The following is a 57,671-nucleotide window of genomic DNA, read 5'->3' as shown; positions in this document are numbered from 1 at the left end:
CATGGCGACATGATCAATACCGGCAATATTTATGGCGTGCTCGATATGGTCTACGTAATTTTCTAATGTGGTTTTCCCACCAGGATCTGGCCCCACCATGTAGCCTAACCCTATAATACCAATCACTCCGCCTTTATCTGCCATGGCTCTGAGTTGTTCATCAGTTTTAGCTCTGGGGTGATTTCTGTATAGCGCTTCGCACATAGAATGGTTGATTGTGGCGCCTTTTTTACTGTAGGTAATACCGTCCATAGTGGTTTGTCGGCCACAGTGGGAAAGGTCTATTGCTATACCCAGCTCATTCATACGCTCAACAGCTTCAATACCAAAATCAGACAATCCTGCATTGGTACGTTCTGTCGAGCCGTCGCCCAGCAAGTTTCTCTCGTTATAAGTTAACTGCATCCATCGAGTACCTAAATCGTATAGGGTATCGATGTTATCGATAGAATCACCAATCATTTTAGTGTTTTGAAACCCACAGAAGACAGCGGTTTTACCTTCTTTTTTGGCGGTTAAAAAATCATTGGCCGAGGTAGCAAGTAATAAAGTAGAAGGGTTTTCATCAATGCGTTTTCGCCATTCATTCAACGACGCTTTCGCGACGGATAAACTGCTACTATTTAGCGAGTTATGAAAGCCGGTGTATCCCGTTTTTTGCAAAGCATCGAAAGAGTCTTTGTCCCATCCTCTTGAGATGATCATTCCATCTATCACTATGGCGTTGTTATACAGCTTTTGTAAGTCAATAGAGTGTGTGGAAGATGTGTTACTGGCAGTAGCTAACATATTCTCGGTAGGTGCGCTTAATGCCGACATAACTTGAGTAGGAAATACCAAACCTAACGACAATAATTTGGTTAAGTTTCTTCTTGATTGCTGCATAGGAACCCCTTTCTTTTTATTGAAAATTGACGTAATGAAGAGCGTCTTATTATCCACTGAAAGTAGATATCTTTTGATGAGTACATGCACGTTGGGAAACGTCCCAATGCTAACTACTAGTGTTAGCTGTGTAAAAAAACCTAACGTATTCAAAGATACAAGATTTAATTACATGTTGCGAGTTGAATTTTTAACCAGTGGACTTTCCCATTTTTAACACCATAAAAGTCATCGGAAGGTGGCAAAACACATTAGGTGTTTTTACATGTTACTTAGACTTAAGTAGTAGGGGTGTGTACAGCAGGGAAGTGGTTTGATGGACAGGGGTTAGCATGAAAACTTTGCAATAAATTGGCACAAAAAAAGGAGCACTAATGCTCCTTTACAAATTTTTAGATTGCTACGAGATCTTAACTGTTATCGGTTTTATCTTTATCAATCTCATTGTTTACATCTATATCTATACCAGCTTCGAATTCTGATTCATCTTCAGGCTCAGGTTCTACTTTTCTAGGCTTACGCTTCACTGGCGCCATGCCAATCTCAGTACCTGCCATGGTATCTACGCGGCGAACTTTCTTCGCAACAGTAGCTTCTTGGGCTTCAGACTTATTGGCTTTATTTTTCTGCGCATCTTGTTTAGGCGTAGGGGCTTTAATGCCTTTGAATTTAGCCGGAAGAGTGTCGTGCGACTCACACTCTAATTCGTATTGTAAATGTGCTTTTAACGTAATGAAGCTCTTCCAGTCTCGAGGGCCTACAAACGAAGCGGCTTCACCTTTTTGACCTGCTCGGCCAGTTCTACCAATGCGGTGAATATATTCATCAGCATTTTTGGGTAAATCAAAGTTAATAACCAAACCAACTTTAGATAAATCCAAACCTCGTGAAGCCACATCAGTAGTGACCAATACAGAGTGCTGCCCACGGGCAAACTCGCTCATGATGGCTGCGCGTTGGTTTTGAGGAAGGTCTCCTCTAAGGGCAATGGCCTCAAGCTTATCTTTGTTCAACATGGCAGTTAAACGATCGGTATCTTCGCGAGTTGCGGTGAATACAATAGCTTGATTGTAAGTCCGATTAGATATTTCGTGATGGAGCAGGGTGTCTTTGTGTTCAATATTGTCGGCAAAGAAACACTGTTGCTGAATATCACCATGGTGCGCTGTTGAATCACCAACCGACACACGTACCGCCGCTTTTGTTAATCGGGCAGTCATGTAGTTAAGTTCAATGCTATCTAATGTGGCTGAAAACAGCATGGTTTGGCGTTTACGGTGATTCGCGAACTCGTTAATCATGTTTAACTGTTCTGAAAAGCCTAAATCTAGCATGCGGTCAGCTTCATCAAAAATAAGCAGCTCTAGGCCATTTAGAAATACGCTTTTGTCTTTCAAGTGGTCGGCAACACGCCCAGCAGTGCCTACAATAATATGTGGGTTACGGCGAAGTGCTTTTACTTGGTCGTTATAGTTTTCACCACCTACAACAAGCGTACAGGCTAGGTTTAGGCCGGTACACATGGTTTTGGCTTCTAGAAAAACTTGCTTCGCTAATTCGCGGGTAGGCGCAAGAATAAGTGCGCGAGGATCTTGTCGGCTTAACGCCTTTTGCGACATTAAACGATTAATGGCCGGAATTAAAAATGCGAGTGTCTTGCCCGATCCCGTTTTTGAAGAGGCGATAATATCTTTACCCTGAATAGCAGGAAGCATGCTTTTTTCCTGAATTTCAGTTAACTCGGTAAAGTTTCTACTTTCGAGTTTGGTAATGATTTTGTGATGAACGGGTAAGTCAGTAACTAGCAAGATTCGGCCTCATGAATAATAACGTCACGTATTATCCCTTAAAGGCCGATATTATGAAAGCTCGCTATGCGTTTACCTTGGCTAAAAATCGGTTAAACCTGCATTTCAGCCACATTTTCTGCTACTACCAGTTTGCCGCCCGTTTTTGATTTAATATCTTCAACAGAAACACCCGGAGCACGTTCTTTTAATAAAAATGCGCCATCTACCACTTCCAATACGGCTAAATCGGTAATAATTCGCGTAATACAATTCACCCCCGTTAGCGGCAGAGTACATTCACTTAACAGCTTCGGATTGCCATGTTTATCGGTATGAGTCATGGTTACAATGATATTTTTAGCGCCAGCTACCAGATCCATGGCGCCGCCCATACCTTTTACTAGCTTCCCGGGTATCATCCAAGAGGCAATATTACCGCTTACGTCTACTTCAAACGCACCAAGCACGGTAAAATCAACATGGCCACCGCGTATCATGGCGAAGCTTTCTGCAGAATTGAAAATAGATGCCCCGGTGATTGCGGTAACGGTTTCTTTTCCCGCATTTATCATATCCGCATCAACATCACTTTCTTTGGGGTAGGGGCCCATGCCCAATAAGCCATTTTCCGATTGCAGCATTACACTAATGCCTTCTGGCACAAAGCTGGCGGCCAACGTCGGAATGCCTATGCCTAAATTCACATAATCGCCGTCTTTAAATTCTTGCGCCACTCGCATGGCTATTTGATCTCGAGATAGTGCCATTATCGTGACTCCCCTGCAGTAGCGTTATCCATTGTTTTTGAAACCACTTTGCGTTCTATGCGTTTTTCAAATTCCCCTTTTATGACTCTATTTACATAAATGCCGGGCGTATGAATTTCACTGGGGTTTAGCTCACCGGGTTCAACAATCTCTTCTGCTTCTACCACTGTAATAGTGCCAGCAGTAGCTGCCATAGGGTTGAAGTTTTGTGCCGTATGACGATAAATGCAGTTGCCGTATCGATCGGCTTTCCACGCTTTCACAATGGCAAAGTCGCCCGTAATGGCTTCTTCTAGAATATAAGGGCGACCATTAAACGTTTTCACTTCTTTGACTTCGCCCACAGGCGTGCCATAGCCAGTAGCCGTATAAAACGCAGGAATGCCTGCGCCGCCAGCACGCATTTTTTCGGCTAACGTGCCTTGCGGTGTTAACTCAACTTCAAGCTCACCGTTTAGTAGTTGCTTTTCAAACAGTGCGTTTTCGCCTACATAGGAAGACACCATTTTTTTGATCTGTTTGTCTTCTAACAAAATACCTAATCCAAAACCGTCTACACCACAGTTATTAGAAACCACGGTAAGTTGTGTTGTGCCCAAGGTTTTGATTTGTGCAATAAGGCCTTCTGGTATGCCGCATAAACCAAATCCACCCGCAATGACTGTCATACCATCCGTTAGCCCTTCCATGGCCTCCTGATAGGTAGTGACGACTTTGTCGAATCCTGACATGGTACTTCCCCTTACTCGTAATGTTATTAATTTGTGTTAATTAAAAGTATCAACAATGTTATCTATTATGTAAAATTGAATTAATCACTTAATTGATAAGTTTTATTTATTAATGCATCGGTCTACTGACACTGTGATTTGTTATTCCAGTGAGCTATTAGCCCAGTGATATATCAATCCACTTAGGACATTAACGTTGTGAACATTTCCTACAGAAACTTGCAAGCATTCATCCATGTGGCCCAATCAAGCACGTTCGCCGAGGCCGCTATTAAGCTACATCTCACTCAACCCGCATTGTCTTCTGCAATTAAAAAAATGGAAGAGCAGTTAGGTGGGAAATTGTTTAGTCGCAGTACACGTCATGTGTCATTAACCAAAGAAGGGGAAGCACTTTTGCCCAACGCAATCAGAATAATGCGGGATTGGGACGATACTTTTGGTGATATTCAAAACCTGTTTGCTATGGCTAAAGGCCGTTTAACCCTTGCAGCTATGCCATCTTTTGCAGAGTCACATTTGCCTAGCTTATTGAATAGGTACCATCAGCATGCACCGAATATCAATTTACGCATTTTAGATGTAGTGATGGAAAATGTTATCTATGAAGTCTGTGAGGGTAGGGCCGAACTGGGTTTCACTTTCGAACCGCAGCAAAATGAAGGCCTTATTTTTACTCCGTTATTTGATGACTGTTTTGTGGCAGTCGTGAATCCTAATCACATATTGGCTAAAGCCCAAACGGTGAGTTGGGAAGATTGTGTTCAGCATCCAATGGTAATGATGAATAGGGGCTCGGCGGTAAGAATGTGGACTCAACAAAAAATAAGTACGGTAGGCGAGGCGGTTATAGTCGCTGAAACGGGCCAGTTAGGCACATTAGGTCAACTTATTAAGCAAGGGCTGGGTATCGCTATTATGCCGTCTTTGTGTATTGCATCTATGGAAGGTATTGGCCTTACGGTGCTTAAAATGAAAGAAGACCCTTTAATAAAAAGGGTCGGCATGGTAAAGAACGCTAAGCGTGATATGTCAGTTGCAGGGCAAGCACTATGGGCAGAGGTGCTGCGCCATTATAAAAGGTAAGTTACCAAGTAGCGGTAAGAAAACCCTTACCACTTCTTCTTAGGCGCAAACAACTCATCTAATTCGTCACGCTCTTCTTCTTGTTTCTTAGCTCTATCTTGTGCGTTCACATTCTTAAGATTGTTTTGTATTTCTGACAACCATTCCTGTAACGTTACTAAGCGTGTTTGGGTGTATTCATCTTGCTGGTTCTGATTCTCAAGGGCTTTTTTAGCCTTTTCGTAATATTGGCGTGCTGAACCTAACATGTTCGATTGTTGTGCCGCGCGGCCGCGCTTAATCAAGGTTTCTACATTAACCTTTATTTGTAAACGCTCTAATAGTTTGTCTTCGTCAAAAAACACCTTGCTTTCCACTTTGCCTTTGCTGTGTTCTGAACGAAGCAAAATTCGAAGTTTTTTAACCGCTTGTATGTACTGAATAATAAGCTTGTCATTGTCGGGTAAAACGAATTCGTTGGCACTTACGGCACTAGAGGTTTGTGTGGCTATTTTCTGTTCAGTGTTGGCAAGCTTTTGTTTGGTTTCTGGCGTGCTAGCATGTTCGTTAACGGTTTTTAGGGCACTTAACACTCTGTTTTCTAATATCTGCAACATACGCCCTGAGATAGGCATGTTGGCGCAGGCTAAAATAACGCTTTCCGTTTCATCTATTACTGCCCGTTGTTTAGCCAGTTCAGCGCGACGTTCCGAGTCAGCTTTAGCGCGATGTTGCTGCATAGCATTTATAAATATTGCTGCTATCAGTAATACAACAATCAGAATTATTATTATCATGTACATGCGCGAATTTCCGTTTATTACCTATTTAGAATTAAAACTTTGACGTTATACGTCACATTCTTATGCGTTAATGTTACGGTATTTTGACCTTAAATACACTTCCACCTAGCGTGCCACCATTACTTAGTGCGATCTCTCCTTGCACTTGTCCTTGAGAATGGGCTGACGCAATAAGTTTAGCAAAGAAAAGTCCTAAGCCTGTCCTTCCTTGACTAAGTTGAAAGCCCGCTAAATCCTCATAGGATTTTTCTAGCATTGAAACAGGGTAACCAATGCCATCGTCTTCAATACAAATAACTAAGCATTCGTCTTCTGTATGTGCTGAAATAATAATTTGAGATGTGCCGTATCTGAGTGCGTTTACCAATACATCATTAATTAACAGATATATAAGTTCTCTATCTAGATACCAACTCAAATTAAGGTCGACATTAGCAGTGACCACAATTTCTTTTTGTTCAACATAGATAATATTCGAGCCGACTACATCGTCAATTAAGTCACTTACAAAGCATTCATCAACGGTTATCGGCAGGCTTTCAAGCTCTGCGCGGTATAGCGATAATATTTGTACTAAGTTAGTGTTAAGACGCGAAGCTTCATAATGCACACTGGCTACTTGCTCTCGTGCTTTGCTGTTCTCTGGCGCTAACGCACTAGAGAGATTTTCAATTGACTGAATGAGAAGAAAAAGCGAATTCTTCATATCGTGCACAGCAGCTGCTAGCACCGACGAAAAGTCGATAGGTGAGGTAAGTTGCTTTTTTTCACTCATGAAAGAAACCTGTTATTTCCCTTAACATAGAAAGCGTTGAATTAATTAAAGCATCTGTAAGAACAAAGGAAAACACTATTTCAACGGGTATTGCACTTTAGTATTGCTTATTTAAAGCAAAATTACCTACTATTTTCTGCGTTAATCTGTCAGGTTTGTAATAGCTTATCGTAATTTTTAGTAGTTTTGGTTATAACGATAAGGGTATAGTACACAACTGGCTACAAGGAGCGATGTTTTAAATGAAATTACAACAGCTACGTTACATAGTAGAAGTACTTAACAATAATCTGAATGTTTCTGCTACGGCAGAAAGTTTATATACCTCTCAACCGGGCATTAGTAAGCAGGTGAGAATGCTAGAGGATGAGTTGGGTGTACAGATTTTTGGGCGTAGTGGTAAACATCTTACTCATGTTACTGATGCTGGAAATGACGTTATTAATATTTCCCGAGAAATTCTGGCAAAAGTAGAAAGCATTAAAGCGGTAGCCCGTGAGCATACGTTACCAGACCAAGGTAAATTAAATATTGCCACCACGCATACCCAAGCTCGCTATGCGTTGCCCGATGTCATTCAAGGCTTCATGAACAAGTACCCTAAAGTGTCTTTGCATATGCACCAGGGTACGCCATCGCAAATAAGTGATTTAGCCGCTAAAGGCGAAGCCGACTTTGCCATCGCGACTGAAGCGCTTCATTTGTACAACGACTTAGTGATGCTGCCTTGTTATCACTGGAATCGAAGTGTGATTGTGAATAAAGATCACCCTTTGTCGAAGAAAGGCTCTATTGATATTAGCGATATTGCGAAATATCCGCTTGTAACCTATGTATTTGGCTTTACTGGACGTTCAGAGTTAGATCAAGCCTTCGAACGAGCGGGCCTTACGCCTAAAATTGTTTTCACTGCCACAGATGCCGATGTCATTAAAACTTATGTGCGATTAGGTGTGGGTATTGGTGTTATTGCTTCCATGGCCGTTAGCGATGAACTCGATTCAGATTTAGTGAAAATTGATGCAAGCCATTTGTTTGATTACAGCACCACCAAGATTGGCTTTAGAAAAGGGTCATTCTTACGAAGCTACATGTACGACTTTATCGAGCGCTTCGCACCGCACTTAACGAAAGATAAAGTTGAAAAAGCCATGATGCTGAAAAACAATGATGAGGTAGAGAAGATGTTTAAAGGGGTAACCTTACCCGTTAAATAAATAACGTTGCTGTTTGTTATTTTGTAGCCAAAATTATCTACCTTTAAAAGAAGGCGGTTAGACAGTGTGTTAAAGCACTTTCTAATCGCCTTTTTTGTGCCAATCGCTTTTTTGTGTATGCCAAGCTTAAGGTCGTAGATTTTGAAACGCCAAATATCTACAAACAAAGTTCAAAGGTGAGAAATGAAAGCTATCTAGCGATACACCACTGGCAGTTACAGCGCTGGTTTCATTATTGGCTACTCACTAGCATCTAGCATTCGATGATATTAACTGCTAAGCCGCCGCGGGCGGTTTCTTTGTATTTGGTTTTCATATCATTGCCGGTATCGCGCATAGTTTTAATCACTTTATCAAGTGATACCTTGTGCTCGCCACTGCCTCTAAGTGCTAATCGAGAAGCGTTAATGGCTTTTATTGCACCCATAGCGTTACGTTCAATACATGGTACTTGTACTAGGCCGCCCACGGGGTCGCACGTTAACCCTAAGTTATGCTCCATACCAATTTCTGCGGCATTCTCTACTGCCGGTACAGTACCGCCCATAATTTCTGCCAGAGCACCAGCAGCCATAGAACATGCAACGCCTACTTCACCCTGACAGCCTACTTCAGCGCCAGAGATAGACGCATTTTCTTTATACAAGATACCAATAGCGCCCGCGGTAAGTAAAAAGCGGCTGGCTACCTCTTCATCTACCGGGCGAATAAATTTGTCTACGTAATGCAAAACGGCTGGAATAATTCCTGCTGCGCCGTTTGTGGGTGCTGTAACTACACGGCCTCCAGCAGCATTTTCTTCGTTCACGGCAAGGGCAAACAGGTTTACCCAGTCCATGGTTTGCATGGGGTCGGTGGTGTGTTCCGTTTGTAGACGTCGATAAAGCGCAGGGGCGCGGCGCACAACTTTAAGGCCACCTGGCAATATACCTTCGCTGTCGATACCACGTTGAACACACGCTTTCATCACCAACCAAATTTCGAATAGTTTTTGCTTTACCGCATGGGTTGGTTGAAAGGTGGTTTCATTTTTTAGCATAAGGGCACTAATACTTAGGCCATTATTTTTGCACTGTTCTAACAACTGTGCGCCGCTTTTAAAAGGGAAGGGCACTTGAGCTTGCACAACTGCAGCGTGGGCTTTAGTGGCATCAAAGTCTTCATCTTTAACTATAAAGCCACCACCAATACTGTAGTAGGTTTGCTCGCACAATAATGTATCGTTTTCATAAACGTAAAATGTGAGCGCATTGGCATGTTTAGGTAAGGTTTTACGACGGTGAAATACAATCGCATTTTTGTTAGGAAACAAGATAGGCTTTTCGCCATTTAGGCTTAACGACTCTTGGTTTCTTACATCTTCTAGTAACGGTTCTATTCTATCGACATCAATGCTTTCAGGCATTTCCCCAGATAAACCAAGAATAACGGCCTTACCCGTACCATGACCAATACCGGTTTGACCAAGTGAGCCAAAAAGCTCAACTTTGACGGTAGTGATTTTTGAAAACAGCGCGCTATCAGCGGCCAGTGTTTTAGCAAACTCAGCGCCTGCACGCATAGGGCCAACGGTGTGAGAGCTCGAAGGGCCAATACCCACGCTGAACATATCAAAAACACTAATCATAAAATTACACCGTTAAAAATCTAATAAATGGATCATGCATGTAGATGGGTGTAACTACAATACAGAAAAGCTAATCAATTGATTAGAATTGCTAATGTAGCGTAAAGATATATTTAACGGTGAAGGAGGGCAGGCGTAATTAAAAGGAGATAAACTTAAGGGTGAATATGGTGAGATAGGTTACGTAATATGGCTGCGGTAGCGCCCCAAATCATATGTTCGTTCCAGGGTATAAAGTAGATTGGCGAAGAGCGTTTTCCTTTACGTGCAGTATGTATAAGATGATTTTTCCGGTCTAGTACATGCGCTAGCGGTACTTCAAATGCACTTTCTACTTCGTTAGGATCGATAACAGGTGTAAAGTTTGGTTCTACAAAACCTACTACCGGCGCTATTTGATAGCCGCTAACCGTTCTGTAGCTTGGTAAAACACCTAAAATTTCCACGTTTTCATAAGGCATGCCAATTTCTTCGTTGGCCTCACGAAGGGCGGCGTCGAACACACTGTTATCCACTTCATCTACCGCACCACCCGGAAAACTTACTTGGCCTGGATGATGACGTAAATGATGCGCTCGTTCTGTTAATAACACCGTGAGCTCGTTGCCGTAATCCATTAAGGGAATTAATACCGCAGCGGGACGACCTCTAGACTTAAGCGGATAGTCAGGCTCTCTGTGGGTTTGGCGCAAATGATGAAATTGGCGTAGGAAATCAGTTCTGTTCACAGTCAACTCCAAAACGGGAGGATAGAACAGGCAGAATTTTCGACACTTTATCCAAGGTTTCTTTGTACTCTTCGCTAGCCACTGAATCTAAAACAATACCACCACCAGCCCAGCAATGCAGCAGGTTATTCTCGGCAAGAAGAGTACGAATACAAATGCTCGAGTCCATGTCTTCTCGAAAACCCATATAGAAAATACTGCCGCAGTAAATATTGCGTCTGTGAACCTCAAGCTCGTCGATAATTTCCATGGCCCTAATTTTGGGGGCGCCAGTAATAGAGCCGCCAGGAAATGACGACGCAAGTAGGTCGAGCGGTGTAGCGTTTTCACTTAATTCGCCAACCACAGTACTGACCAAATGATGTACCGCTTCGTAGCTTTCTAGCGCAAACAATTCAGGTACCTTTACCGAATGAGGCTTACAGTGTTTCGATAAATCATTGCGAAGTAAATCTACAATCATAAGGTTTTCAGCGCGATCTTTCGGTGCATCAAGCAGCGACTGTGCACTGTTATCATCTTCCGCTTTATCTGCAAAACGTGGGCGAGTGCCTTTAATGGGCTTAGTTTCCACTACGCCATTTTTAACACTTATAAACCGTTCGGGAGATATACTTAAAATTGTACTGTTTTCTAGTTGGATATAGGCGGAAAACGGCGCTTGATTGCTTTGACGTAGTGCACAGTAGGCAGGCCAGCAATCACCTGAATATGGAGCAGTAAAGCGCTGCGCCATATTCACTTGATAACAGTCACCCGCAATCAAATAGCGGTGAATTTTTTCTATACAAGTAAGGTAGGCGTCTTTAGTTAAATTAGACTGCCAATCACCGGTTAATGAAAAAGGGGTTTTATATGTATCTTCACCTTGCGCTTCTTTAACATCTTTGGGGCTTTTAGCATCTTTGCCACCTTTGGCCGCTAAATTTATGTGGTCAGCAGCATCGGTATTGCCTATAAAACCAATAGTAGGTTGAGTAACAAAATAAGGCGGTGTTGTTTCGCCATTAGCGGAGCAAAAATAGATAACGCCTGTAACCGTATCTTCTATTAGTGAAGATAAGTAAAGGCCGACAGAAAAGTCTGGCGTGGAATAGGTGTTTGGCGTATTTTCCGGTAACTGCTCGTAATACCGACCTGTATCGTAACCTGCAAATCCTGCTACGCCCACAATGAAAGGCAGTTGTTTGGCTAGCGATTGGTACTGCTCGGGTATCTCAAGCTTTGCTACTGGATTATGAAGATACTGCTTTACGGCTTCAAAGGGCGCTAACCTAGTACTAAATGTCTCGCTACCTCTTTTATTACTATTACTTTTTATATCAGCTTCACTAACATCACTACTTGAATTATCACAGATACTATTACTAGCACAGTCACTATTAATTTTAACTTGAACGGCGCCGCCATGCTTAGCAGTAACCGTGGCGTGAGGTTCCCACACCATAATGTTGTAGCGACCATTGCTTTTCGTTGAACCACAGGTATCAAGTAAAACGGCCCCAGCTTTATGGGCTATTCCCTCGAAAATATCATTTAAGCAAAGGGAAGGTGTTGTGTTAATTGGCGTGATGGAAATTGTCGATGTCGCGGACATTAAAAACTAACTCTATACATCAAATTAAGAAGAATACTATTTGGTATGTAAGCTGCACTGCAGAACGTTCCCCATTTTTACATGGTACGGTGCCAACAGATGCGCTAGTATACGCTTTTTTAGCAGGCTAAGACCACGAAAGCAAAATAAAAAAAGAGGATGTCATGACCGTTATCCGCCAACAGGACTTCATTGATAGCATTGAAGATTCCCTACAGTTTATCTCTTACTACCATCCGCTCGACTACGTTAAAGCCGTAGAAGCAGCGTATAACCGCGAAGAAAGCCAAGCAGCCAAAGATGCGATGGCACAAATCCTTATCAACTCTAGAATGTCAGCCGAAGGCAAACGTCCTTTATGCCAAGACACAGGTATCGTTACTTGCTTCGTAAAAGTCGGTATGGGTGTCACGTGGGATAAAACCGACATGACCGTTCAGCAGATGGTTGATGAAGGTACTCGGCGCGCTTATCTAAACCCAGACAACCCGTTAAGGGCTTCTATTGTTGCCGATCCCGCTGGTGCACGAACCAACACGAAAGACAATACACCGTCTGTTGTGCACATTGATATGGTACCGGGTGAAAAGATTGAAGTGATGATTGCGGCCAAAGGCGGCGGTTCAGAAAACAAATCTAAAATGGTAATGCTTAACCCGAGCGATAACATTGCTGATTGGGTAGTGAAAACCTTACCGACTATGGGTGCAGGTTGGTGTCCACCAGGCATGTTGGGTATAGGTATTGGTGGTACAGCAGAAAAAGCCGCTGTACTCGCGAAAGAAAGCTTAATGGATCCGGTTGATATTCAAGAATTGATTGCTCGCGGTCCAGAAACCACAGATGAAAAATTACGTGTCGAAATTTTTGAGCGCGTAAACCAACTTGGTATCGGTGCACAGGGTTTAGGTGGTTTAACGACCGTAGTAGACGTAAAAATTATGTCTTTACCTACCCATGCTGCGTCTAAGCCTGTGGCTATGATCCCTAACTGTGCGGCAACCCGACATGCACATTTTCATTTAGATGGCTCAGGTCCTGCGGAACTTACGCCGCCTAAATTGGAAGATTGGCCAGAAGTAACGTGGGAAGTGAGTGAAAACACCCGTCGTGTTAACCTAAACGATGTTACTAAAGAAGACATTCAAGATTGGAAAGTAGGGGAAACCGTACTGCTTTCTGGAAAAATGTTGACCGGCCGTGATGCTGCACATAAGCGTATTCAAACTATGCTTGATAATGGTGAAGGCTTACCAGAAGGCGTAGACTTAACTAATCGCTTCATATATTACGTAGGCCCTGTAGATGCCGTTGGTGATGAGGTTGTTGGTCCAGCAGGTCCAACAACGGCAACACGTATGGATAAATTCACTGACATGATGTTAGAGAAAACAGGTCTTATCGGCATGATTGGTAAAGCTGAACGTGGTCCTGCAACGGTTAAATCTATTGCCAAGCATCAGTCAGTTTATTTAATGGCTGTAGGTGGCGCTGCGTATCTAGTTTCTAAAGCGATTAAAAAGTCACGAGTAGTGGCGTTTGAAGATTTAGGTATGGAAGCTATTTACGAATTTGACGTAGAAGATATGCCAGTGACAGTAGCGGTAGACAGCACGGGCGCAAACGCGCACGAAACAGGCCCAGCTATTTGGAAAGCAAAAATTGAAGATTTAGATAAAGCATTATCTAAATAATCATACATTTGTAGTTAAAACAGGTGCCAATGGCACCTGTTTTTGTTTATAGTGCTGTATAAATTAACAGTGCGCGTGTTTTTATGTATTCCATGTCTGAATTTTCTCCCTATATTGCAAATGCTGGTCTTCTTTTACTGGCGTTACTCTTTCTTATTTTACTCGTTATTGCCCGAAAGTCGTTAAAGCAGGCACGCCAGCTCGTCGATGAAAAAAGCGAAGCGTTATTGGTGCAGCAAAACAAATTTAATGAAAACCAAGAACGCATGGGCATGCTGGTTGAAAAGTCACGTCAATATGAGCAGCTATTAGCAGAGAAACATCAGCTTAGTGAAACCTCTGACCTACTGCAAAAAGAATACAGTAAGTTACAAGCGCAATACGAAGCGCAACGGGCAAGGCTCGATGCCCTTATGCAAAATCATGAGGAAAAGCTCGCGTTAATGCATTCATCAGAACAGCGTTTGCAAACTCAGTTTGAAAACTTAGCCAACAAAATTTTTGATGAAAAAAGTGCTACCTATCAAACTCAAAGCAAACACAATATAGAAGCCGTGTTGGCGCCATTTAAATCTCAGTTAGACGGCTTTAAACAACAAATATCAGAACAACATATTCGTGAAGGGCAAGAACGAGCATCGCTTAAAACAGAAATTTTAAGCTTAAAAGCGTTAAATCAACGCATAACAGAAGAAGCCTCTGCCTTAACGAACGCACTTAAAGGCGATAACAAAAAGCAAGGCAATTGGGGTGAGGTTATTTTAGAGCGCATCTTGAAAGAATCGGGTCTTCGCGAAGGTCATGAGTTTGAAACTCAAGTATCAGCGCAATCTGAACAGGGAAGGCGGTTGCAACCCGATGTTGTGGTGCATTTGCCTAACGATAAAGATGTGATCATCGATTCGAAGGTAAGCTTAGCAGCTTACGAGCAATATTTTAATTGTGATGATGATATTAGCCGTAAACAATTTTTAAGTGCTCACGTGGCCTCGATTAAAGGCCATATAAAAGGGCTAGGGGCCAAAGAGTATCAGTCACTTAAAGGGCTACGTACGTTAGATTATGTGTTGCTGTTCATTCCTATTGAACCCGCATTTTTACTAGCCATTGAAGAAGAACCCGATCTTGTCTCGCTTGCACTGAACCATAATATTATGTTGGTAAGCCCAACGAATCTGCTTGTGGCGCTGCGTACCATCAATAATATTTGGCAATACGAATATCAGAACCAAAACGCGCAGCTAATTGCAGCGCAAGCAGGAAAGCTTTACGACAAATTTGTGGGGTTTGTTTCTGATATTGAGAAGATTGGTAAGGCGTTAGATACCGCCCATGGCAGTTATGATGCAGCGATGAATAAGCTTTCAAGCGGGCGTGGAAATTTAGTAAGGCAAGTTGAGAAGTTCAGAGAAATGGGCGTGCAGCCTAACAAGCGGTTAGATGACACATTAACAAGATTGTCAGATGAAGAATAGTTAACGGTGTATACAAGCGTGTTTATAACACTGGCTATCTGACTCTGGGCTACAGCTTGGGTATAAATAGGTATAGCAGCTAGCGTTTAAGAGTTTAGGTTTAAAGGCTTTATAGTAACAAAGTATTAGGGTACGAGAGCATTAGTTTAGGAGAGCTTCAGGTTAACTATTGTATAACTGAAGATTTAAACATAAAAAAGGCCGCTTAATAGCGGCCTTTTTACGTTCAAACTAGGTTAAGCAAATAATGCTTACTTCGTTTTACGTCTACGTAAGTATAGAACTGGAACAAGCAACAATGTTAACCAACCCATTGATGCACCTTTCTTATCTTTAACCGTTACCGTCACCGTTTCTGTTGATGTATTAAGTCCATCAAATGCAACTACTTCAAACGTTACCGTTGTAGTGCTGCCAGTTTTAGGTGCTGTAGTGGTTAAGCTAGCGCCAGGGATATCATTGATAGTGAATGTAACATCATCACCTTCAGGGTCGGCTGCTGAAGCAGTAACCGTGATTGAGTCACCTTCAAAGGCACTTACTGGCGCAGAGATACTAATAACAGGTGGAAGATTATCTTTTACTGTTACATTAGCCGTGGCCATTGTTGTATTACCGTTACTATCAGTAGCAGTAAGCTCAAGCACAATTAGCGTATCTTCTGTTACTTCAGGAGCAACCAAGATAGCTTCTGCAATGCCTGCGCCTGCTATGATAGCAGCTGGCCCTTCAACTTGTTTCCAAGTGATGTCTACAGCGTCACCGTTAGGCTCTTCAACTAGACCAGGTAAATCCAACTCTGTCAGTTCAACAACTTCAAGGGTAGCAACAGTCATACCATCGATAGTAACCACTGGCGGACCTTCAACTTGCAAACCTTCGTAAGTTTCAGATACTGCAGTTGTCGCACCTTCGATGTTAGTCACTTCAGACATAGCAATCATTTGAATTGCACCACCAGCATCATCAGCATCTACCGTAACGGTGAAAGCTAATTGAGTAGGTGTATCTGCTACATCATTTAGGTACATACAAATCTGTGTACCTGACACAATGTCGGTTTCGAAGTCGGAATCAACGGTGTCATCGTAGTAGGCTGAGTAGTATGGTGTCTTACCAGTAGTACCATTGGCATCTTCATAACCAATACTAACTGGGAGTTCGCCGCCTAAGTCTTGTACAACGTTGTCGTAAGAAAATACGATGTTTGGCTCGCCCTCAGCCGGAGCATTAATGAAAACGATTTGATAATCTGCAATATCAGCGAATGCTTCGCCAAGACCCCAGTATCTCATGTTATCCCATTCAATAATGGTATACCCAGTGCCAGCATTAGCTACTGATAGTGTTGCACCATTAGCCACATCGAACTCTTGGTCACGCCATAGTGGTGCGATAACACCATTTGGAATTGCGACGTTTGGCATATCTTGGTTTACCCAAGGTGAAGAGATCGCATTACCAATGGTAACAAAACCATCATCAGTGACTGTTACTGCATCATACATAGTACCTAAGAAGTAAGCAGATACTGAATATGTACCATCTACCGTGTCACCATCCATTGAATCATCAATACCAACACTTAAACTCGCTAGATCGAGGTATCCGCTTCCCTGACCAAAGTTAGGGTTTCCGCAGAACTCATCCGTTGCGTTAGAGGTAATGGTATAGTCTGGTACAACGCCAAGTAACGATTCTTGAGTAAGTGTCCAAGAAAGGGTGTTTTCAGTTACAACACCCTCGTGTGACACTGAACCATCAACAAGGGTAACGTTATCAGGCAGTGTTAAAGATACCTCATAGTCGCGGTCTTCCGTTGTAAAGTTTGGAAGTACGTTGACATAGAAAGTCGCTTCTTCGCCTGGTAATACTCGCTCTTCAGATTCGGCAGTAACAAAAACATCATCCTCTGCACGAATAATATCAACAGGAATAACACCTAGGTTATCTGCATTCTCAGCATCAGTACCTAATGAAACAGCACCAATGTAAAGATCGCCTTCAACACCGTCGGTTAAATCCCATGTGAAGCGCACGTCAAACTCTGTTAGCTGAGGAATAGCTGCAGGAGCATCTATAGTTAAGCCTTCACCTGCTTGATCATCAACCATCGCGTGTGCAAGTACGAAACTATCTTCAAAACCTTCTTCATCAGATGATGCAGCCCAGTTTTGAACAATCAACCAGTAACTACCAGCCGTTGGCATTTCAACACTAACGTACTCTTCAGAGGTTGCTGTGGCGCTTATACCAATAAGCTCGTCTTCTTGCACGATACCATCAGCATTTGCATCAAATACAACACGTAAATCAAGATCTGGTGACGTAGTGTCCATGGTAGCAGCGACTAGACGAAGAGTACCTTCAGGTACTTCAATCTGAGTAATGTGCAATCCATCTTCTAAATCATCAAGGTAATCACTGTTATCTGAATCTTGAGCAATCGTACCTTCTACTTTAGTGGCTTTAGTTAAGCCATAAGAAGTAACTTGAAGATCCGTAATTTCAACGGCCATTACATCTTCAATCAAGTACGAGTCTTGATTACGATGTGCTTCAAATTCAATTTCATCAGGTAAGTTACCGTTTGATGCAACGATTGAAACAGGAAGGTGTAGATCAGGAGACGAACTAGATACTAAGTTTACTTGACCAAATGACCAAATATCACTTTCTGCTTGGAAAGCTTCAATCTCAATAGTTAACTGTTGAGATTGACCGGCAGTTAAGTCGAAAGTAGCTGGAGTAATGGTAATTTCAACACCATCTGAAATTCCAACACCTTCTGCAGACCAAGAGCCATCTTTTGTAGCCGTAACCGTACGTGTCCAAGTACATGTACCTACACAGTTATCATCTGTAACTGAAGGTAGGTTAAGTGTACGCGGCTCACCACCAAGCGCTGGATCAGCAGCGGCATAATTTGCGTCTGTCTCATCCATTACTAGACCAGATTGAACGGCGAGGTCTACTTCGATACGACCTGCACCCATGTCAAACCAATCAGCGGCGGTAACACCATCTTCTTTAACAACGTCGGTTGTGGCCGTCATCATTAATGCAGAACGCACTTGATCTGGTGTCCATGCTGGTTTCTCATGACGTACTAGTGCAGCAGCACCAGCAACATGAGGGCCCGACATAGAGGTACCTTGAAGATAAGCATAATCAGCTGGGGCTGAACCAGTAAATTCTTGACCATACTGTTCATCAGAATAAGCAGCATAAATGCTAACACCAGGGGCTGTGACCGATGGCGTTAATGTGCTGATGGATGTATTAGGACCACGTGAAGAGAACTCAGCCATAACATCAGCCGCGTCATCATCCACTGTTAGTATGCCTTCAGATGCAGTAATTGTCGCCGTATGGCCTTCGCCTTCGGCTAACCAAGCACGCAGCATATCACCGTCAGTAGAATCAACATGAATACCTGGAATAACATAAGCATCGTTGTCTACAGAGGTTGCACCGTCGGCAAGGTTCGCTAGAACATAACCTGCAGCACCACCATCAGCTACGTTTGAAGCTTTTTGTACACGCGCGATAGTACCACGGTCACATACAACGATTTCACCCGCAAAGGTGCCTTCAGGGAAGGGCTCTAAACACTGTGCTGGGTCGCCATCAGGATCATTTGCGTTAGTATAATCACCAGCGTAAACAATTGATGCTGTAACTGCTCCAGAATTACTCTTACCATCAAATGCGCCTAAATCTGTAGCGCCGCCAGTAAAAGATATTTCTTTATCATACTCTACGCTTCGACCGTGAGTTGAAGCAGCAACTACAGTAATCCATGGTGCGTGTTTTTCTGTGGTTTCTGGATCTGGACCACTGTTACCTGCAGATTGAGCAATGAAAATACCAGAGTTACGTGCATTCAACCATGCTGCGTTAAGCGAACCACTCCAAGGGTAGCCACCGCCAGAAATTGAGAAGTTGATAACATCTACAATTCCAGATGCTACGGCATCATCTACCGCTGCTACCATGGCTGCACCGGTACAACCTGCATAGGTGTCACCAGTATTGCCCGGCTGACACACTTGGTAAGAAATAATATTTGAATGCGGAGCTACACCAGAAATTTGACCAAAAGTAAAACCAGTTGCAACACCGTCACTTTCATTTACGTCAAATTCAACGGTAACTTCGTTTACATCGGTAAGTATGTTACCCGCTGCAGTACTGGCGGTGTGTGAACCATGACCATTGTAATCTTCACCATCGCGCATAGTCCCGTCTTGAGGGAAGATGGTGTCGTCTGTGTATACATCAGTAATTGAAGGGTAGCTGTAAATACCGATTAGTTTATCGTTACAACGCACTTCTGCTTCAACCGCACATTCACCTAAGTAAACATCCGCGCCAAGAGGGTTAGTGTGGTCGTAACCATCACCGCCTACGTCAGCGAAAGAAGGGTGATCACTGTTAATACCTGTATCTAAAACAGCAACAACAACGCCTTCACCTTGACGACCAACACCGCTGTCATTTGCAGAGCCGTCCCAAACTTCTGGCGCGCCAATAAGAATAGGGCCGGTATCAGTATCAAGTTGATACACTTGGTCTCGTTCAACGTTTTTAACACCAGGCAGACGAGCTATGGTTTCTGCCTCAGCTGGCGTCACTTTTATCGCAATTGCGTTTAGTGCATATTTGTATTCTGCTACCTTGTTCAAACCGCCTACAGCAGACTCTGCTTTCGCAATGACTTCGGCTTGTTTTTTCTCAAGGTAGGAAGTGTAAGCTTTAACTTCAGGTAACGAAGCGTCTAAACGCTTGCTAGCAGACTGTGTTGAAGTGGTAACTGCAACTTGCTTGGTAAGTTGAGGGTTAGTAGCTTCTAAACCTTCAATACCACCGTCGTAGCTTGCTACGGCGTCGTCTGAAAGGTGTACAAAATAAATATAATCTTTATTTTCGAGTCCTTTCTCTGCGGTGTAGAGTGTTTTTGGTGTGGTAACCGATTTAGTGTTCTTGTATTTATTTACCGATGTCGCAGTAACTGCTTTAAGTTGATCAACAGTTAAAGTAAACGATTCGGTTGCAGATGATAGCTCTGCAGCAGAATGCATGGACATCGACATTAGTGCAGCAGATACAGCTAACGTCACTTTATTATTCACAGGTAACCTCCGTCGGCCTGTTTTTGGGATTTTCCCTGGATGGATGAAATTTCTTATTTTTATTGGCTTTATTGATCCAATTTTTATCTGTCATAACCATGACCTTAATATTTCTAGCACATATTTTTTCACTTTGTAATGAATATTAAACATTAATATGAATTACACATGTTGTTACATTTAGACATATTTTTTAATTTGAAATTAGTTAAAAAAAGGGTGCCGGATTTGGTCTTTCCTAGCGACTTTATTGAGCTTCCTGCGCAAACCTTCATCAATAGCTACATTATATTCACAGTAATCATATTTATATTTATCTTCTCATTAGCATCGATTTAACATCGTCGTTGTTTTTTAGGATATTAATACCGCTAAAAGTGAATATTGGAATTTTCTATCATCTTTAGATGAAAAAGCCCTGCCTAAATAGCACAACGCCATCAAGGCACTTCTACTAGCATAGATAACATAGCAATCTCGCTTTCGAATCCTTCAAATTGCAGGGAGATTAATGTGAAAGATAGAAATCACCTCGGAAAAATTAAAACTACAAATAAGGTTGAGATTATCGGTAATGGAATAGTTGATATTCCCATGCTGCAATTACTTAAACCCGATGGGAATGTGCATGAAAAAGCTACCATTCCCGAGCTAGATAAAACACTGGCGTTAAAGATATATGACACCATGGAATACATCAGAATTCTTGATGAGCGGATGGTGGCAGCGCAGCGCCAAGGCAGAATTAGCTTTTATTTAGCGAGCACGGGTGAAGAGGCTGCTGCGGTAGCTAGCGCAGCGGCATTATCACCAAACGATATGATCATGAGCCAGTATCGCGAGCAAGGTGCGTTAGCTTTTAGAGGCTACACTACTGATCAATTTATGAATCAGATGTTTAGCAACAAAGCCGACCCTAATAAAGGTCGTCAAATGCCTATTCATTATGGTGATAAGGCGCTTAATTTTATGACCATTTCGTCACCGCTGGGCACGCAAATACCGCAAGCATCTGGGTATGCCTATGGGCAAAAAATGTCAGGTAACGAAGCTGTTACTATTTGCTATTTCGGTGAGGGTGCAGCTTCTGAAGGCGATTTTCACGCTGGCTTGAATATGGCCGCGGTGCTTAACTGCCCAGTCATCTTTTTCTGTCGTAATAATGGATATGCTATTTCAACGCCATCAGAAGAGCAATTTGCTGGTGATGGCATTGCATCACGTGGAATAGGCTACGGGGTTAAAACGATTCGCGTAGATGGAAACGACCCCCTTGCCGTGTATGCAGCTACGGAAGAAGCCCGCCGTATAGCGCTAGCAGAAATGTGCCCAGTATTAATTGAAGCCATGACTTACCGACTGGCTGCCCATTCTACCTCTGACGATCCAACGGGCTATCGCTCTAAAGATGAAGAGGACAAATGGCGCGCTAAAGATCCTATTGCTCGAATGGCGAAATGGCTTACTCACAAAGACTGGTTTGATGAGAAGCAAAACCGAGCCAAAGTGGATAAGGCCCGCCAGGATGTACTAGCTGCACTTAAAGTCAGTGAAACTGTGCCCATTTGTGGCATAGATGAAATTGTGGAAGACGTGTACGACAGTGTGCCTTGGCATCTACAAGACCAATTAACATCCTTAAAAGCACATATTAAACAATATCCTAAAAAATATCCTAAAACGTCTGGGAGTATTAGTTAATGGCTAAAATGAATTTACTACAGGCAATTAATAACGCACTAATTACCGCTATGACAGCAGAAGAAAAAGTGATGGTGTTCGGCGAAGATGTTGGCCACTTTGGTGGTGTATTTAGAGCCACCAGCCACCTGCAAGAAAAATTCGGTAAGGGACGTTGTTTTAATACGCCCCTTACCGAGCAGGGCATTATTGGTTTTGCAAACGGCCTTGCATCACAAGGGTCTTATCCAGTCGCTGAAATTCAATTTGGTGATTATATTTTTCCTGCTTTTGATCAAATCGTAAATGAAACTGCGAAGTGGCGTTATCGTTCTGGCGGACAGTTCGATGTGGGCGGCCTTACTATTCGTACGCCATACGGCGGTGGCATTTCAGGTGGTCATTACCACAGCCAATCGCCTGAGGCATTTTTCGCCCACTGTGCAGGCTTAAAAGTGGTTATTCCCCGCGACCCTTATCAAGCTAAAGGTCTGCTTCTAGCCTCTATTCGTGATAAAAACCCGGTGCTTTTTCTTGAGCCAAAGCGTTTATATCGTGCGTCTATTGCTGATGTACCGGAAGACGATTATGAACTGCCTATCGGTAAAGCTGATTTAGTCCAAGAGGGTACCGACATCACCTTACTAGGGTGGGGCGCCCAAATAGAGATATTGCAAAAAGCGGCAGAAATGTCGTTAGAAGATGGGGTGTCTTGTGAAATTATAGACTTACGTTCAATTTTACCTTGGGACGCTGACGCGGTATCCAATTCGGTAATGAAAACAGGTCGATTACTGATTAATCATGAAGCGCCACTCACCGGCGGCTTTGCTAGTGAAATTGCGGCCACTATTCAGGAAAAATGCTTCTTATATTTAGAAGCGCCTATTAGTCGGGTTTGCGGTTTAGATACCCCATATCCACTGGCGCACGAAACTGAATACATGCCTGATGAAACCAAAACTTACGAAGCCATTAAGCGCTCGCTACATTATTAATAGGAGGCCAATAATATGAATATTGATTTTATCTTACCGGATATTGGCGAAGGTATTGTTGAGTGCGAAATCGTTAAATGGAACGTTAAGGAAGGTGATGTAATTGCTGAAGACCAAAGCGTGGTTGAAGTGATGACAGATAAGGCAGTGGTAGAAATTCCTGCTAAGCATTCAGGTACAGTACATAAGCTTTATTACAAGCAAGGGGATATTGCACAAGTACATAGCCCATTGTTTGCTCTTCATGCGAGTGACCACATCAGCGATGCTGATTTTGATGGGGGGGCCTCTGGGAATAGCCACTCTGAGCACTATAACTCGGAGAACCATAACTCTGAACATAGTCGCTCTGACAATCAAAGTTCAAAGCCTCACAGCTCTGATGATTCATCTTCTAATAAAGCAGATACTCAAGCGACTGAACTAGCGTCGAATACCAGTACAAACATAGATGTCCAACCTGATGCGAACGTCAATGATAAGTGGCAGGATGGTGATTTCGACCCCCCCATTACAATACCTGGTAAGGTGTTAGCGAGCCCTGCGGTAAGACGGATTGCCAGAGAACATGAGATAGATTTGCAAGCTGTTTCAGGCAGCGGTAAAAAAGGCCGTATTCTAAAACATGATGTCAGCAGTGTTAGCAGCCAAAACAAAGCCAATACCAGTTCATATACACCTTCATCTACGAATGGAGTAAATAGTGGGGCGTGCGCTTCAATTAAAAACCCTGCAAGTGAATCTAGCTATACGGAAAAAGTTCGAGGCATTCGGGCGGCTATGGCAAAACAAATGGTAGCGTCTGTGAATACCATTCCACACTTTACGGTGAGTGATGAAGTAAGAATGGACAAGCTTATTGCGTTGCGACAATCACTAAAACCTATGTTTGAAGCAAAAGGAATAAAGCTCAGTTTTATGCCGTTCTTTGTGAAAGCATTATCGCTGGCGTTAAAAGAATTCCCAATTATTAATAGTCAGTTAAATGACGATGGCTCAGAGCTTACGTATTTTAACCACCACAATATTGGCTTTGCTGTTGATGCAAAAATTGGCTTATTAGTGCCCAATGTGAAAGGGGTGGAAAACCTATCTTTGTTTGAAATAGCGCAGCAAATGCATACCACCATTGAGCAGGCTCGAGAAGGAAAGCTCGGTGGTGAGGTCCTAAAAGGTGGCACCATCAGTATTTCTAATATAGGCGCCATTGGCGGTATTAACGCTACGCCGGTTATCAACAAACCTGAAGCGGCTATTGTAGCGCTAGGCAAGACCCAAAAGCTTCCTCGCTTTGCAGATGATGGTAGTGTTGAAGCGCATCACCTTATGACGGTGAATTGGTCTGGCGATCATCGCATTATTGATGGGGCCACTATGGTGCGTTTTAATAACTTGTGGTCTAGTTTCTTAGAAGAGCCGTCAACCATGTTAATGCATTTGAAATAACACAAGCGTTTAACATGCAGTGCGGTGCTTTATAGCCTTATTAGCGCTATTTATAGGTCACCGTGCTGTCAGGCTTGTGTGAATGTTACACCAAGCGTTATTATTGGCAGCTGAATTACATAATCCTGCGCAATTTGCGCCCTTACTAATGGTATATCGTGCTTAGCTATCAACATGCATTTCATGCCGGCAACCACGCCGACGTTATTAAACACCTTTGTTGGATGGGCGTTATAAACCATCTTAAGAAGAAGAATAAGCCTTTTACGCTTTATGATACTCATAGTGGCGCAGGGCTTTATCAACTTGACGACGAACTCGCCGCTAAAAATAAAGAGTATGAGTCTGGTGTTGATAAAATTGCCACAATTTCGGCAAGTTCTCCTTTGTTGCAAGCATACTTATCGCTGTGTAACGAATTTTTAAGTGTTAAGCAGTACCCTGGGTCGCCGGCCATTAGTGCAAAGTTAAAGCGTGAGATGGATGTTTTGCATCTTATGGAATTACATCCTGCTGAGCATGAAAAACTTGATGATGCCATGTGGAAAATGGGCGATGACCAAAGCCATGTTCATCATAGAGATGGATTTGAAGGATTAATTGCACTTACGCCCCCCGTACCTAATCGTGGTGCGGTATTGATAGACCCTCCTTATGAGCGCGCGTCTGAATACCAAGATGTTGTGAAAGCAGCCAAAAAAGTTTTGGCTCGTTGGCAACAAGCACAAATCGTCGTGTGGTATCCATTACTTTCAGAACGAGCGGGGGCTAAAAGTGGCGCCAGCCAACACATGTGCGAGACGCTGTCGGCACTAGGTAAGCCTTGCTTTACTATTGAGGTAACGGTTATGGAAAATACTGCCGATGCGGGTATGTATGGCTCAGGTTTATGTGTGATCAATCCTCCCTGGCAGCTTGATGTGATCATGAGCGAAGCGCTTGATGAAATAACACCGCTTTTAGGTGAGCAGGCTAGCTATAACTTGAACTGGCTCAGCTCTGATGACTAGCACTGAAGCTCAGTGTTAAATGATAGCTTTTAAGCCGAGTTATAAAGAAGGGCGCTGAAGATAAGCGCTGAATACAAATACAAAAGCGTAAATTTAAACCAGGCTCATTCATTAGAATTAGATGAATATAGAAACTGGGCTCATATAATAAGAGGTAGTCAATCGGCATGTCTCAGGTAAAAGGGTTAACGCATTTTTATATACCCGATGAACAATCGATTTATCTGCTCTCTCATGCCGATGCGAAAAAACTTAAAGACTGGGTGGCGTTATGTATAGAGCAGCTGGCGAGTTTAGGTTATCGCAACATATCGTTATTAGGAAAAGGGGCGTTTGGGTTTGCATTTGCAGGCACCGCCCCTAGCTTAAACGCCAGTTCAGGATCGGCTTCGATTCTAGAGAAAAACACTACCCTCAAACAAAAAGCAATTGTATCTCAAAACCAAAACAAGCAAGAGCTTGTGTTTAAATTCTCTCGAATAAATCTCCCTCAGCATGTACAAGAACGGCTTGAAGAAGAAGCCTTCATGTTGTCTCAAGTTTCACACCCTTATGTTCCTCCTTTAATTGAGTATCAGCAAATAGGTAAGCAGTCTATTTTAGTGATGGGGCGCGCGCCTGGCGACGATCTAGAAAAAGTGAGCCTAGCAAGAGGGCCGTTACCGCCAAGAGTCATTGTTAAAATTGCAGTTCAGCTCGGTGATGTGTTGCAGTGGTTTCGTAAGCACACCCAAAAAGGCAGTCCGAAACCTATTGTACATGGCGATATTAAACCATCTAACTTAGTGTGGGATGAATCTACAGAAAGCATTGGGCTTATTGATTGGGGCTCATCTGTGTTCGCGCAAATTGACGAAAGTGGCCAATACATCAGCAATAACGTGATGGATTTGATGTCCAGCGAGCTTCACCAAACTAACGCCCGATTAGGTGATGTATATTTCATAGGGGAAGAACAGCTAAACGGCGCATTGTCATCACCACGCTTCGATGAACAAGGAATGGCAAGTACTCTGTATGCATTAGCATCGGGACAGTCATGTCGATATGGCCATCATGTCATTCGTCCATCGTCTTTAGGACTGCCCAAAATGTTAGCGAGCATTTTAGAATACATGCTCAGTGACGATCCTAAGAAAAGGCAGCAGGGCGGAGATTACTTTTTCAATAACTTGCATGTGCTAAAGCAAATGGTATTTGCCGAAGACACTATGGCTAAATATGCACCCAGTATTCCTACTTGGATCACGCCAACCCAGGATGATATTGAAACCGTTGTGTACAGTTCGCGCAAATCTTATTTGCGCCAGCAATCCGCATTAGAAGACCCTTCGTTGCGGTACATCGATGATGCGCAATTTGATCGTTACTATAAAAACTTTTTACAAGGTATGGGCGATACCGAGAAAGCCTTTGTGTCGGCCATTAGTCGACTTGGCCGCTATCCAGTAGTAGGGGGCATGGCAATTCGTTGGGAGCCTAATGGCGTTTATGTAGATTCAAGTTTAAATTTACATGACGCTTCATTAAAAACTGCCTTTGAACTTGCGGTTAACAATGTGATTAATCTTGCACGCGCTATCCATAAGCCTGGGGTATTTAAGTGCTGTATGTTTAATGCTAAAAATACCCTGCATATTGAACGGGAAAATGAACGCGAAGCATTTATACCCACTTCACAGTGCATTATTCCCTTTGAACTGTCTCGAGCGTCTGTGGCACAAGATGAATCAAGAACCCATTCATATTTTGAAGATGGGGACGACCCTGATGAGTTACTAAAACTACCTAAATCTATTATTGTCATTATTAAAGAACTTAATACCATTCATCACACAGGGTGTATTATCTTTGAAGCGTTAAGCACCCATCTAAAAATTCACAGTTACTACACCTTGCTTAATCACAACGAGCAAGATAGGTTTGCTGAATTATTGGCAAATTTAGTCGCACTGGTGCCAACAATAAAAGGGTTAGGTATTTCAGGCTTTATGAAGTTACCCTATAAAGACACTCGTTTTTTTGAACACAGGGCGTATTTGCCAGAAAAATACTACCCAAGAAACCCGAACGCTGAGCAACAAGAGAAAGAAAAGCATGCCAGAGGTTAAATTATCTTCGTTATTTGAATTAGAAACCCTAGAAGCTGGGTTATATCGTGGTCAAAGTTGGGATTTAGGCTTCCGTGCATTATTTGGCGGTCAAGTATTAGGCCAAGCGTTAGCAGCTGCCTATGAAACCGTTGAAAAAGACCGTATTGCACACTCGTTCCATACTTATTTCTTACTTCCTGGTGATGCTAAAAAGCCAGTGGTCTACGACGTGGAAGTGGTACGTGATGGCCGCAGTTTTTCAGCTAGAAGAGTAAAAGCAATTCAAGATGGACGTAGCATTTTCTACATGACGGCGTCGTTTCAGTTGCCTGAAGAGGGGATGCACCATCAACAAGCCGATATGCCTGATGTACCTCCCCCGGAAGAAGTGCAGTCTGATATTGAATTTTATGAGAAAAACTTCGATAAAATTGCAAGGCCTATGCGAGAAGCATTAAGTTATCATCGCCCAGTAGATATTCGAACTATTGGCGCCGCAAACTCCTATCAGTCTGCTCGCCAACCCGCTAAACGTTATATTTGGATGAAAGCAAGGGATGAGCTTGCTCCTGCCATCACATTACATCAAGCGGCACTAGCCTATGCATCTGATTATCACTTTTTAAGTACGTCTTTGCAGCCCCATGGCATATCGGTTACTGACAAATCGCTGCGTATTGCTACTATCGATCATGCTATGTGGTTTCATCGCCCCGTTAATTTAAATGAATGGTTATTATACGTAATGGAAAGCCCGTTCAGTGGCGGAGCACGGGGATTGGTAAGAGGGCAGATTTTTACCCAACAAGGTGAGCTGGTGGCTTCAGCATCTCAAGAAGGGCTGATGAGACAAGTGAGTGATAAAAGTTAGGTGCATTAAATCGCAAGCGTTGTAGTTAGTTTTTAAGCAGTAGACTTCAAATATAAGATCCTATCAGGCTGTGTGAAATGCAGTTTAAGGTAAACAAGGAACGATTATGAAATATTCACTCGATAATTTGACGCCTAATTGTGATGTCACTAGTTATATTGCCCCTGGCGCTCATGTGATTGGTAATGTGTCATTACAGCCTCAAAGCAGTGTTTGGTTTAATGTAGTTATTCGCGGTGACATGGATGCTATTACAGTAGGTGAGCAAACGAATGTGCAAGACGGCAGTGTACTTCATACCGACACTGGCATTCCGCTTACGCTTGGAAAGGGCGTAACGGTCGGCCATAAAGTCATGTTACATGGTTGTACAGTCGGTGATTATTCGTTAATTGGAATTAACGCTGTAGTGTTAAACGGCGCAAAAATAGGCAAATACTGTATTATTGGCGCGAATGCGCTTATCACCGAAAATATGGTTATTCCTGACTACAGTCTTGTAGTGGGGTCACCGGGTAAAGTGGTAAAGCAACTTGATAGTAGTGTGGAAGAAAAACTACAGGCATCAGCGGCGCATTACGCTCACAATGCTAAACATTATCGCGAACACCTCGCCCCCTTATGAACTTCGCAGCCCTTGTATAGCGTGCGTTCGTACAACACTCCCCTATAAAAAATGCCCAGAACATAGGTTCTGGGCATAGGGGAATGGCTCATTGCTGAGCCGTGCGCTAACTATTGCAAGGGAGAAGTGCATGCAAATTCTTTAAACGGACACTAACTATAGTTCATATTTGTTCAATATATAAACTAAATAATGTGAATTTTATTTTACAGAAGGCCTATTCCGATTAAAATCAGAATAACTCCTGAATAATCATAGGCTTTATACTGGTCGGAGTTTCAAACTTTTTTTTCGTTATTTTACCCTCACGTAACACACTGGTTATCCACAATGTTATCAACTACAGATGAGTGATGTACTTGGCAATAGGCATTCATCTTGTTTATGTTCACAACAAGCTGTTGTGCCAAGTCATTAACATTGTAAGAATGCAGTCACGCTATTCTTATTTTTGTTAAGGACTATTATGCAAACGCATTCTACTTTTCTTCCGCCTGAGCGCACATTAATGGGCCCTGGTCCTTCAGATGTAAACCCTCGAATTCTGAACGCTATTGCCAGACCTACGGTTGGTCACTTAGACCCATTATTTATCGAGCTTATGGATGCAACTAAACAGTTGCTTCAGTATGCATTTAAAACTGAAAACCCGTTAACTATGCCAATTTCCGCGCCAGGATCTGCAGGCATGGAAGCATGCTTTGTAAATCTTGTTGAGCCAGGCGACAAAGTATTGGTATGTATCAATGGTGTCTTCGGTAACCGTATGGTGGAAAATGTTGAGCGCTGCGGCGGTCAGGCTATTGTGATCAATAACGATTGGGGTAAACAAACCGATCTTAATGCGGTTGAAGATGCTCTTAAGAAAGATGCTGATATAAAAGTTTTAGCCTTTGTACATGCAGAAACATCGACAGGTGTTAGAAATGATGCAAAGCGTTTGTGTGAACTAGCAAAACAATATAATTGTTTATCTATTGTAGATGCTGTTACCTCATTAGGTGGTATAGAGCTTGATGTAGACGGGTGGGGAATTGATGCAATTTATTCTGGATCGCAAAAATGCTTAAGCTGCGTACCAGGTATTTCTCCTGTGTCATTTAGTGAACGCGCTGTTCACGTTATTCAGAATCGTAAAACCAAAGTACAAAGCTGGTTTTTAGATATGAACTTGATTGTGGGCTACTGGGGTAAAGGCGCAAAACGTGCTTATCATCACACCGCACCAGTTAATAGTATGTACGCTTTTTATGAAGCCTTACTTATTTTAAAAGAAGAGGGCTTAGAGAATGCGTGGAAGCGACACCAAGCTGGCCATAATGAGCTGGTGGCAGGGTTAGAAGGCTTAGGGCTCTCGATGGCCGTAGATGCTGAATATCGTTTACCACAACTTAACGTGGTGAATATTCCTGATGGTGTTAACGATGCCGATGTGCGCGCTAGATTACTAAATGACTTTAATTTAGAAATTGGGGCTGGTTTAGGGGAGTTTGCAGGTAAAGTATGGCGTGTCGGCTTAATGGGTTATGCGTGTAAAGCTAGAAATATTGACCACTGCCTAACGTCATTACAAAAAGTATTGAAATAGAAAGTTGAAACAACATTAATTGTTAGCACTACTAGGTTTATTAGATACTTTTTAAGTTAAAAAGTGGGCTTATGTGCCCACTTTTGCGTTTTCATTTCGTGTTTCTATTTTATATTTATTAGGCTCATCCTTTAATTTTTGTCAGCGGACTTTCGTAAAATACTTAACAACTACACGCCATCCGTTTTATCAAATGTCAGTCAATTTCGCTGTGTACTTTTACTAAATGCTTAAGCATTTAAGCTGGGCGCTTTCATCAAATACTAGGCATTTACGTATCGCACTAGTGACTAAAATCTAAGAATTTTAGCAATAACAAAGTATCACCAGTACATTTTTTCACCTTTAAAGCTGATTTATATGGCTGATACAATAAAAATTTTACGCTTTTTATCTTCAACGCTCGTACTGTTGAATTCAGCTGTTTAACGAAGGATTTAGTTGCGGTTCATAATACGTTCACTTACCGTTACTTATGATTTGCCTGAATAATTTAATAAACACGGAGTTGTAAATGAATTCAATCAAACAGCTACTTGCGCCTGTTATGTGCGTGCTGTCTCGTAAACAGTTATTATCAGTCGTATTAGCATCAAGTATGGCAGCTGTATTAATAAGTTCGCCAGCGTACGCAGAGCATCAGCAACCGCTTATTCATGTTCAAGGTTCAGGTGCGGTATCGGTTGTACCAAATGCTTACTCAGTTACCTTAATCATTGAGGAACAAGGTAAAACAGTAGGAAAGCTTAATACTACACTTGCTTCAGATTTGCGTTCTGTGGTGAATTTTTTATTAGAACAAGGAATTGAACGTAACAATATTCAATCGATGCAAGTACGTTTAAACCCGCGCTATATCAATAGCCCCAATGGAAGAGTACAGGACGGATTTACCTTAAGTAGAGAAATTTCGGTAACGGATTCGAATATCGAGAACTATGATAAGGTACTTGATGGAGTGCTTGGGCGAGGTGTTGATCGTATTCAACAGTTTTCGTTTGTAAGTACGTCTGAAGGCAATGCTTATCAAACCGCTTTATTGGCTGCGGTAAAAGATGCAAAGGCGCGAGCGGCACTTTTAGCGAAGGAATTAGGCGTTGAAGTGGGTGAAGTAGTTGCAATCTCTGAATCTGGTGGCAATATGCCCGTTCCAGTTATGCGTGCAGATGCGTTTGCCAAAGAGATGTCAGTTTCTCTACCTGGGCAAGAAACCGTTGAAGCACGTATAAATGTTAGTTTCAGTATTATTCAATAGCAGGGTTACCGTTTGAAAGAAGAGCAATATGCCCAGTTAATAAGCCAGGCGAAAAGCCTGGTTGCTGGTGAGCACGATGTTATTGCCAATATGGCGAATATCAGTGCACTACTTTTTAACCATCTCGATAAGGTAAATTGGGCTGGTTTTTATTTTTATAAAGAAGCGCAGTTAGTATTAGGTCCTTTTCAAGGGCAACCTGCCTGCATCCGAATTCCTATGGGGAAAGGTGTGTGTGGCACTGCCGCTGAAACCCGCACAGTACAACGCATTGCTGACGTACATTCCTTTTCAGGTCATATAGCGTGCGATGCCGCTTCAAACTCCGAAATCGTCATCCCTTTAGTAGTAAATGACGAACTAATTGGTGTTTTAGATATCGATAGCCCAGAATTTTCTCGTTTCGACGAGCAAGATGAGCTTGGGTTGTGTAAAATAGCCGATATACTTATTGAATCTCAGCAATCGTTATGAAATACAACGTTGATATCCATGTAGTACTATCTACTTATGAAGATATGGAAGACAATCACGATGACCCTGATGAAGCGTCAGAACGATTAAATTTTATTCTTCACGCAATTTACGATAGAGCCGATGAAGATATTGAAACCCATCGGCTTGAACAATTATTGCAACACGGTTGGGAGTCTTGGCAACAAGATAAACATTTATTAGAAATTGATGATGACGAATTACTCGATTGGGTTGACCACGCGCTGGCAACTTGGGATGATGAGAGTAATGAAGAAATCTCTTGAATAATTTAGAAAGTTTAATGGAATCACCAGAAAAGTTTACTAGCAGTAAGGAAGTTATCGCTTTCCTTTCCGAGACCTTCCCTAAATGCTTTAGTATTGAAGGCGAAGCCCTACCACTTAAGATCGGTATCTTTCAGGATTTAGCACAGCGTTTAGAAAGCGAAGATCGCGTGAGTAAAACACTACTCCGCTCTACACTTCGTCACTACACAAACAGCTGGCGCTACCTTTACAGCATCAAAGAAGGCACAAAACGTGTCGACTTAGATGGTGTTGAAGGAGAAACCATTGAAAAAGAACATGCCGATCATGCACAGAAGCAGCTAGAAGAAAGCAAAGCGAAAGCCGCCGAAAAGCGCAAAGCTAAGCAAGCACAGCAGCCTCAAAAGAAAGAAAAACGACAGTTTGCACGTCCAAAATCTTCAGGTTCAGCACCAGCAGCCAACAACAAAGATGGCCAGCAGGGAACTAAACCGAAAATTCAGAGACCAACAAAGACACCACCGGCTAAATTGACAGATGCCGATATGCAACAAGGTACTAACGTAACAGTTAAATTAGGTAAAACACCTATGCCAGCAGTTATTACCGAAATTGCCAAAGACGGTATCCATGTTCAGTTAGACTCAGGTATGGTGGTAAAAGTAAATGCAGATGCTTTACGTTTGGCACGCTCCAAGAGGTCGTAAATATGAAAGATATCCTTCGAATTTCCATTGCTAGTGCGTTTCTTACCGTTGGGGTAGGCGCTGGTGCAGTCACCACAACCCCCGATGTTGAAGAACTCCCCGTACTTCAACAAGAAACACAGCATAGTGTTGCAGCAAAACGCGTTAGTGCGTTATTTACCCGCGCTCACTATAAAGAAATTTCGTTGGATGATGTGTTATCAGCGCGAATCTATCAGCGTTTCATTGATTCTTTAGACCATAACAAGCAAGTTCTATTGCTTTCTGATGTGGTGAGTTTCGAAAAATATCGAAACGCTTTCGATGATGCTTTGAGCAAAGGCAATCTTTCTGTTGCGTACGATATGTATAACGTGAGTGCGCAGCGCCGTATTGAGCGTTATGAATTTGCGCTAGCCATGCTAGAGAAAGGGCCGTTTGATTTCGAAAAGGCTGATGACAAGTTTTATTACGATCGTGAAGAGGCTGAATGGCCTGCAAGCGAAGAAGAATTAGATGAGATTTGGCGTCAACGGGTTAAGTATGATGCATTGAATCTTATTCTTGCCGATAAAACGTGGGAAGAAGCAAAAGAGCTTCTTGAGAAACGCTATACCCGTTCTATCAAGCGTACTAAGCAAACGAAAAGCGAAGATGTATTTCAAATTGCAATGAATTCGTTTGCTCGCACTATTGAAGCCCACACCAGTTACTTGTCACCTAGAAATGCCGATCGCTTCCAAATGGAAATGAATTTGGAATTTGAAGGTATTGGCGCGGTACTTCAAAGCGAAGAAGATTACACTGTAATTAAAAGTGTTGTCCCAGGCGGTCCTGCCGATGAATCTGGGGCGTTAAAGCCTGAAGATAAAATTGTTGGTGTAGCGCAAGAAGATGAAGAGTTTGTTGATGTAGTCGGCTGGCGTTTAGATGAAGTTGTAGAGCTTATCAAAGGGCCAAAAGGCAGTGCGGTTCGCTTACAAGTTCAAAAAGGCGCGACAGACGCCAAAACAATGTCTGTTGTTAGTCTTACTCGCGACAAAATTAAACTAGAAGACAGAGCGGCACAATCTGAGGTGTACACCCCAGAAACTGGTCCTCATGCTGGTCAACCTTTAGGCGTTATTACAATTCCTAGTTTCTACAACAACTTGCATGTTGATGTAGAAAAAGAAATCAACAGCCTTAAAGCGCAAAACGTGAAAGGTGTTATTGTTGATTTGCGCGGTAATGGTGGCGGTTCATTAACTGAAGCTACTTTGCTTTCAGGTCTATTTATTGAAAAAGGCCCAGTAGTACAAATTCGCTACGGTCAAACTAAGGTTAGCGTTAATCGTGATACCGATGGGAAAGTATCTTACGATGGCCCATTAACTGTATTAGTCGACCGATACAGTGCATCAGCTTCTGAGATTTTTGCCGCAGCAATGCAAGACTATAATCGCGCGCTAATTATTGGTGAACAAACCTTCGGTAAAGGCACTGTTCAGCAACATCGCGGTTTAGGAAAAATTTACGACTTGTACGATAACCCATTGGGTAGCGTGCAATTCACCATTGCTAAGTTCTACCGTATTAATGGTGGTAGTACTCAGCACAAGGGTGTAGTACCTGATATTCTTTATCCGTCAGCTATTGAACCTGCTGATTGGGGCGAGAGCCAACAGGATAACGCATTACCTTGGGATAGTATCAACCGTGCTAATTACACTACGTTTGCAGATGGTCAGGCAGCGCTTGATGTACTTACCGCCAAGCATAATAAACGTATCATGCAAGACCCTGAGTTTTCTTACATTCAAGACGACATTGAAGAGTATAAAGAAAACAAAGATAAAAACTTTATCTCGTTAGTTAAATCTGAACGTGAGTCAGATAAAAAAGAAGCTGAAGATAAAGCGCTTAAAAGAGCCAACGAACGTTTACAGCGTATGGGCAAAGAATTAGTTAAAACACTTGATGACCTACCCGAAGATATGGAAGAGTTAGATCCTTTCTTAGATGAAGCTGCCAATATCACATTCGATATGATTGAAACAGGTAGGTATGCAATAACACATTAAAGGTTGATGACAGAGGGCTGGTCAGTGGCCAGCCCTTTTTTTGTGTCTGATAAACCTAACAACAATAATAAATAAAGGGAAATCACATGGCTATCAGAGGCGAGTTTTCTTCTCGAATCGGGTTCGTGCTCGCAGCAGCGGGCTCAGCAGTTGGTCTCGGTAATATTTGGGGGTTCCCCACCAAAGTAGCAACGAATGGCGGTGCTGCTTTTGTTCTGGTTTATTTACTACTGGCATTTGTTCTTGCTTACCCCGTGCTTATGGCAGAACTTATTATTGGACGCAGTTCACGTTCCAATATGGTGGATGCGTTAGGTAAAATATCCGGTAACTTTTTAGGTCGGGCGACGGGTATTTGGGGTTGTGTCACGGTATCACTCATCTTGGCATTCTATGCCATAGTCGGTGGTTGGATGCTGGTTTATTTTGCTGATTCGGCCGTTAATATGGTGGGTATGCAATCGGCAAGTGATTGGCTCTTAACGTCATCGGTTACGCGTAACATTATTTTTTGTTTTATATTCATGGCGTTAACGGCATTTATAGTTGTTGGTGGTGTGAAATCTGGTATTGAGAAGTGGTCAGTTAGGCTGATGCCCACACTGGTACTTCTCATCTTAGCCCTTATCGTTTATGTAAGTTTGCAGCCTGGTGCATCTGATGGCTGGAGTGCTTATCTCGTCCCTGACTTTTCTCGTATTCTCGATCCTGATTTATTAATTGATGCCATGGGCCAAGCTTTTTTCTCTATGTCATTAGGTGTGGGAACTATGTTGGTTTACGGCTCATATTTAAGCAAAAATGAAAACCTGCCCACCATTGGCGCTTCTGTTGCTTTAGTCGACATCGGTGTTGCCGTTATTGCTGGTATGCTAATTATTCCTGCCATGTACGTTGCGCTGCATAATGGTGTTGAAATCTTTACGCCTGAAGGTGCTTTGATTCAAGGCGATTCGCTTATATTTAAAGTATTACCTGCTTTATTTGATACGATTGGTTCAGTAGGTGTGTTTGTTGCCTTTACTTTCTTCGCCCTTATGGCAATTGCTGCGGTAACGTCGTCAATTTCTATGCTAGAAGTACCTGTTGCGTACATGGTAGAAAGTAAAGGTTTGGTACGCAAAAAAGCGGTAGTGTTAATGGCAACCATTATCTTTGTGCTTAGCTGTATTATCATTTTCAATTTTAATGCATTGTTCGGCTTCGTGATTGCACTTACCACTGAATATAGTCAGCCATTACTTGGCTTAGTATTGTGTATATTTGCAGGTTGGGTATGGCGCAGGGATGCCATTTTAGCCGAGCTTAAAGAAGGTGACGCTAATGCTGAACAGGGGCTATTTTGGAAAATATGGCCTTGGTACGTACGTTTCGTCTGCCCAGTTATTATCGCACTTATGTTTTACCGCTCTGTTTTTTGATTTAAGGCTTAAGAATAATAAAAATGACAACGACTAAAGAATTAAAAGAACCTTCATTATTTGACGCCCTCATTCCCATTGTTGCTCTCGTGCTAATGATGGGAAGTGCCGTTTATTTGTTTGCAGATAACTCATCTTATGGTCCAAACCAAATTGCCTTATTACTAGCGATGGGTCTTGCCGCCATCATTGGCATGAAAAACGGGTACAGTTGGAAAACCATTGAAAAAGGCATTGTTAACGGTATTTCAATGTCGTTAGGTGCGTGTTTAATTCTATTGGCCGTAGGTTCGCTTATTGGTACGTGGATGTTAGCCGGTACGGTACCTACGCTTATCTATTTTGGTCTAGAGTTGTTAAACCCATCATTCTTTTATGCTGCCGCGTGCTTAATTTGCGCTGTGGTTGCCATGAGTATTGGTAGTTCTTGGACTACAGCGGCCACCGTAGGTGTGGCTCTGATGGGCGTGGCTGCTGGTATGGATATGTCAGCTGCTATTACTGCAGGTGCTGTGGTTTCTGGGGCCTATTTTGGTGATAAAATTTCTCCGCTGTCTGAAACCACAAACTTAGCGCCTGCGGTAGTGGGTACCGATTTATTTGAACATATTCGCTACATGCTTTGGACTACCGTACCTAGTTTTATTCTTGCTCTGATTTTGTTTGTTGTACTGGGTTTTAGCGAATCTGGTGAAGCGAAAGCGGATCAAATTGAACAAATGCAAATTTTGCTAAATGAATCTTTCGATTTAGGCTGGTATTTATTGGTACCACTGGTTGTATTGCTAACCCTTGCTGTTAAGAAAGTACCTGCATTTCCAGCTGTATCTATCGGCGCACTATTGGGCGCAGTGTGGGCTGTTCTATTTCAAGATGATGTGGTAGCTAGCATGGCAAGCCCAGACGACAGCGCCACCATTGGTGCGTTGAAAGTGGTATGGACAGCTTTGTTTGACGGCGTAAGTTTCTCAACCCCTGATGAAAACTTGAATAGCTTGCTTTCTCGTGGTGGTATGTCGTCAATGCTCAATACGATATGGTTAATTATTTGCGCCATGTCATTTGGTGCGGTACTTGAAAGAGTAGGGCTATTGAAGCGTGCAGTTTCTGCTATTTTATTAGGCGCAAAGTCGGCCGGTGATATGGTAAGCAGAACTATTCTTACGTGTTTTGCGACCAACTTAGTGACTGCCGATCAATACATTTCTATCGTGATGCCTGGTCGTATGTACAAAGAAGAGTATGAAAAGCGTGGATTACACCAATTAAATCTATCTAGAAGTCTTGAAGATGGCGGTACATTAACGTCGCCACTTATTCCTTGGAACACGTGTGGTGCCTACATGCACAGTGTGCTGTTAGTAAACCCATTCGACTATGTTTTCTATGCGTTCTTTAACGTAATAAACCCAATTCTTGCTATTATCTACGCCTACTTAGGAATTAAAATTCTTCGCCTAACACCTCCAGATTATGCAAAACAACCTGGCGAAGCAAACCAATAATAGTTGCGTAGACTTTCTGTTTTAGGAGACTCTATGTCAGTTACAGCTAAACGCAGGGCGGATTATCTTCCGCCCGCTTTTTCTATTCCGTTAGTCGACCTGACTATTTCCTTACACCCCACAAAAACCGTGGTAAAGAGTAATCTTAGCGTTAAACGCACGCTTACTAAAGATTCGGTTAAAGACACAGGAAAAAACGACGGACACAAACGCCAGCCCCTCATCTTAGACGGGAATAAGCTGACATTAGTTTCTGTTCATATCGACGGTACACCTTTTACCGATTACACCTTAGACGATGAAACGTTAACGCTAAACGTAGATGCTGATGATTTTGAATTAGAAATCGAGAATCACATCGACCCTGAAAATAACAAAGCCTTAGAAGGCTTGTACCTTTCAGGCGGCGCGTATTGTACGCAGTGCGAAGCAGAAGGCTTCAGGCGCATTACCTATTTTCCAGACAGGCCTGACGTATTATCAGTCTATACAGTAAAAGTCATAGGGGATAAATCGTTCCCTATGCTGTTATCAAATGGTAACCCGGTAGAACGTGGCGAAAACCCTGATGGTACACACTTCGTTACCTGGCACGATCCGCACCCTAAACCCTGCTATTTGTTCGCATTAGTGGCAGGCGACTTCGATTTATTAACTGACACCTATACCACCATAAGTGGTAAAGAGGTGGCATTAGAGCTGTATGTTGATAAAGGTAAGAAATCACAAGGCAGTTTTGCATTAGCCTCTTTAAAGCGTGCCATGAAATGGGATGAAGACGTATTCGGGTTGGAATACGACCTCGACATATATATGATTGTGGCCGTTGATTTCTTCAACATGGGCGCCATGGAAAACAAAGGCCTGAATGTATTCAACAGCAAATTTGTACTGGCCGACCAAGACTCAGCAACCGATGATGATTTCTTTAATGTAGAAGCTGTTATCGCTCACGAATACTTCCATAACTGGACCGGCAACCGAGTGACCTGTAGAGACTGGTTCCAGCTCAGTCTTAAAGAAGGGCTAACGGTATTTCGAGACCAGCAATTCAGTGCTGACATGACTTCGCCGTTAAGTAATCGTATCAAGCATGTACGTGTGATGCGAGAGCATCAATTTGCCGAAGACGCTAGCGCAATGAGCCATCCCATTCGCCCTGAAGAAGTTATTGAGATGAATAACTTTTATACGGTGACGGTATACGATAAAGGCGCAGAAGTTATTCGCATGTTCCATACCCTTTTAGGGCCTGAAGGCTTTAGAAAAGGAATGGACGAATACTTCCGTCGTCATGATGGCCAAGCGGTTACCTGCGATGACTTTGTTTCTGCCATGCAATCAGCGACTGATTTAGATCTTACGCAGTTTTCTCGCTGGTATAGTCAATCTGGCACACCGCAAGTCTCTCTTGCACATAATGTTAAAAAGAACGTAGAAAAAGACAAGACCGGCTATGTTCATACTTTCAAGTTGACGCAGCATACGCCCAGTACAGCAGATCAAAGTGAAAAGCTTCCTTTGTATATTCCTGTGGGCTTCGAGGTCATCGATGAGCAGGGTAATAAATACCAAGACGACAATGGTGCAATTAAAAACGATCTCTTGATAGTAGATGCAGCGGAATCAACTATTACTATTACCTGTGATGCGAAAAAGTTAACGCCTGTACTTTTAGGCAATTTTTCTGCGCCAGTAAAAGTACACAATGAGCTCGACACCGCTTCATTACTTACTATCTTTACTTATTCGCAAGATGCGTTTAATCGTTGGGATGCCATGCAAACTTTGTATAACCGCTGTATAAGCGAATTATACGAAAACCCTACTGCCACGATAGACAGTGATATTTGGAATGGTATCCGCTTAGCAATAGACAGTGAAATTGGTAACAACGAGCTTTTAAGTGAATGCTTGGTGGTACCTTCGTTTGAAACCTTGTGTCAGTCGCGAAGCGACATTAGCGTGCAGCCGCTTATTGATGCACGTAAAGCGTTTTGTCGTCAATTTTCCACCCAGTTGGAAGCAGTACTACTCAAAGCCTTTAACAGTATTCAAACGCAAACCTATACCTATCAACAAGACGCGGTAAACGCTAGGCGTTGTAAAAATGTGCTGTTAGCGCATTTAGCCCGTTTACCGCAGCATCAAGACTTAGTGATATCCCAGTTTGATAACACCGATAACATGACAGATACACTCGGTGCGTTGAAAGCTGCGCAATCCTTACCGACGGACGCGTTTGAAAGTTTGATGGCTAAGTTTGAGGAAAAATGGCGTCACGATCCGTTAGTGCTCGATAAATGGTTCGCTTTACATGCGACCCAACCCCGTGAAGATATACTTGCTACGATCACTATGCTTAGCGAACATCCTCAATTTAGTATGGGTAACCCTAATCGGGTGCGTTCACTTATTGGAAGCTTTGCCTTTTACAACAGCGAGCGCTTTCATGACCTGAACGGGGAAGGGTATAAGTTCGTTACCGATTACCTTATTAAATTAGATGCCATAAACCCTCAGGTTGCTGCACGAATTGTCACTCCTTTGATTCAATGGCAAGGATTTGCAGAGTCACATCAGGACCTGATGAAAGCGCAACTAGGCCGATTATTAAATCATAAAGGTTTGAGTAAAGATGTGTTTGAAAAAGTGAGCAAAAGCTTGGCTTATGACAACCATTCTAGCCACTGATACCGTTTATTATTTTTCAGTTAATGTGCCTTACATTCAATGTGAGGCACTGTACTCTGGTACCATGCCCAATGTCGTTATGGTGGCGGAAAATGGCACCAGCGTACAAGTCCCTTCTAGCAGAATAAAACAATTCATTACCTCTCAAGGTGTTATTGGCCGTTTTCGCATGGTCGTCGATACCAACCGTAAAATTAAAGCTTTCGAACGATTACGTTAAAATTAACAAAGTTAGACCGTTGGTTGATTTTTAGACTAAACTTTAGAAACCTCGGCATTTGTCTACACCTTTCGGATAAGTCTCTTTTATAGTCCCCACAAAGCAATAACTATTTGATACGACTAATGTTGTAAATTTTGTTAACTGGTACGATTACTTCTTGCGAAAGTGGCAAAATGATGTAATCATTTTGTTAATCGTTATGGTTGATCACGATGTCACGCCGCCTTGTGCGTCGACTAGGGAGTATAAAAATATGATAAATAGGCCTCACGCTTTTAAGATGTCACCTGTTGCTGTAGGTGTGCTAACCCTTTTGGGTGCTGCCGCACTTCCTGCTAACGCCGCTAATTGGCAAGTAGGTGATGTTAGCATTTCTCTTGATTCTACAATCACTGCTGCGACTAGTATTCGTACCGAGTCTAGAGATTACAGTCTTATCGGAAATAGTAATCACGCACAGTTTGATTGGTCAGGCTACCATGCTGCATTTAATCCACTTTATCCTAGTAGCGACGTATGGGCGCTAGCTGACGGCGGTTACTCAACCAATGGTGACCTAGGAAATTTGTCTCACGATCCAGGTGATGCTTTTGCAACGCAAATTTCAGGTAACCATGAACTAGATATTAACTTCGGCGATTTTGGTTTCTTCGCGCGTGGTTTTTGGTTCTATGATTTTGAGCAAATGGACGGTGATCGTCCTAATACTAACGCCATTACTGGTGCTCAGTATGACCTTTGCCAAGACCCAGAAGCAAAAGATTTATTGTGTACTGATGTAAGACTTTACGATGCATTTTTCTACGGCGATTGGTGGGTTGGCGATAAGCCACTAACGCTTCGCGTAGGGCGTCAAGTTATCAGCTGGGGAGAAAGCACTTTCATTCAGCATGGTATCAATACAACAAACCCAGTTGACGTTACCCGTGCTCGTGCACCAGGTGCAGAACTTAAAGAAGTATTCATTCCAGTAGGAATGGTTTACGCGTCTTTAGGTTTGTCCGATACGTTAAGCGTTTCTGGTTATTATCAATATGAATGGGAACGCAGCTGGTTGCCAGTTTCTGGAAGCTACTTTGCAGGTAACGACTTTGCAGGTGAGGGCGGTCAACGTCAAAACGTCCAGCTAGGTTTCAGTGGTAACCCTGATATCGATTTAGACCACCTTTTATCTGCGCTTAACGGCTACGGCGATATGTTGCGTGCTGGCGGGAATGCCTCTGATATTGCTTCAGCGTACTTAGCATACCCAACTAAAGTGGCTATTCGCGGATATTCTGACAAAGCGCATAAAGACGCCGACGACCAAGGTCAATACGGTTTACGTGTGACTTGGTTTGCAGAAGCGTTGAATGAGTCTGAAATCAGTTTCTATCACATTAACTATCATAGCCAACGTCCATTAATTTCAGGTATTACATCAGACTTTACTGACGAAGGTATTGCTTCTGACTTAGCATTCTTGGCTACGAATGAAGTTAATCGCGATAACATCACTGAATTAGGTGCGTTTACCCAATCTGAGTTTTATTACCCAGAAGACATTAAGCTTTATGGTTTAAGTTTTAACACTAACGTTGGTACAACTGCGTTAGCCGGTGAATTTGCTTACCGTGTAGATGAACCGCTACAAATTGATGATGTTGAACTACTCTATATGGGTATGCCGCAACAACTCGCGAATGCGGGGATTCGTCCAGATTTCGACGGAATTTCTCAATTAGGAAATATTGGACGTGATGTTGGGCCTGGTGAAACTGCTGAGGGTTTCTTATTCTCAGATACATGGCAGATGCAGTTAACAGCATCACACGTTTATGGCCCTAAATTTGGCGCTGATAACTTCGTACTTTTAGGTGAACTTGGTTATGTCAATATTGTTGATATGCCAGATCCAGAAGTTATTCGCTTAAACGCGCCGGGTACAGCACGTACACCATCATTAGAGCCTACGGCCGATGGTAACTACCGTGAAGGTCTACATCAAGCGCTTTCAGATGGGCCTGAAACAAATCCATTTGCCACTGATGATGCGTGGGGTTACAGACTACTCGCCGTTGCTGATTGGAACGATATTATGGCGGGGGTTAACCTTCGAGCTCGTGCAACGTTCTCTCACGATGTAGAGGGTACAACACCTGATCCTCTCTATGTTTTCACCGAAGATGTTAAATCTGCGGCACTCGCTTTAACGTTTGACTATTTGAGTAAGTGGTCAGCGACAGCGTCTTATAGTGCATTCTGGGGCGGTGTTGGTACTACCAATGCGTTGTCAGACAGAGACTTCGTTTCTTTTAACATCAAGTATTCAATCTAAAGAGTGATGTATATGATTAAGAAAGTAGGAATTATTGCAGCTGCATTATCAATTGCCTTAACGGGTGCTAATGCCAACGCTAAGGTTTCTGATGAAGAAGCCAAAAAATTAGGCGGTGAACTTACCCCAATGGGTGCCATTCAAGCGGCGAATGCTGATGGAAGTATTCCAGCATGGACAGGCGGTATTACCTCTGCACCTGAAGGCTATACGGTAGGGGATCACCATCCAAATCCTTTTCCAGAAGATAAGGTGTTGTTTGAAATAACGGCGTCTAACTACAAAGAATACGCAGACTTTCTTTCTGAGGGTCAAAAGAAGCTGTTTGAAGCGTACCCAGATACTTACCGCATGCCGGTATATCAAACACGCCGCTCGGCTTCTAACCCGCAAGCAATTTATGATGCGACTAAGGTAAATGCAACTAGCGCAGAATTACTAGATGATGGTAACGGTATAAAAGGTGCTGTTTTAGGTATTCCTTTCCCAATGCCAAAAACCGGTATGGAAGCGATTTGGAACCACATTTTACGTTATCGCGGTGCTGCCGTAGAACGTTTTGGCGGACAAGCTGCGGTTACAACCTCTGGTGACTACAACGTTATCGGTTTTGATGAACAATTAATGATTAAGTATGCTGAAGAAGGTGCTACACCTGAGAAGCTAACTGAAGACAATATTTTGTTCATGTTTAAGCAAAAAGTAACTAAGCCTGCGCGTTTGGCTGGTACTGCATTACTAGTGCACGAAACAGTAGATCAAGTTAAAGAGCCACGTAAAGCCTGGACTTATAACACAGGTCAGCGCCGTGTACGTTTAGCACCTAACATTGCTTATGACACGCCAGGAACAGCGGCAGATGGCCTGCGTACTACTGATGACTTCGATATGTTTAACGGTTCTCCTAACCGTTACAACTGGAAACTTGTCGGTAAAAAAGAGATGTTTGTAGCCTATAATAACTATGCGCTACATTCAGATAATGTAAGTTACGACGAAATTCTTAAGCCAAATCACGTTAACCCTGATTTAACTCGCTGGGAAAAACACCGTGTTTGGGTTGTTGAAGCGACATTGAAAGAAGGCTTCCGTCACATTTATCAAAAACGCGTATTCTTCATTGATGAAGATAGCTGGCAAATACAAGTAGCTGATATGTATGATAATCGTGGTGAGCTTTACCGAGTTGGTGTAGCGTATGGTGTGAACTACTATGAAGTACCTACACAGTGGTCAACCCTTGATGCTTACTACGATTTGAACTCTCGACGTTATTTGGCCATTGGTCTTGATAATGAAGAACAAATGTATGACTTCTCAGTGCGTCCAAGAGACGTAGAGTTTACGCCTCAGGCGTTACGACGAGAAGGTAAGCGCTAAGCGTTTTGTGTTAAGACGGTTGGCAATGCCAACCGTTTTTGTTTTCAGACAATTAAATTTTAGGGAGAATGGTTAACAATGAAAAAAACCATTGCAGCGTGCATTACTGCAGCACTCGCAGCAAATTACTCCATTACTGCTTCAGCAGAAGATGCTTATATTGCACCCTTAGTTGAGCAGTCAGTTTTGCTCGATATTGACGCTGATAAATTTGTCGTTATTGTCGGAGAGCGCGGTCACATTCTTATTTCTGAAGATGGGAATGCATTCAGCCAAGTTGAAGTGCCTACTCAGGCAACCCTTACCGCCGCAACCGTTATGGGCGAGCATATATGGGCTGTTGGCCATGATGCAACCATCATCCATTCTGCTGATAAAGGCCAGAGCTGGGACATTCAGAACGTTCAACCAGACTTACAACGTCCATTCCTTGATGTGCTTTTCTTTGATCAAAACCATGGTATCGCAGCTGGCGCATACGGTTTATTTTACCGCACTACAGATGCTGGTAAAACGTGGTCGAAAGAACACCACGCCAGTCTTTTAGACCCGTACGATCAAGAATACTTGGAAAGTGTTAGAGCTGAAGATGAGGCTTTTTATCAACAAGAACTAGAATCTATTCTACCTCATTTAAATCGAATCACTCGTGATGGTGAGAAGCTTTACCTTGCAGGAGAAGCCGGATTACTCGCCAGTAGCAGTGATATGGGTAAAAGTTGGGAACGGTTTGAAGTTGATTACACAGGCTCATTTTTCGATATAAAGGCCCTTGATGACTCGACCTTACTTGCTGTGGGCTTGCGCGGAAATATTTTTGTTCAGCGCGACCAAGGTGAATGGGAATATGTAAAAACCTGTTCTACCAGTACGTTGAATTCAATTGTGCTGTCTGATGAGAGCAGTGTGGTTGCACTAGGAAATAACGGAATGTTGGTGTCTGCCACACGTCCACTTCCAGTCAGTGATCACGACCCATACGCCAATCCTGCTAACTGCGAACCTGCAAAAGGTATAACTGTGACTCAGGTTGAAGATAAAGCTGCGCTATTAAATGCAGTTAACTTTAATGGCCAAACCATAGCGGTTACTGCTAATGGTATAAAAACGCTAAATACAAAGTAGGGTGGCTTCGCTTTTATGACCCATTTCATTGAACGTCTTGTTTTCTCTAACCGTAAATTGGTGGTGGCGCTTTTTGCTATCGCAACGGTTTTTCTAGGCTTTCAAGCTTCGCAGATGCGGCTTGATGCTGGTTTTGAAAAAAATATTCCACTCAATCATGAGTACATGAAAACCTATATTGAACATCGCCAAGACTTTGGTGGCGCCAATAATATTTTGGTTTCTGTGTGCGATAAAAACGACGATATATTCAATCAGAACTTTTTCGATACGTTAAAGAACGTACACGACCAACTGTTTTTCATAAATGGTGTAAACCGTTCTTTAGTCATTTCATTATTCTCTCCTTCAACCCGCTTTACTGAAATTGTTGAAGGGGGCTTTGCTGGCGGACCGGTTATTCCTGCAGATTTTAACTCAGCGAACCCTGCTGCGTTAGACTTAGTGGCTGCTAACATAGAAAAGGCCAATATTGTGGGCCGTCAGGTGGCAAGCGATTACAGCTGCGCCATGGTGACAGCACAGTTGCTTGATATCGACCCGCAAACCGGAGAACCATTAAACACCTTAGCACTTGCGGCAGAGCTTGAAGAGCAACTTCGCGGTGAATATGAAAATGAAGATATTTCTATTCATATTATTGGTTTTGCCAAAATGATTGGTGATGTTGCTGATGGCGCGAAAGATGTATTGTTGTTTTTCGCCATTGCTATCGCGATAACCGCCATTATGGTGTTCTTCTTCTCACGCAGTATCATGCTCACTATTTTGCCGTTGCTGTGTTCAGTTATTGCGGTTATTTGGCAGCTTGGATTACTAACATCCCTTGGCTTTGGTATGGATCCTATGTCCATCCTAGTGCCGTTCTTAGTCTTTGCTATTGGTGTAAGCCATGGTGTGCAAATGATTAATGCGGTTGAAAAGCGCGCGGTTACAGGCATAGGTGCTAAGCGGGCGTCTATGGCAGCGTTTAGAAGCTTATTGGTACCTGGCGGGATAGCCTTGCTATCAGATACTGTTGGCTTCATGACTTTATTGGTTATCGATATTGGTATTATTCGCGAATTGGCCATTACAGCAAGTATGGGTGTTGCGGTTATTATATTAACCAACCTTATGCTGTTGCCTGTGCTGATGAGCTTCTTGAAGCTAGATAAAAAATACGTTGATAAGTTTGCAGGTAAAGAAAATAAGAACTCACGTTTCTGGGCGATTATTGCGGCATGTTCGCATAAGAAACCCGCGGCAGTCATTCTTATTGTTACCGCTATATTATTCGGTTTTGGGCACTATCAAGCGCAAAACATGAAGATAGGTGACTTGCATGCAGGCGCGCCAGCATTACACGAATCGTCTCGTTACAACCAAGATACCTTCTTAATCACAGACAAGTATGAAGTTACTGTTGATTATATCTCTATTTTGGTTGAGACCACGCCAGAAGCGTGTACGTCTCATGGCGTGATGAAAGCGATGGACGACTTCCAGTGGAAAATGGAAAACGTTCCAGGTGTGCAATCTGCCGTATCGTTAGCATCAGTGGCTAAGATAGTGAACGCGGGCTATAACGAAGGTAATGTTAAGTGGCAGGTTCTGCCGCGCAATCAGCAAACCCTAGTACAAGCTATTTCTCGCGTGCCCACGTCATCAGGTTTATTGAACGGTGATTGTTCTGTTATGCCGATTATTCTGTTTATGGAAGATCACAAAGCAGAAACGATTTCACGTGTGGTAGACGCAGTGAAAGATTTCCGTACTGAATACGAAACTGATGATATGTCGTTTAGTTTAGCGTCTGGCCCTGTAGGGGTTATGGCAGCTACCAACGAAGCTGTTGAGGCTGCGCAAGATCCAATGATGGTATACGTCTTTGGTGCTGTTATCGCCTTATGCTTAATTAGCTTCCGTTCTATACGTGCAACGCTAGTCGTGGTTATCCCGCTTTACGTAGTATCAGTACTAGCGCAAGCGCTAATGACTTACCTACAAATTGGCTTAACGGTATCAACCTTACCGGTTATTGCGTTAGGTGTAGGTATCGGGGTTGATTATGGTATTTATATCTTATCGACGAAGAGCCTTATGCTTAAACAAGGTGCGACGGTACAAGAAGCTTACTTGGCTGCACTTAAAGAGCGAGGCAGCGCAGTATTGTTTACTGGTATTACCTTGGCAATCGGTGTGAGTACGTGGGTGTTCTCTACACTTAAATTCCAGATGGATATGGGGATATTGTTGACCTTTATGTTCGTGGTGAATATGTTAGGGGCTATAATAGTACTACCAGCACTGGCTAGATTCTTGTGGTGGAATAGGAACGACCCCGGTGCATAATATTTTTGCATAGCTAATCGTAAAAAAGGGCCGTAAGGCCCTTTTTTATAGGCGTTTTTTGCATAGTTATCTATGCTGTTAATATAAGGTTAAATAGGGGCTTTTAATAACCTTCATTTTTAGCGAGAATAGCCGCGCAACTCAGCACTTACGACATTTATAAGGTTAACTAATGACAGTCACCTCACAGCGACACTCCGTACTGCTAGATAATGTATTTGCACTCATCGAAAAAAAGGTAGATGCCCAGCAGAAGTCACTCGTGCAGCAATTCGGACGCTTGTTGTATAAAAATATCTCTAGTGACGACTTAGAAAATCGTAACGATAGCGATTTATATGGTGCCACGCTTAGTTTGTGGAACGGGCTGGCTAAATTTGATAATTCAGCGCCCTATATTCGTGTATTTAATCCAGAAATAGCCAAACATGGCTGGCATTCAAGCCACACCATAGTAGAAATTATTGTTAGAGACATGCCATTCCTTGTTGATTCGGTGCGTATGTCGTTAAACCGTTTGAATATAACCGCTCACTTATTTTTGCACAGCCCGATTGGCATTAAGCGCAATGATAAAAACCAAGTGGCAGAGTTTGCTGAACCTGGCAAGACGGTTGAAAATGCGCGTAAAGAAACGGTTATCTTCATTGAAGTTGATCATCAAAGCGCTAAGAAAGACATTGATGAATTAACCAAAGAGTTGCACTCAGTGGTTGATGAAGTCTCACTCGCTGTGCGCGACTGGCAAGAAATGACCACCAAGTTAGAATCCGTGGTTAAAGACAGTACAAAATTCAATTGGCCAGTATCGGCAGATGAAAAGAAACAAACCAAAGCTTATTTACACTGGTTAAGCGACCATAACTTTACCATGATGGGCTATCGTTATTATGAAGTGAAGGCTATAGAAGGTGACCATCGCTGGATACCTTCTAACGATACTAGTTTAGGTTTATTAAAAAACTCTATTAATGATAGAGAGCGCTTATTATCAAAATTACCTGCTAGCGCTAGAGCCGAAGCGCTGAGTCAAAACCCGTTAATTTTGACTAAGACTAACTCTCGTTCACGTGTACATCGTCCCGCGTTTATGGATTATGTTGGTGTAAAAGCTTTCAATAAAGAAGGTCAGGTTGTTGGAGAGCATCGCTTCCTCGGTCTTTATTCTGCGTCTTTCTATAACCAAAGTGTGACGCAGCTTCCTATGCTGAGAGAAAAAATTCAGCGTATATGTGATTTATCCGGCTATGAGCCAGGAACGCATGCGTTCAAAGCCTTTGTGAATATTGTTGAAACTTATCCACGTGATGAACTATTGCAAACACCCGCGGAAGAGTTAGCTCACATTGTAATGGGTATTTTCCAAATGCAGGAGCGGGGAATTTCACGCTTATTTATTCGTAAAGATGTGTTCGGCCGTTTCTTCTCTTGTATGGTGTTTGTGCCACGTGAACGCTATAACACACAGTTAAGAATTGAAACTCAGGCGTTATTAAAAGCGTCGTTAGGTGCAAAAGAAGAAGTTGAATTTACCACTTTCTTCTCTGAATCTGTTTATGCAAGAACCCATTACATTGCCAGAGTGAACGACAACAATGCGGAATTTGATGTGAAGGAAATTGAAAATAATATCATTGAGCTAACCAAGACCTGGAGTGACAGGCTTGCTTCATCAATTTCTGCCGCTCACGGAGAAGCCCAAGGTAAAGCCCTTGAGCGAAAATATGGCAATGCGTTTTCACGTAGCTATATGGAACAGAACTTACCTGGTGATGCCCTTGTTGATATTGGTAAAATTGAGCAGTTAGACGATTCTCACACCTTAGACATGTTATTTTATCGTCCTCAAGAAGAGCAATCAGACAGTCAGGTAGTGAAGCTTAAGTTGTTCCACCGGGCCGAACCTATTCATCTTTCTGATGTATTGCCCATGCTGGAAAACTTCGGTTTGCGTGTTATCGATGAAAGCCCGTATAAAATTACGTGTCCTGATGGCTTGCGTAATTGGGTGATGGACTTCACCATGTTGCACAAAAGTGGCCAACACTTTGACATGGAGCGCGCTCAAACACTGTTTCAAGATGCATTCGCAAAAGTGTGGAATAACGACTTAGAAGATGATGCATTCAACCGCTTAATCTTAGGGGCTAATTTAACCGGCCGTAAAGTCACCATTTTACGTGCATATGCTAAATATATGCGTCAAACAGGCAGTTCGTTCAGTCGTGATTATATTGCCAATACTTTGGCGAATTACCCTGATATTGCCCGCTTGCTTGTGGAGTTTTTCGACCAGCGCATCAATCCGAAAAAGAAACGTAGTGCGAAGAAAGAAGAATCCTTACTTGAGAATATTAAGACTCAGTTAGACAGCGTTAGTAACTTAGATGACGACAGAATTATTCGTCGTTATTTAGATATGATGTCAGCCACCCTTCGAACCAACTTTTATCAGCCCGATGAAGCAGGCAATGAAAAATCTTATGTGTCTTTCAAGATGCTGCCTGAAATGATCCCTGATATGCCGTTACCTCTGCCTAAATTCGAAATATTTGTGTATAGCCCACGTTTAGAGGGTGTGCATTTACGTGGCGGAAAGGTTGCCCGTGGCGGACTTCGTTGGTCAGATCGCCAAGAAGATTTCCGAACTGAAATTTTAGGTTTAGTAAAAGCCCAGCAAGTAAAAAATACGGTGATTGTGCCTGTTGGCGCCAAAGGTGGGTTTGTGTGTAAAAAACTCCCCGTTGGCGAAGGCAGAGAAGCGATTCAGGCTGAAGGCCAAGCGTGCTATCGCACCTTTATTACGAGTTTGCTTGATATCACAGACAACATTGTAAACGGTGAAGTAGTGCCGCCTAAAGATGTGGTGCGATTAGATGAAGATGACCCGTATTTGGTTGTAGCGGCCGATAAAGGTACCGCTACCTTCTCTGATATCGCTAACGGTATTGCTGATGAATTTGGCTTTTGGTTAGGCGATGCTTTTGCGTCAGGCGGCAGTGTAGGATACGACCATAAGAAAATGGGTATCACTGCCCGTGGTGGATGGGAGTCTGTTAAACGTCATTTCCGCGAAATTGGTATCGATTGTCAAACCACAGATTTCACCGCAGTAGGTGTGGGTGATATGGCGGGAGATGTTTTTGGTAACGGTATGCTATTGTCTGAACATACCAAACTTATTTCAGCGTTTAACCATTTACATATTTTCTTTGACCCAGATCCAGACCCAGCATCAAGCTATAAAGAACGTGCTAGGTTGTTCGAAAACCCACGTTTAAGTTGGGAAGATTACGACACTAAATTGATTTCTAAAGGCGGTGGTATTTTCAGCCGTTCATCGAAGTCGATTAAGCTTACCCCTGAAATGAAAAAGTGGTTAGGCACTCGTCAGATGTCGATGACACCAAACGAACTTATCCATAACATTTTAAAAATGCCAGTGGACTTGTTATGGAATGGCGGTATCGGTACTTACGTTAAGAGCTCGAAAGAGTCTCACGCAGAAGTAGGCGACAGAGCCAACGACGACTTACGATTAAACGGTAAAGACGTACAAGCTAAGATTGTAGGCGAGGGCGGTAACCTAGGGTTAACCCAACTAGGCCGTATCGAATATGCTGCTTCCGGCGGTCGCGTAAACACCGACTTCATCGATAACGTGGGTGGTGTTGATTGTTCTGATAACGAAGTGAATATCAAAATCTTGCTTAACAGCGTGGTTAACGACGGTGAGCTTACGGTTAAACAGCGTAATAATTTATTGCACGATATGACTGACGATGTATCGCGTATTGTTATTAAAGATTGTTATCGCCAAACCCAGTCTATTTCAATTACAGAAATGTCAGGTGTTAGCTTACTGAAAGAGCAGCTTCGCTTTATTCACGGCTTAGAGCGTGAAGGTCAGCTTAATAGAGAACTTGAGTTCATTCCAAGTGATGATGAAATCTCTGATAGAGTGGCGTCAGATCGTGGTCTTACACGGCCTGAACTTAGCGTACTGATTGCTTATGGCAAGATGGTATTAAAAGACGCGTTAAATATTCCTGAAATTACCGATAACCCTTATCACGGTAAGTTGTTACTTGAAGCTTTTCCTGAAGTATTGCGGGAAAAATTCAGTAGCCACATGCAGCAGCATCCGCTAAGAAGCGAAATTATTGCCACTAAGTTAACCAACAACATGGTTAATGATATGGGTCTTAATTTTATGTTCCGTATTCAGGAAGAAACTGGCGCAGGGGTAGACGATATTGCGAATGCCTACGCTATCGTGCACGGAATTTTTGATATGGATACCTTATGGAGTCGTATTGAAGATTTAGATAATGTGATTTCAGCGCAATTACAGCTTAAATTGTTGGATGAAGCACGCCGTATTATGCGCCGTGCTGCACGCTGGTATATTAGACATGGTAATAAAGCCCTGTCTATTGAAGAGGCTATTGCGTGTTATCGCGAGACATTCAATACCTTGTCTAAAAATCTGCAAGATTACCTAGTTGAAGATGAATATTCGCAGTTAGAAGAGAAAACAAGAAAATATGTATCTCAAGACGTACCACAAGATATTGCGTATCAAGTGGCTAGCTTCTCGAACATGTTCTCTAGTTTCGATTTATCTCACGTTGTTGCAGCTGACAAACACCCTGTTGATGTAGTGGCAAGGTTGTATTTCCAACTTGGTTCTAAACTTGAGTTGCATTGGTTCTTAGATCAAATTAACAATCAAGCAGTCAGCAACCATTGGCAAGCATTGGCACGTGCATCTTATCGAGAAGAACTTGATTGGCAGCAGCGTTCTATTGCTGCAAATCTACTTCAGATTAATCCAGACGCTAGCGATGCAGACAAGATTTTGGAAGACTGGATGCAGAGCAATCAGGTGTTATTGAAGCGCTGGTATCACATGATGTCAGAGTTTAAGACCAGCTCAACACACGAATTTGCGAAATTTTCTGTCGCATTACGTGAATTGATGCTTTTAAGCGTGAAGTCTAGCCATTAGAATACACGCTATCAAAATTGACGAAGCCCTGTAAAACAGGGCTTTTTTATACCAAATACAAGCGAAAACAAACACCTATGCAATCATTAGTGCAAAAACTGTTGCTTCAATGCGAACCTGAGAAAAGTCACGATTTTACCATCAACTGGTTAAATAAGACCCAACACACGCCATTGAAGTGGGCTTATAGCACCACAACCATCAAAAAGCCGGTAACAGTGGCAGGCATTACTTTTGATAATCCTGTGGGTTTAGCTGCGGGGTTAGATAAAAATGGCGATTGTATTGATGCGTTTGCTGATATGGGTTTTGGTTTTGTAGAAATTGGTACGGTTACCCCGCGTCCACAAGTGGGAAACCCTAAGCCTCGGTTGTTTCGCATTCCTGAAAAGCAAGCCATTATCAATCGCATGGGCTTTAACAATAAAGGGGTTGATCACTTGGTTTCACAAGTGAAAAAAGCGCACTTTAAAGGCCCTATTGGTATCAATATTGGCAAAAACAAAGATACGGATGATGCTAAAGCACTTGATGATTACCTTATTTGTTTGAACAAGGTTTATCCTTACGCCAGTTATGTGACTATTAACATATCTTCACCTAACACCCCTGGGCTTAGAAACCTTCAGTATGGCGAAGCGTTAGATGCATTGTTAGTAGGTCTTAAAGCTGCGCAAGAAACCCTTACGCAAACTCACGGCAAGTACGTACCGCTGTTTATCAAAATAGCGCCAGATTTATCAGATGGCGAAATACAAAGTATTGCCCAGTCGCTATTGGCCAGTAAAATGGATGGTGTTATAGCTACCAATACCACACTGTCGCGAGACGCTGTTCAAGGGTTAAAGCATGCAGATGAAATGGGGGGGCTGAGTGGTTCGGTACTTACTGACATGAGTTTGAACGTTACCAAGAAGCTATCCAGTGCCCTTGATAGAGCTATTCCTATCATAGGTGTGGGCGGTATCGATTCTCATGAAACGGCAAAAGCACGTTTAGATGCAGGAGCATCACTAGTTCAGGTATACTCTGCATTCATTTATCAGGGGCCCGACCTCGTTAAACGCATTGTAAAAGCGCTATAATCAGCGAAAGCGACACATTACAGTTTTATACACTCAAGCGTGTGCCAATAAACACACGCTCTATCAGGTAATTGAATGAATACTATTCTGGCAACAACCAGCCGCGGTCTTGACGAACTCCTTAAGCAAGAAATACTCAATTTGTGCCCAGATGCAGAAATTAAACAGTCTCCGGGCATGTTGCAGTTTGAAGGAAGTAAAGAAGACGCTTATAAACTTTGCCTATGGTCCCGTTTAGCCAACCGCGTTATTTGGATCTTAGGCACAGGAAAGGCAGGCAATGCGGAAGAGTTGTATAAGACAGCCATGGATATAGATTGGCAGATGCATATGGAGTCTCGCCATACGCTATCAGTGCAATTTATTGGTACCAACTACGAAATCAAGAATACCCAGTTCGGTGCGGTAAGAATTAAAGATGCCATTGTTGACCAATTCGTAGAAGAAGGCCAAGCTCGCCCGTCGGTTGAGCGCAAAATGCCAGATTTCCCTGTATATGCCAGACTTCAACGAGACAACGTGATTATTGGGCTTGATATGGCTGGTGCGAGCTTGCACCAACGTTCATATCGTCAAGAAACCGGTGATGCACCACTTAAAGAACACATTGCCTGCGCCATGCTAATGCGCAGTGGCTGGACCGAAAACATGGACAAGCCTTTGGCTGACATGATGTGCGGTTCGGGTACTATTGCGATAGAAGCCGCTTTCATGGCACGTAATATTGCCCCTGGCATAAAACGTGAGTATTGGGGCTTTAGCAAATGGTTAAGCCACGATGCAGCATATTGGGATTCATTGGTTAATGATGCCATTGCAAATCAAACAGAAAGTAAAAGCGAGATTTTTGCTGCCGATTACAACCGCAGAATGATTGCCATTGCCAAAGACAACGCCGATTATGCGGGCGTATTTAACGATATTAAATTTAGCAACCAAGACGCGACTAAGTCGTCACCGCCGGTTGCAACCCCTGGTTATATGGTGTCTAACCCACCTTACGGTGAACGTTTGGGCGAGCTAACAGCACTTATTCCGCTTTTCAGCGAATGGGGCAAGCGTTTTAAAGAAGCATGGAAAGGCTGGCACGTTTCATTGCTTAGCAGCAACCGTGACTTATTGCGTGTGTTAAAACTTCGCGCAACCAAAGACTACGGCATGAACAACGGTAAGCTAGAGTGCCGTATAGTAAATTATGTGTTGAGCGAAGAAAACACAGTTCAGTTTACTGAAGATGCGTCGAACCACGAATTTGCCAATCGCTTAAAGAAAAATCTTAAGAAAATGAAGGGCTGGATCAACAAAGTTGATACCAACTGTTACCGCATCTACGATGCCGACTTACCCGATTACAACGTGGCAATTGATAGATACGGCGATTGGTTGGTAGTACAAGAATACGCTCCGCCCAAAACGGTGTCGGAAGACAAAGCCCGTAAACGTTTGCAGGAAGTATTACTTTATTTACCTACTGTAACAGGCGTGTCGCCTAAGCAAATTGTGCTTAAAGTGCGCAGTCAGCAAAAAGGTACTAAGCAGTACGAAAAAATTAATCAGTCTGGCACCATGATGGAAGTTTACGAAAACGGTGCGCGCTTATTGGTGAACTTGACCGACTATTTAGATACGGGTTTGTTCTTAGATCATAGAAACACCCGTCAAAAAGTTATGCAGCTTGCCAAAGGTAAAGACGTGCTTAACTTATTTGCATATACCGGCAGTGTATCGGTGTTTGCAGCTAAAGGTGGCGCGAAATCGGTTACCACAGTAGATATGTCTAATACCTATCTAGACTGGGCGAAAAAGAATGTGGCGCTTAATAAACTAAATGGCCCACATGCTTTTGTTCAAGCTGATTGCACATCATGGTTAGGCGATCATAAAGGTAAATACGATCTGATTTTTATTGACCCACCATCGTTTTCAAATTCTAAGCGTATGCAAAGCACGTGGGATGTACAACGCGACCACATTACTATGCTAACGAATGCCAGAAACTGCTTAAACGAAGGCGGTACGTTGATTTTTTCTAACAACAAACGTGGTTTTAAGTTAGATGAAGAGGCATTAGAAGGCTTAGGTTTCAGTATTGAAAATATTACTCAAGAAACCATACCAGAAGACTTTTCTCGCCGTGGAAACATTCATAAGTGCTGGATCCTGTCCTTATCGAGAGATGCTTTATCAAAAGAAGCATTATCAAGCGAAGCGTTATGAAAATAGTGTTTTACACGGGGCCGCAGTGTAGTTTATGCGATTTAGCCGATATTGAATTGGCTAATACCCAGCAGTTTTCTTCGTTAAACGTCGAGAAAGTAAATATTCGTAATAGCACCGATTTGTATCATTTATACGGTGCTCGTATTCCTGTATTGAAACGGGAAGACAATGGCGCCGAAATTGGATGGCCATTTGATACCAACGCATTGGAGACATTCTTACAGTGAGCATTTTGCAGTTAAAGAACATCACTGTTATCTACGGTAACCCCCCTTTGTTAGATGGCGTTGAATTGATTGTTCAGCCCAAAGAGCGAGTGTGTTTAGTAGGCCGTAATGGCAGTGGGAAATCGACCTTAATGAAGGTGATTTCAGGTGATGTGATTGCCGACGATGGACAGCGCATTATCGAAAGCGACACCATTATTGCTCGACTAGAGCAAGATCCGCCCCAAACCACCGACGTTACGCTTTTTGATTACGTAGCTGAAGGGTTAGCGGATGTAGGCGACACCATTAAAGCCTATCATCACCAAACCAAATTGGTGGCTGAAGACCCTAGTGAAGCAAATTTAAATCGCCTGCAGACCTTGCAGGAAACGCTAGAAGCCCGAGATGCATGGCAGTTTGAGCAGCAAATTGAACAAACTCTTACCATGCTTAAACTTGAGCCGGATATTTCGCTTTCTACCTTATCAGGTGGTTGGCGACGTAAAGCAGCACTTGCACGGGCTTTGGTTCGTTCACCTGATTTATTATTACTAGACGAACCTACCAACCACTTAGATATTGAAATGATTCGCTGGTTGGAAAGCAGTTTATCTAATTACAACGGCGCTATTGTGTTTGTTAGTCACGATAGGGCGTTTATTCGTAATATGGCCACTCGTATTGTTGATTTAGACCGTGGTGGCTTAACCAGCTACCCAGGTAATTACGAAACTTACTTAGAGAAAAAACAGCAAGATCTTGAAGTAGAAGCTGCCCATAACGCCGAGTTTGATAAGAAG

40 protein-coding genes (2 of these 40 cut by a window edge) are annotated in these 57,671 nt (G+C 42.7%); 30 read left to right on the top strand and 10 right to left on the bottom strand.

The features are described 5' to 3' along the window. The 4 genes from Q4561_RS02470 to Q4561_RS02455 all read right to left on the bottom strand — a co-directional run. Positions 1-885, bottom strand: partial view of a dipeptidase gene (locus Q4561_RS02470; RefSeq protein WP_303457371.1) — the 5' portion only. The gene continues 246 nt to the left of window position 1, outside the view; only the first 885 of its 1,131 coding nucleotides appear in the window; it begins with the start codon at positions 883-885; the stop codon falls past the left edge of the window. Between the two features lie 410 nt (positions 886-1,295). Then, positions 1,296-2,693, bottom strand: a complete 1,398-nt coding sequence (locus Q4561_RS02465; RefSeq protein WP_303457369.1) for a DEAD/DEAH box helicase — start codon at positions 2,691-2,693, stop codon at positions 1,296-1,298. A 92-nt stretch (positions 2,694-2,785) separates the two neighbouring features. Continuing rightward, positions 2,786-3,442: a CoA transferase subunit B gene (locus tag Q4561_RS02460; RefSeq protein WP_303457368.1), complete on the bottom strand. Its 657-nt coding sequence runs from the start codon at positions 3,440-3,442 to the stop codon at positions 2,786-2,788. Continuing rightward, positions 3,442-4,173, bottom strand: coding sequence for a CoA transferase subunit A (locus Q4561_RS02455; RefSeq protein ID WP_303457367.1), 732 nt, complete (start codon positions 4,171-4,173; stop codon positions 3,442-3,444). Before Q4561_RS02455 ends, Q4561_RS02460 begins: the two co-directional genes overlap by 1 nt. Positions 4,174-4,371: 198 nt before the next feature. Between Q4561_RS02455 and Q4561_RS02450 the strand changes: the two genes are divergently transcribed. Next, on the top strand, positions 4,372-5,259 hold the full coding sequence (locus Q4561_RS02450; RefSeq protein WP_303457366.1) for a LysR family transcriptional regulator: 888 nt from the start codon (positions 4,372-4,374) through the stop codon (positions 5,257-5,259). 26 nt (positions 5,260-5,285) lie between these two features. Here the strand turns inward: Q4561_RS02450 and Q4561_RS02445 are convergent, their stop codons facing one another. Both Q4561_RS02445 and Q4561_RS02440 read right to left on the bottom strand, forming a co-directional pair. After that, positions 5,286-6,041, bottom strand: a complete 756-nt coding sequence (locus tag Q4561_RS02445; protein ID WP_368411513.1) for a hypothetical protein — start codon at positions 6,039-6,041, stop codon at positions 5,286-5,288. Between the two features lie 73 nt (positions 6,042-6,114). Continuing rightward, the gene (locus Q4561_RS02440; RefSeq protein WP_303457363.1) at positions 6,115-6,816 is read right to left on the bottom strand and encodes a sensor histidine kinase KdpD; all 702 of its coding nucleotides are present in this window, start codon (positions 6,814-6,816) and stop codon (positions 6,115-6,117) included. A gap of 242 nt (positions 6,817-7,058) precedes the next feature. On the opposite strand from Q4561_RS02440, the gene cysB reads away from it, so the two are divergent. After that, positions 7,059-8,033 carry an HTH-type transcriptional regulator CysB gene (gene cysB / locus Q4561_RS02435; protein WP_303457362.1) on the top strand — a complete coding sequence of 325 codons (975 nt, stop codon included), beginning with the start codon at positions 7,059-7,061 and terminating at the stop codon, positions 8,031-8,033. A 253-nt stretch (positions 8,034-8,286) separates the two neighbouring features. Here cysB and Q4561_RS02430 read toward each other — a convergent pair whose 3' ends face one another. The 3 genes from Q4561_RS02430 to pabB all read right to left on the bottom strand — a co-directional run bounded on the left by Q4561_RS02430 (position 8,287) and on the right by pabB (position 11,985). After that, a complete protein-coding gene (locus Q4561_RS02430) occupies positions 8,287-9,660 on the bottom strand; it encodes an L-serine ammonia-lyase (protein WP_303457360.1) in 1,374 nt (457 codons plus the stop codon). 155 nt (positions 9,661-9,815) lie between these two features. Then, on the bottom strand, positions 9,816-10,388 hold the full coding sequence (locus tag Q4561_RS02425; RefSeq protein WP_303457358.1) for a CoA pyrophosphatase: 573 nt from the start codon (positions 10,386-10,388) through the stop codon (positions 9,816-9,818). Next, positions 10,375-11,985 carry an aminodeoxychorismate synthase component I gene (gene pabB / locus Q4561_RS02420; RefSeq protein ID WP_303457356.1) on the bottom strand — a complete coding sequence of 537 codons (1,611 nt, stop codon included), beginning with the start codon at positions 11,983-11,985 and terminating at the stop codon, positions 10,375-10,377. The genes Q4561_RS02425 and pabB overlap by 14 nt, the downstream gene beginning before the upstream one ends. Positions 11,986-12,149: 164 nt before the next feature. On the opposite strand from pabB, the gene Q4561_RS02415 reads away from it, so the two are divergent. Together Q4561_RS02415 and rmuC are read left to right on the top strand one after the other, a co-directional pair. Beyond that, entirely contained in the window at positions 12,150-13,679 is a 1,530-nt protein-coding gene (locus tag Q4561_RS02415; protein ID WP_303457354.1) for a fumarate hydratase, read from the top strand. An 83-nt stretch (positions 13,680-13,762) separates the two neighbouring features. After that, positions 13,763-15,154 carry a DNA recombination protein RmuC gene (gene rmuC / locus Q4561_RS02410; protein ID WP_303457353.1) on the top strand — a complete coding sequence of 464 codons (1,392 nt, stop codon included), beginning with the start codon at positions 13,763-13,765 and terminating at the stop codon, positions 15,152-15,154. Between the two features lie 251 nt (positions 15,155-15,405). Here the strand turns inward: rmuC and Q4561_RS02405 are convergent, their stop codons facing one another. Beyond that, positions 15,406-20,289 (bottom strand): S8 family serine peptidase, encoded by a 4,884-nt coding sequence (locus Q4561_RS02405; protein WP_303457351.1) that lies wholly within the window; start codon positions 20,287-20,289, stop codon positions 15,406-15,408. Between the two features lie 513 nt (positions 20,290-20,802). Between Q4561_RS02405 and Q4561_RS02400 the strand changes: the two genes are divergently transcribed. The 26 genes from Q4561_RS02400 to Q4561_RS02275 all read left to right on the top strand — a co-directional run. After that, complete coding sequence (locus Q4561_RS02400) at positions 20,803-21,990, top strand: thiamine pyrophosphate-dependent dehydrogenase E1 component subunit alpha (protein ID WP_303457349.1); 1,188 nt, start codon at positions 20,803-20,805, stop codon at positions 21,988-21,990. Further along, on the top strand, positions 21,990-22,967 hold the full coding sequence (locus Q4561_RS02395; protein ID WP_303457348.1) for an alpha-ketoacid dehydrogenase subunit beta: 978 nt from the start codon (positions 21,990-21,992) through the stop codon (positions 22,965-22,967). The genes Q4561_RS02400 and Q4561_RS02395 overlap by 1 nt, the downstream gene beginning before the upstream one ends. Positions 22,968-22,982: 15 nt before the next feature. Beyond that, on the top strand, positions 22,983-24,413 hold the full coding sequence (locus tag Q4561_RS02390) for a 2-oxo acid dehydrogenase subunit E2 (RefSeq protein WP_303457347.1): 1,431 nt from the start codon (positions 22,983-22,985) through the stop codon (positions 24,411-24,413). Positions 24,414-24,571: 158 nt separating this feature from the next. After that, a complete protein-coding gene (locus Q4561_RS02385) occupies positions 24,572-25,423 on the top strand; it encodes a 23S rRNA (adenine(2030)-N(6))-methyltransferase RlmJ (RefSeq protein WP_303457346.1) in 852 nt (283 codons plus the stop codon). 167 nt (positions 25,424-25,590) lie between these two features. Then, positions 25,591-27,534, top strand: coding sequence for a phosphotransferase (locus Q4561_RS02380; protein ID WP_303457345.1), 1,944 nt, complete (start codon positions 25,591-25,593; stop codon positions 27,532-27,534). After that, the gene (tesB, locus tag Q4561_RS02375) at positions 27,521-28,387 is read left to right on the top strand and encodes an acyl-CoA thioesterase II (RefSeq protein WP_303457344.1); all 867 of its coding nucleotides are present in this window, start codon (positions 27,521-27,523) and stop codon (positions 28,385-28,387) included. Before Q4561_RS02380 ends, tesB begins: the two co-directional genes overlap by 14 nt. A 106-nt stretch (positions 28,388-28,493) precedes the next feature. Continuing rightward, positions 28,494-29,012 carry a gamma carbonic anhydrase family protein gene (locus Q4561_RS02370; protein ID WP_303457343.1) on the top strand — a complete coding sequence of 173 codons (519 nt, stop codon included), beginning with the start codon at positions 28,494-28,496 and terminating at the stop codon, positions 29,010-29,012. Between the two features lie 466 nt (positions 29,013-29,478). Beyond that, the gene (locus tag Q4561_RS02365) at positions 29,479-30,600 is read left to right on the top strand and encodes an alanine--glyoxylate aminotransferase family protein (RefSeq protein ID WP_303457341.1); all 1,122 of its coding nucleotides are present in this window, start codon (positions 29,479-29,481) and stop codon (positions 30,598-30,600) included. A gap of 514 nt (positions 30,601-31,114) precedes the next feature. Beyond that, complete coding sequence (locus Q4561_RS02360; RefSeq protein ID WP_303457339.1) at positions 31,115-31,855, top strand: SIMPL domain-containing protein; 741 nt, start codon at positions 31,115-31,117, stop codon at positions 31,853-31,855. Between the two features lie 12 nt (positions 31,856-31,867). After that, positions 31,868-32,329, top strand: a complete 462-nt coding sequence (locus Q4561_RS02355; RefSeq protein ID WP_303457337.1) for a GAF domain-containing protein — start codon at positions 31,868-31,870, stop codon at positions 32,327-32,329. After that, entirely contained in the window at positions 32,326-32,616 is a 291-nt protein-coding gene (locus Q4561_RS02350) for a hypothetical protein (RefSeq protein ID WP_159530267.1), read from the top strand. Before Q4561_RS02355 ends, Q4561_RS02350 begins: the two co-directional genes overlap by 4 nt. A 17-nt stretch (positions 32,617-32,633) precedes the next feature. Beyond that, positions 32,634-33,305, top strand: a complete 672-nt coding sequence (gene proQ, locus Q4561_RS02345) for an RNA chaperone ProQ (protein ID WP_303457657.1) — start codon at positions 32,634-32,636, stop codon at positions 33,303-33,305. A gap of 2 nt (positions 33,306-33,307) precedes the next feature. Next, a complete protein-coding gene (gene prc, locus Q4561_RS02340) occupies positions 33,308-35,347 on the top strand; it encodes a carboxy terminal-processing peptidase (RefSeq protein WP_303457335.1) in 2,040 nt (679 codons plus the stop codon). A gap of 86 nt (positions 35,348-35,433) precedes the next feature. Beyond that, positions 35,434-36,768, top strand: a complete 1,335-nt coding sequence (locus Q4561_RS02335) for a sodium-dependent transporter (protein WP_303457333.1) — start codon at positions 35,434-35,436, stop codon at positions 36,766-36,768. A gap of 23 nt (positions 36,769-36,791) precedes the next feature. Then, the gene (gene nhaC, locus Q4561_RS02330; RefSeq protein ID WP_303457331.1) at positions 36,792-38,273 is read left to right on the top strand and encodes a Na+/H+ antiporter NhaC; all 1,482 of its coding nucleotides are present in this window, start codon (positions 36,792-36,794) and stop codon (positions 38,271-38,273) included. 33 nt (positions 38,274-38,306) lie between these two features. After that, the gene (gene pepN / locus Q4561_RS02325) at positions 38,307-40,967 is read left to right on the top strand and encodes an aminopeptidase N (protein WP_303457329.1); all 2,661 of its coding nucleotides are present in this window, start codon (positions 38,307-38,309) and stop codon (positions 40,965-40,967) included. Further along, a complete protein-coding gene (locus Q4561_RS02320; protein ID WP_303457326.1) occupies positions 40,945-41,187 on the top strand; it encodes a DUF2835 family protein in 243 nt (80 codons plus the stop codon). The genes pepN and Q4561_RS02320 overlap by 23 nt, the downstream gene beginning before the upstream one ends. A gap of 256 nt (positions 41,188-41,443) precedes the next feature. Beyond that, positions 41,444-43,507: a DUF1302 domain-containing protein gene (locus Q4561_RS02315; RefSeq protein WP_303457323.1), complete on the top strand. Its 2,064-nt coding sequence runs from the start codon at positions 41,444-41,446 to the stop codon at positions 43,505-43,507. Between the two features lie 12 nt (positions 43,508-43,519). Then, positions 43,520-44,887, top strand: a complete 1,368-nt coding sequence (locus Q4561_RS02310; protein WP_303457321.1) for a DUF1329 domain-containing protein — start codon at positions 43,520-43,522, stop codon at positions 44,885-44,887. A gap of 78 nt (positions 44,888-44,965) precedes the next feature. Further along, positions 44,966-46,012 (top strand): YCF48-related protein, encoded by a 1,047-nt coding sequence (locus Q4561_RS02305; RefSeq protein WP_303457319.1) that lies wholly within the window; start codon positions 44,966-44,968, stop codon positions 46,010-46,012. 15 nt (positions 46,013-46,027) lie between these two features. Then, on the top strand, positions 46,028-48,346 hold the full coding sequence (locus Q4561_RS02300) for an RND family transporter (RefSeq protein WP_303457318.1): 2,319 nt from the start codon (positions 46,028-46,030) through the stop codon (positions 48,344-48,346). A gap of 172 nt (positions 48,347-48,518) precedes the next feature. Beyond that, positions 48,519-53,357: an NAD-glutamate dehydrogenase gene (locus tag Q4561_RS02295; protein ID WP_303457316.1), complete on the top strand. Its 4,839-nt coding sequence runs from the start codon at positions 48,519-48,521 to the stop codon at positions 53,355-53,357. A 77-nt stretch (positions 53,358-53,434) separates the two neighbouring features. Next, the gene (gene pyrD / locus Q4561_RS02290) at positions 53,435-54,442 is read left to right on the top strand and encodes a quinone-dependent dihydroorotate dehydrogenase (RefSeq protein ID WP_303457314.1); all 1,008 of its coding nucleotides are present in this window, start codon (positions 53,435-53,437) and stop codon (positions 54,440-54,442) included. A gap of 75 nt (positions 54,443-54,517) precedes the next feature. Beyond that, positions 54,518-56,659 (top strand): bifunctional 23S rRNA (guanine(2069)-N(7))-methyltransferase RlmK/23S rRNA (guanine(2445)-N(2))-methyltransferase RlmL, encoded by a 2,142-nt coding sequence (gene rlmKL, locus Q4561_RS02285; protein WP_303457312.1) that lies wholly within the window; start codon positions 54,518-54,520, stop codon positions 56,657-56,659. Then, on the top strand, positions 56,656-56,889 hold the full coding sequence (locus tag Q4561_RS02280; protein ID WP_013784083.1) for a glutaredoxin family protein: 234 nt from the start codon (positions 56,656-56,658) through the stop codon (positions 56,887-56,889). The genes rlmKL and Q4561_RS02280 overlap by 4 nt, the downstream gene beginning before the upstream one ends. Then, a protein-coding gene (locus Q4561_RS02275) for an ABC transporter ATP-binding protein (protein ID WP_303457308.1) crosses the window boundary here: on the top strand, positions 56,886-57,671 show its start. The gene runs 1,155 nt beyond the window's last position; the window shows 786 of its 1,941 coding nt (coding positions 1-786); it begins with the start codon at positions 56,886-56,888; the stop codon falls past the right edge of the window. The genes Q4561_RS02280 and Q4561_RS02275 overlap by 4 nt, the downstream gene beginning before the upstream one ends.

It is taken from the genome of Alteromonas sp. 1_MG-2023, from assembly GCF_030547075.1.
Classification (GTDB): Bacteria; Pseudomonadota; Gammaproteobacteria; order Enterobacterales; family Alteromonadaceae; genus Alteromonas.
The sequence above is the reverse complement of the archived record's forward strand: the minus strand, read 5'-3'. Positions and strand labels throughout refer to the sequence as shown.

Excerpts from the sequence above, each read along its gene's own strand:
- Q4561_RS02460 (WP_303457368.1), bottom strand. The coding sequence starts at position 3,442 with ATGGCACTATCTCGAGATCAAATAGCCATGCGAGTGGCGCAAGAATTT.
- Q4561_RS02315 (WP_303457323.1), top strand. The coding sequence starts at position 41,444 with ATGATAAATAGGCCTCACGCTTTTAAGATGTCACCTGTTGCTGTAGGT.
- Q4561_RS02380 (WP_303457345.1), top strand. The coding sequence starts at position 25,591 with ATGTCTCAGGTAAAAGGGTTAACGCATTTTTATATACCCGATGAACAA.
- Q4561_RS02365 (WP_303457341.1), top strand. The coding sequence starts at position 29,479 with ATGCAAACGCATTCTACTTTTCTTCCGCCTGAGCGCACATTAATGGGC.
- Q4561_RS02310 (WP_303457321.1), top strand. The coding sequence starts at position 43,520 with ATGATTAAGAAAGTAGGAATTATTGCAGCTGCATTATCAATTGCCTTA.
- Q4561_RS02305 (WP_303457319.1), top strand. The coding sequence starts at position 44,966 with ATGAAAAAAACCATTGCAGCGTGCATTACTGCAGCACTCGCAGCAAAT.
- Q4561_RS02350 (WP_159530267.1), top strand. The coding sequence starts at position 32,326 with ATGAAATACAACGTTGATATCCATGTAGTACTATCTACTTATGAAGAT.
- Q4561_RS02370 (WP_303457343.1), top strand. The coding sequence starts at position 28,494 with ATGAAATATTCACTCGATAATTTGACGCCTAATTGTGATGTCACTAGT.
- Q4561_RS02390 (WP_303457347.1), top strand. The coding sequence starts at position 22,983 with ATGAATATTGATTTTATCTTACCGGATATTGGCGAAGGTATTGTTGAG.
- Q4561_RS02300 (WP_303457318.1), top strand. The coding sequence starts at position 46,028 with ATGACCCATTTCATTGAACGTCTTGTTTTCTCTAACCGTAAATTGGTG.
- Q4561_RS02335 (WP_303457333.1), top strand. The coding sequence starts at position 35,434 with ATGGCTATCAGAGGCGAGTTTTCTTCTCGAATCGGGTTCGTGCTCGCA.
- rmuC (WP_303457353.1), top strand. The coding sequence starts at position 13,763 with ATGTATTCCATGTCTGAATTTTCTCCCTATATTGCAAATGCTGGTCTT.
- tesB (WP_303457344.1), top strand. The coding sequence starts at position 27,521 with ATGCCAGAGGTTAAATTATCTTCGTTATTTGAATTAGAAACCCTAGAA.
- prc (WP_303457335.1), top strand. The coding sequence starts at position 33,308 with ATGAAAGATATCCTTCGAATTTCCATTGCTAGTGCGTTTCTTACCGTT.
- pabB (WP_303457356.1), bottom strand. The coding sequence starts at position 11,985 with ATGTCCGCGACATCGACAATTTCCATCACGCCAATTAACACAACACCT.
- Q4561_RS02415 (WP_303457354.1), top strand. The coding sequence starts at position 12,150 with ATGACCGTTATCCGCCAACAGGACTTCATTGATAGCATTGAAGATTCC.
- cysB (WP_303457362.1), top strand. The coding sequence starts at position 7,059 with ATGAAATTACAACAGCTACGTTACATAGTAGAAGTACTTAACAATAAT.
- pyrD (WP_303457314.1), top strand. The coding sequence starts at position 53,435 with ATGCAATCATTAGTGCAAAAACTGTTGCTTCAATGCGAACCTGAGAAA.
- Q4561_RS02280 (WP_013784083.1), top strand. The coding sequence starts at position 56,656 with ATGAAAATAGTGTTTTACACGGGGCCGCAGTGTAGTTTATGCGATTTA.
- Q4561_RS02455 (WP_303457367.1), bottom strand. The coding sequence starts at position 4,173 with ATGTCAGGATTCGACAAAGTCGTCACTACCTATCAGGAGGCCATGGAA.
- Q4561_RS02320 (WP_303457326.1), top strand. The coding sequence starts at position 40,945 with ATGACAACCATTCTAGCCACTGATACCGTTTATTATTTTTCAGTTAAT.
- rlmKL (WP_303457312.1), top strand. The coding sequence starts at position 54,518 with ATGAATACTATTCTGGCAACAACCAGCCGCGGTCTTGACGAACTCCTT.
- pepN (WP_303457329.1), top strand. The coding sequence starts at position 38,307 with ATGTCAGTTACAGCTAAACGCAGGGCGGATTATCTTCCGCCCGCTTTT.
- proQ (WP_303457657.1), top strand. The coding sequence starts at position 32,634 with ATGGAATCACCAGAAAAGTTTACTAGCAGTAAGGAAGTTATCGCTTTC.
- nhaC (WP_303457331.1), top strand. The coding sequence starts at position 36,792 with ATGACAACGACTAAAGAATTAAAAGAACCTTCATTATTTGACGCCCTC.
- Q4561_RS02430 (WP_303457360.1), bottom strand. The coding sequence starts at position 9,660 with ATGATTAGTGTTTTTGATATGTTCAGCGTGGGTATTGGCCCTTCGAGC.
- Q4561_RS02295 (WP_303457316.1), top strand. The coding sequence starts at position 48,519 with ATGACAGTCACCTCACAGCGACACTCCGTACTGCTAGATAATGTATTT.
- Q4561_RS02445 (WP_368411513.1), bottom strand. The coding sequence starts at position 6,041 with ATGTACATGATAATAATAATTCTGATTGTTGTATTACTGATAGCAGCA.
- Q4561_RS02360 (WP_303457339.1), top strand. The coding sequence starts at position 31,115 with ATGAATTCAATCAAACAGCTACTTGCGCCTGTTATGTGCGTGCTGTCT.
- Q4561_RS02395 (WP_303457348.1), top strand. The coding sequence starts at position 21,990 with ATGGCTAAAATGAATTTACTACAGGCAATTAATAACGCACTAATTACC.
- Q4561_RS02440 (WP_303457363.1), bottom strand. The coding sequence starts at position 6,816 with ATGAGTGAAAAAAAGCAACTTACCTCACCTATCGACTTTTCGTCGGTG.